Genomic DNA, 57671 nt, shown 5'->3' with positions numbered 1-57671 from the left:
GGAAGGCTTGAAGTCATGATATTCGTTGCGCAGCCCAGAAAGCAGGCGTGCGACAGCACTTTGTTTCGCCAATTCTCAGTCCCCGGCAGCCCATTTAACAATCAGGGCGTTAAGGATAGTGGGAAATCGACTGAAGTAAACGAGCATTGACTAAGTAGGTCGCCAAAAGTTCTGCAACAGCTTTCTGAGCCAGAAGTGTTTGGATGCCATGCCGGCCTTGCGGCGCGCCTGCTGCGGCGTCAGCGTCAGCACCCAATCAGCGGCCTCGGCGGCCAGAGCATCGATGGACGCCGCCTGCCGGTTGGCCGCTACCAGGCGCTTGAGTTCGCGCCAGAGTTGATCCATCGGGCTCAGTTCGGGCGCCTGCCGGGGCAGCCACACGAACCGGATGCGCAGCCGGGCGGCCAGGGCTTGGGTCTGCGGCGCGGTGTGGGCGCTCGCCCGGTCGGTCAGCAGCCAGAGCCAGCCGGCGCCCCGGTAGTGGCGCCGCAACACGCGCAGGAACGCCTGGGCATCGGCCTGACCGGCGCGATGGCGGACCAGCACCAGCCGGCGCGCGCTGTGCAGGTCAATCGCCCCAAACAGCACCCGCTTGGCATTGCGGCCGGTGATCGGCACGATCGCCTGGGTACCCTTGAGCGCCCACATCGCCCGCAGGGGCGGAAACAGTCGCAGCAGGGTCCAGTCGAGGCACAGCAGCCGATCGCCTCTGTGCCAGCCCGCCTTCAGGCGCCGGATCAAGCCCCTTTTTTCTGCGCCAGATGAGCCGCGCGCGCGACATAGACATAGCGCGGCCGCTTCCAGCGATAGCCGGCCTCGTGCAGCCGGCGCCGCAGGGTGCGGGGGCTGACGGCGAGGCCCTTGGCGGCCAGATCGTGCGCCAGCAGCGGCACCGTCCAGCTCGTCGCCTGGTAGCCGCAGCGGCGCGGGTCACGTGCCAGGGCCGCCGCCAGCCGCTGCGGCGTGAGCCTCGGGTGACGACGGGGACGTCCGCTGCGCGGCCGGTCGATCAGTGCCGCGGCCTCATGCTCGGCCCGGTACTGCACCAGCCAGCGATGCACACTGGAGCGGTTGACCCGGCAGCGGCGGGCCGCCTCGGCCATAGAATGGCCCTCGGCCACCAATAGCAGCGCCTCGAGGCGGCGATACACACGGGCCTCACGGGCGCCGGCAAGCGCTGCGGCAAGCCGCTTGCGATCCGCCTCGTCGAGCCACGTCCCGGGAGAGTGATCATGGTGTTGCATGCTCCCCAGGAAACACCCGCAGCTCCCGCGTCGCAAGTCTTATGGCGACCTACTTAGCAAGTTGGAGGTATGGACACTCCTAGGCCATGTGGACGGATTGGGCCGAGCAACGGGTAGGTAGGCTCCCAAATCAGTGTGGCGATGATTCTCGCGGCCAGATCATTCTCCGCACGGGCGCGCAGTCTGGCCGGCGTCCCCACCAACGAACGGAATTTCGAGGATTCGGCTGCCCTGCGGCGCCATCTTGCGCAAACTGTCGCCAACTATCAGGAGATTGGAACGGTTCTGCAGCCCTAACGCGACACGCCTAGAATGGACGAAGGGTTGAGCGTCGGTCTGATTTATTAATCGGCGCTCTGGTTAGATAGGTTGTAGCGCCTAGCCAGCCGAGCTGCAGGTACAGTGGCAGGGTGTAACTGCAGGCGAAAAGTTGCGCCTTGCAGCTATCAGATCATTGCCGCCAAATCTGAGATCAATCCTGCTATTCTCTTTTCAGCACCCGGTTTTCACGATAGATTTCTTATGCCTCCCGAGAGGACCTGAGGGCCCCGCCAACCAGCCTTGACCGGCAACGGTGGTAAGACGATGCGGCCCGCAGGGGCAGCAATAGGTCTTCTCAGCCCTCCGACGATGCGCCGACGGCGATTTCTAGGAGGATTTCTATGACACAGAATGAGCGCGAGGTCCTGGAGCAGGCTCGCGATGCGATGTATTGCGCTTTCGGCTTACTGCCCGATGTAACGGTGCCGAGCGAGTTGGCTGACGACCTGATCGAGACCGAGCGCGCGCTGCGCAAGGCCTTGAACGCCACCCTGGCTCTGCTGTCTGCCCCACCGGCTACCGTCGTCAGTCTCGCCGATGCTCGCACGCGCCGCGATCGCAGAGAGGTCGATAGCCTATAGAGCGCCCTGGGTCCGAAGGTGGCCCAGGGTCATAATCGGAGGCGCTTGATGGATACTATATTCCAAGTAACCGAATGGATCCGGCCACCGGATTGAGTACTTCATGCGCAACGGCCAAACCTGGTTGCGCGAGACCCGCAACGGACGCACTCTCGAAATAACCCTGATGACCTACCTGCTCCAGGATTCCTTCGAGGTGGCGCTCTTCTTTGCCCTCGGGATCGATCGCCTGCGCTGGAAACCAGAGATTGATGAGGAAATTTCAGGCGTTTGATGAATACGGGCGTCACGATCCCGGTAGTCGCAAGGGACTTAAATTCCCTCGGGCAGGGCAGAGAAATAGAGGTTATGGGATGGACAAGGCTGAAATTGCGCGCCGGCAACTCGGCAAGGCCCTGGCGCTATTCATCGACGACCAAGACAGCGTCTCCGTTCACTGCCTCGCCTGCGGCGGTGGCGAAATCGCCGAACACTTAACTCTAAAAGCAAGACAGACGTCGTTCTTCGATCACGCGCGGAAGCACCAGCCGGACCTCGATACGAAGAAAATACGCAGGGTCCGAAACCAGTACTGGAATGCGTTCAAGCACGCGACGTCTCAATCCGGTTTCGACCGGCAGGATGAGGAACTCCTCGCGAGTTTTAGCGACGAGGTAAACGACCATACTCTCTTTGTCGGATGGTACGATTATGCGCGAGCCTCGACATCTCTTCCCCTTGAGGCTCAAGTCTTTCAGGTCTGGTACTTCGCCATGTACCCGGAAAAGCTCGCTTCACAAGAAGCCGTAGAGAAATCCGTTCGATTGTTCGGTTCTGACCACAAGACGATCTCCCGCTCCGAGGCGAAACGCCGGCTCCGCGTTGTGATTGAGAGCTCCCGCGAGGATCGGGAGATTATGGACGATCCGATGACGGAGAACCGACCACTCGACCTTGGTCCTATTGGCTGAAAATGCTCGGCTCCAGCGGCAATATTCGCGAGTATAGGCTCGGCCGCCAGGTGGCCATCCATGGGCCGTTTTGCTGAATAAGCGAAGGAAGGGGCCGAGACTGGCCTCGAATACGCTCCGCGGCCGTTGGTGCCGATCCCGCCCTAGTTGCGCACCAGCCGCACGGTCCCGAAGAGGTCGCGCTCGATTATGAGGCTATAGAAGCGCCGGATCCCCTGCCCCGGGTCTGTCCGATGCAGCACCAGGTAGTGCTTGATCGGGAATCGCAGATCGCCAGGTGGTCGCGGCGGAAATGCTGGTTGCTGCGATACGAGAAGAAAACCAGTAGAGCCAGGGCCGCCGCGCATCGGGGTCTGAAAAACGGCGTCTGAGAGAAAATGGAAAAGCCCAGGCTCCGGGGCGTACGGACAGGGTGCCTTCGCGCCTCCGCCTCGCGCACTACGGGCCTGGGCTGATAGGGTACCAGACGGGCGCTCGCATCGTCAGGCGAGCACAGGAATAAGCCGTATCGGATTACATCCGTCCTAACACGACTACATCGACGCTGGCGGTGACGCCGCCGGTCACGTCCGTCAATGAGTGTAAATTCGGGTGCGGTTTGAGGTGGCCATTGGTCAGTTCGCCTGTGGGGTGATTGCCAGAGCCTGCTGGTTGATCATGGGTGTTGCGAGTTCGGTCATCCCTTCGACCTGCATGTAACGATGCTGGAGCTGCCAGTCGTCATTGGCTTCCAGCAACACCGCGCCGATCAGGCGGGTAATGCTGTCCTCATTCGGGAAGATGCCCACCACGTCAGCCCGGCGTTTGATCTCCTTGTTCAAGCGCTCCAAAGGGTTCGTGCTATGCAGCTTCGTCCGGTGCTGGGCCGGGAAGCTCATATAGGCCAGCACGTCATCCATGCTGTCGTCGACGAAGACCTTGAGCTTGGGCCAGCGGTTGTGGAGTTGGTCGGCAAAATGCGAGAGGCTGGCCCGGGCCGCCACCTGATCGGGCTGCTGGAGGGCCTGGCGCAGCCCAGCCGCCACCATGGTCTGGTGGGCCTTCGGCACATAGGCGAGCGCATTGCGGGTCCAATGCACCCGACACCTCTGCCAGGTGGCGCCCAGCACCCGCCGGATGGCGGCCTTGAGGCCCTCATGCGCATCCGAGATCACCAGCTTCACGCCGGTGAGCCCGCGTTTGACCAGATTGCGCAGGAAGTCAGTCCAGAAGATCTCCGCCTCGCTCGGACCGATATGCAGCCCGACGATCTCGCGCCGGCCCTCGGTCGTGACGGCGACAGCGACTATGACGGCCACGGAGACGACGCGGCCGCCTTCCCGCACTTTGAGGTACGTGGCATCGAGCCATAGATACGGCCACTCTCCCGTGAGCGGGCGCTGCAGGAAGCCCATCACCCGCTCGTCGATGTCCTTGCAGAGCTTGGACACAGAGGACTTCGAGATGCCGCTCAGGCCCATCGCCTGGACCAGATCGTCGACCCGGCGGGTGCTGACGCCGGCAATCCAGGCCTCCTGGATCACCGCCACAAGCGCCTTCTCGACCGTGCGCCGCGGCTCCAGGAAGCCGGGAAAATAGGCTCCGGTGCGCAGCTTGGGGATCTTGAGGTTCAGGGTGCCCAGGCGCGTGTCGAGCGCCCGCTCGCGATAGCCGTTGCGGTAGGTGGCCCGCTCGCCACTGCGCTCGTAGCGGGCGGCACCAATCACGCCCTCGACATCGGCTTCCATCAGGATCTGGAGCACGCTTTCGGCGACACTGCGCAGAAAGTCGCCATCGTCGGCCTTCGCCATCAGCGCGGCCAGTGGTAGTCTGTCGTCGGTCATTGGGGTTCCTTCAGCTGGGGTGCAGTCGAGCAACTCCACCATAGCCGGTCCGCCCAATGACCACCTCATCCCAACCCCCGGCGCGTCAGCAAATTTCCACCACTAGCGCGGACTTTACCACGCCGCGGCCGCTGTCGAAGTCCACAACACTGTCCGCTGGGGTAAGACTGATATAAGGATTGATATAAAATTCGCAAGCTGCGCAGGACGAATATTTGGTCGCACCGCCGGCCTGATTTGAGGGCCAGAATGCTCCAAGCCGGAACCTTGACCGTAAGCCGACGTTCCCTTTTAAGGGCATTAGGAACTCACATGCAGGCGATTAGTCTGAACAACGTTGCGCAAGCGAGTTTGGTCGCATTGGTGCTCGGCGGATCAACTCTGGCGAGTACAGCGGTCGCTGTAGCTGCGGATCTCTCTCCCTATTTCGAGGATCAAGAAGCGGTTCTGGAGCGCCCATCCGTCCCGCCTCGGCTCGCGGTCGAGGAGACGTATATCGCGCCGCCGGTCGAGCACAGGATCATTGAGCGTCGCGTGATCGAACGCCGCTATGTCGACGGCTATGAAGGGCCGGGTCTTGTCCCACAGCGGCCTCTGCCGATTGTGCCTCTGGAGTATAGCGAAGGGTATGAGGGGCCCGCGTTGGTCCCTCCCCGGAATATCCCGATCGTCTCTATGCAGCCGCTCGTGCCTCCAACTGTATACCGGGAGAGAGTTGTCGGCATCCCTGCGCCCGTGGAGGAATGCCGCGTTGTCGTGACGAAGCGGATCGACGCCTTTGGTGATGTCACAGTCCGCCGAACCAAAGTGTGCGACTAATTTCTGCTCCCCGCAGCCATCACTCCTATCGACCTCCTGGCGCCTGCAGCGAGACGCCCGCTGGCACCTTCAGCTCACCATCTTCCTGATCCAAGTCGATGAAATGGTTGTTCTTGGGAATGACCAACCCGTCCCCGATCTTTGGCAGCTTGGATAGGGCGGTGCAGGTGACAGCTGAGCGCTCTACCGACGAAGTCTCGGTGCCAGTAAGCCGCGCATTTGCCTGCCCGGGGCCTGAGAGGCTCCCTTCAATCCGGATGCTCTGATCGGGGAACGACCAGGTAAAGCGCAGGCCCATCTGCTCCCACCTGCCCGGCCATTCGCCCGGTTTCGTCTCGGAGGCATCGAAGATGTAAGGGCTGACCTCATCATTCTCCAACTCGCCTCCCCCGACGCCGCCACCTGGGTAGAAGGTGATGACAAACTGCGACCGATCAGAGGCGCGGGTACATTGCCAGAGGGAGCCTGCGAGGCTCAGACCATCGGCGAGCGCTGTTGGGGACGCCAGGACAACCCCGATCGTGGCGAGCAGGAAGCTTCTCATGGGCTGTCTCCGATCGAGGACGGAGCCGCACCTTAGGCAGAGTTCCTTACCGAAACTTCTCAGGCCATGGGATTGGAGCGATCGGAGTTGCCGCCGCTTTCAAGAAAGCACACCAGGGCAAAGATGCTGATCACCGCGGCCAGCTCCGCACCAGACAGAAGCCAGGAGGGAGCACTCGCCCGCAGCGGCCCGATGGCCATCAACGAGAGGAGGAAAGTAACCACTGTACTCCACATCAACATGCGAAACCGCCTTCTAGAACGGGATCAAGCACTAACCTATTGAATATGGACAGCCAATGACAGGCTCATGTCATAACTAAGGAAAGCCTAGGCTCAGGACTCGTTAATTGAGGTAGAAGGCGACGGCCGCTGCGATGCAGATGGCTGAGAAGAAGGTGTGGGCGCAGCGGTCATAGCGGGTGGCGATCCGGCGCCAGTCCTTGAGTTTGGCGAACATGTTCTCGACCTTGTGCCGCTGCCGATACAGAGCTTTGTCGTAGGCAATCGGCACCTTGCGGCTCTTGGTTGGCGGAATGCAGGATGTGATGCCTTTGTCAGCAAGAGCCTCCCGGAACCAGTTGCTGTCGTAGCCCCGGTCGGCAATCAGCGTTGCGCCGGTCGGCAGCGCCTCCAGGATGAGCCGGGCGCCCTTATGATCACTCATCTGCCCCTCGGACAAGAGCAGGATGATCGGCTTGCCGGCGCCATCGCAGACGGCGTGGAGCTTGGAGTTCAGCCCGCCTTTGGTGCGCCCGATACGACGGGGAACATCCCCTTTTTGAGCAGGCTTGCCGCGGTCCGGTGCGCCTTCAGGTGCGTGGCGTCGATCATGATCCGCTCTGGTTTGGGACCTTCACCGGCCAGAGCGGCAAAGATCCGATCGAAGACACCCAGCCGACTCCAGCGCATGAACCTGTTGTAGATGGTAGATTCACAAACGACAAATTCTGCTACGTCCGGCTTGGCCGTTTGGTTCTGACATGGAGCCGGGTTCCGTTTAGCCCCTGCCGCCGACGTGCGGCCCAACAGGGTTCTGCTCCCGAGGCATCCCGCCCCCAGGGAGCAGATCATGCGCCAGCCACCGTGGAGGATCGTACGGCACTGGGCCCACCACCCGGATGCGCAGCGGCGTTGGGACCGTGCGTTCCAGCTGCTCCTGGAAACGGCACGCCCGGCCGAACCCGACCCGGACGGCGGCGGGGGCGAGGCGACCCTACAGGAGAGCCCCCATGCTAATCCTCGCCGCTTATGGCCGCGCCTCCACCCAGCGCCAGGTTCAAAGTCAGTCGACTGAACAGCAGATCGAACGGTTGCGAGCCTACGCTCTCGCACAAGGGACAGATCTGGCCCCCGAGTACATCTTTCGCGACGATGGCTACAGTGGCTCCAGCCTGCAACGCCCTGGGCTCGATAGGTTGCGCGATGCTGTCGCAAGCGCCCGCCTCGACCGCATCCTGATCACAAGCCCGGACCGCCTGGCTCGCAACTACGTTCATCAGGTTCTGCTGGTGGAGGAGCTTCAGAAGCATGGTGCCACGGTCGAGTTCCTTGACCGGCCCATGAGCCAGGATCCGCATGATCAATTGCTCCTCCAGATCCGCGGCGCGGTGGCCGAGTACGAGCGAACCCTGATTACCGAGCGCATGCGTCGCGGCCGGCTGCGGCGGCTCAAGGCGGGAACGCTGTTGCCGTGGACGCGTCCACCTTACGGCTACCGTCTTGATCCCGACCGCCCGCGAGACCCGGCTGGCGTGCGCATTGACGAAGCCGAAGCCGCCGTCGTGCGCGATCTTTTCGCCTGGTACATCGAAGGCGCGACCATGATCGCGTTGATCCAGCGCCTGGCCCGACTTGGCATTGCCTCGCCCACGGGATGCATGACTTGGAGCCCCTCGGCCTTGCGGTGCTTGCTCACCAATCCGGCCTATGCGGGTCAGATCTTTGCCAACCGCATGCGAACCAGCCCTCCGCAAACGCGATACTCGGCGCTGCGCCCGGTCGGCCACTCAAAAGGAACGCGCCGGCCTACCGATGTGGCGGAGTGGATCGCGGTGGCCTCTGTTCCGGCCATCATCAGCCGGGAGCAGTTTGACGCGGCCGCCGCACGGCTGGTGTATAATCGCCGGATGGCCCCACGTAACAACCGGGTGCATCAGTATCTTCTGCGCGGGCTTGTCAGCTGCGGATGCTGTCGGCGTGCCTGCACCGGCCGCCGGCTGCCGCCAGCTTATGATTACTATCTGTGCCGCACGAAGACCCAACTGCGCCTGCTCGTTCCTGGTGAGCGTTGCCCGGCGCGCTATATTCCGGCCAGGCCTCTGGAGGAGCTGGTCTGGCAGGATCTTTGTGAGGTGCTGCAGCATCCAGAGGTTATCGCGCAAGCCATGGAGCGAGCCCGCAGCGGTCATTGGCTGCCGCAGGAATGGCAGGCCCGGCGGGAGAACCTGCGGCGCGGCCGGATGAGCCTGACCCAGCAGATCGAACGACTGACCGAGGCTTACTTAGGCGGGGTCGTGCCCTTAGCCGAGTTTGAGCGGCGGCGCCGGGAAACCGAGGGCCGCTTGGGGGCTTTGGAGAGGCAAGAACAGGAACTCCTTGCTGACGCACGCGATCGGCATGAGACGGCGCGCTTGGCGGATAATGCTGAAGAGTTCTGCCGACGCGTTCGCGATGGATTGGCCAGTGCCGACTTCGACCGCAAGCGGGCTCTTCTCGAGCTGCTCGTTGATCGCGTTGTTGTCACTGACGGTGAGGTGGAGATCCGCTACGCCTTCCCAACCGGCCCCAACGGTGAACGCGAGCCGTTTTGTCGGTTGCGTACAGACTATCTAGAGCGTCTTGTGCGGCCCGTACTCCTTGGGCGCGTCCTTCCACTGCAGGCCGTTGCGGATCACGTACACGATCCCGCTGACCACCCGCCGGTCATCCACGCGCGGCACGCCGTGGGCCAACGGGAAATGCGGCGAGATGCGCGCCATCTGGCGCTCACTGAGCAGAAACAGATCACCCATTCAGAGCCTCCTCAACCGGAGGCTCTGAATCACAACTCAGCTTAAATTAATAGGTCCTGAGCCTAGACCACCCGGCGCGGGGCCATCCTTACATAACCCAATAAAACTTCACCTTTGCCCAATAGGTAGTGGATCGCTGGCGTCACGCCTCAGCCCGGATTTCGTGATCTGCCATGATCTCATCGAACGGCTCCGGCCTGTGGATCGCATAGCCCTGGGCGAAGGTGATCCCCATGGACGTGACCAACTCGAAGGTTGCCTGATCTTCAACGAACTCAGCGACCATCTGCGCGCCGAGTTCTTTGGCAATCTGGTGAATGGATTTGACGATGTAGCGATCCACCGCATTCGTCGCCATGTTGTGAATGAAGCTGCCATCGATTTTGACCATATCGACCGGAAACTGGCGCAGGTAATTGAACGAACTCAGACCTACGCCGAAATCATCCAGCGCAATCTGGCATCCCATTTCCCGCAGCTTGCCGACTGTCGTAGCTGCCACGGCCATATTGCTGACGACGGCAGTTTCCGTGATTTCGAATGCGAGGATCTCTGGCGCGACACCGGTATCTTCAAGAACCTCGAGGACGTAAGCCGCGAACGACGCATCGCCGATCGAGGCTGCCGACAGGTTGAGGTGGATCTGGGAGTCAAAGTCCCCTGCCCGTCCAAGAAAAGTCAGCGCCTCCCTTACCACCCAACGGTCAATGGCTCCAATGAGATCATATCGTTCCGCCGCCGGGATAAACACGGAGGGCGGGATGACCGTCCCGTCCCTGTCTAGCATCCGCACCAAGATCTCATAGCGTTCCTGGGTCGGATTCGCGCACGCGACAATCCTTTGGGCAAAGAGCCGGAACCGGCCCTCTTCTATGGCGAGTTTGATCCCGGCAGCGACCGCGATCTCGCGGTGGCGATCAACCGCTTCACTCTGCTCAGGACGGTAGATGCTGACCCGGTTCCGCCCGGCCATTTTGGCGGTCAGGCAGGCGACATCCGCCTGAGCGAGGACAGCGCTTGGGGAGCGGGAGCTCGGCGTAATCTCGGTCACGCCGATGCTCGCGCCGACGCTATAGCTGCGATCATCCCAGGGGAACTGGATGGCACTAGCCGCGGTATTGAGTTCCTCGAGGATCACTGTCGCATCATCAAGGGAACATCCGAGCAGGATGATGCCAAACTCATCGCCACCGAGCCGGCCGATCACATCGCCGTCGCGCAGGTAATTAGGCAAGGCCCCTGCCACCCCTCGCAACAGCGCATCGCCCGCGACATGACCGGCGGAATCGTTGATGATCTTCAGCCGGTCGAGATCCACAAAGGCCAAGGCATGTTTGATGCCGGTATCACGGCTTTCCGCCAGCGCCTCTTCAAGCTTCTGCTCGAAGGCTGATCGATTCAGGAGACCGGTCAGTTCGTCATGGGTCGCGTTGTATCTGAGGCGCTCCTCGGCTTCGCGCCGGGCAGTGATATCCTGGAATTGCACGATCATGTAGGCGGGCTTGCCTGCCTCGTCACGCAGGAGGGCACCGTTCTCTTATTCCGGGGATTCTGGTCAAGCCCTTTGAGCGGCCCTTTCCGTCAGTTCGGCTGATATCACCTGTCGGGTCATGGTTCTCTCCGCGGTCGGCAGACACCGCCGCATGATGGGGTCGGAAGCCTCAGCCTCGCCATGTTGCATACGCGGTCAATCTGCTCCCTGAGGTTCAGGTTTCAGGCCGCAACGGTGCCCACGCGATGGCTGCTGCCTCGTCCCGACAAGGGACATCACTCCGCCAGGCGGCGGATCTCTAAGGGTGCCTATCTCATGCGGGCTGCCCTTCCTGACGCGACCACCGGAAGTCCGTGTTGTTGCGCCACATCCGGTGCAGGATCACGACGTGTTGGACAATGGTGCAAAGTTCGGCCTGTCTCAGGTGGACCTGAGAAGCCGGGATCAACCCGGAAGATCACCCGAACAATATCATCGGCCACCTCGATGCGCTTAACGAGGGTACAGATAATGTCGCGCTTCGTCGCCCAATCCGCACCCGCGAGCCGATCGTGCACCATCGTGGCAAACAGGTCGAGTTTGCCGATAACGAGGTGCAGCGAGCGGACCTGCTCATCGGCCTCCTGTTGAGCCTTGGCTTCGGCTTCCAGCCGGGCTGTCCGGCGGCGCAACGCGGTCAGGCGCGGCTCGAATTCGGGTTTTTCGATCAGTCCCTCCGTGTAGCTGTCGATCAGCCGCTCGGTTGCGCGGCGGGCCTTGGCCCGTTGACGGTCAAGGGCATCGAGTTCGAGCCGATGCGGCGTGGCCTGCACCGCGTCCAGGCGCCGCTGATACTCTGCGATCACCTGTGCCGGATCGTCGAGCAGCCGGCAGATTTCGTCCCACACCGCCTCGTCGAGCAACTCCGTGGCGACCAGCCGAGCATCACACTGAAACGCACCGTGGAAGCGGCTCCGGTCCGTGCCGCAACAGCGATAGTAGCGCCACTGCCCCCGATGGTGATGGCCGGTGAACCCATAGCCGCACTTCTGGCAGACCAGTAGGCCGCGCAGCAGATACTGAACGCCCGCAAGCCGCTGGCGACTGCGTCTGCGGTTCTCCTCCAACTGCTCGGTGACACTCGCAAAGAGTTCTTCGCCAACAATCGCCGGCACCGCGATGCTGATGTGCCGCTCAGTCGGGGCGAGCACTTGCCGCCAGGGCCGTCGCGGTAGGCCATCATGGCCGCGCGGCGGATGCAGCGGCGGCCGCCACGGTACGCTTTGGTGGCGACCATAGCGGGCCTGTCCCGCATAGGCAGGGTTGAGCAGCATGCTATGGATCATCGCCCGGCTCCAGTGGAGCCGCCCAGTTGGACTTGGAATCCCGCTGTCGTGCAGGCGCCGGCAGACACCGGCCAGCGTCAAGCGCTCGTGCCCGACCCAGGTGAAGATCTGGCGCACAATCCGCGCCGCCGCCTCGTCAATCTCGTAGCGTGCGTCCCCCCCGCCGACCTCACGCGTGATGTAGCGGTAGCCGAAGGGCGCACGGGACAGGACACTGACGGCACCAGTGCGGGCGCGGTGGCGCTTGCCGCGCCGACTGCGCTCCAGCACCTTGGCTCTCTCGTACTCGGCGAACATGCCCTGTAGCTGCAGCAGCAGGCTGTCCTCGGGCGTGGTCCCGATCGGGCGATTGAGGAAGATCACCTGCGTGCCGGCTTGGGCGAATTCTTCGAGCAGCAGAACCTGATGCGCGTAGCTGCGGGCGAGGCGATCTGGGGACAGGATGTAGACGAGATCGATCGCTGACAGAGCCACCAAGTCCCGCAGACGCTCCAGCGCCGGACGGATCAAGCTGGCGCCGCTGTGGCCGTTGTCGATGAAGCGCAGATCATCCCGAATGCCATGGCCATCCTGTTGCGCCCGTGCGGTCAGCTGCGCCAATTGGCTGTCGATGGTGTGATGCTCAGCCTGCTGGTCGGAGGAGACGCGGACGTAGAGAGCGACCTGCAGAATCTGCGGCTCCGAAACAGCTCTCAGGGATTGAGTTCTCATCGCAGGCTCCCTCAGAAATAGCGGCCTGTGCCCGTGATGGCAGGGACCCGGCGCGCAGGGGCAGGAGGCGCTCATAGGCGCGTCCCAAGATATCCCGACTGCCCCGTCTGACCTCGAACCCGACCTCAAGACGCAGCGGGCGGCGCCGCTTGCAAAGCTTGGTCATGGCGGTCCTCGTCCGTCGCCGGTTCATCAACCGGCTAAGGCTTTAACGTCGGACCCGTCGTGCGATGGCGTAGAGCCTCGCGGGCGATCGTGTGAACAAAGCTGATTGCAAACTTTGCACCATTGTCTAACACGCCACCGCCAACTTACGCGCGACCGCGACGGTCGCCTTCTTGCCGCCCACCTTCTTGGCGAGCCGGGTGCCCCAGGCTTTGAGCGCAGACCAGCGCGAGACCCGGTTCAGCAGGATCCCGGCCGCCTCAAACAGATACGTGCGCAGCAACGGATCGCCGCACTTGGAGATCCGACCGCTTCGGTCGATCTCGCCCGACTGATACCGTCGTGGCGTCAGGCCGAGGTAAGCCCCTACGCTGGACGAGCTCGAGAACCGATCTGGTGCGTCGATGACACTGATATAGGCCAACGCGACCAGAGATCCGACACCGGGAGCCGTCATCAGGCGTCGGGCCGCCTGATCCTGGCGCGCCGGTCCCATGAGGCGACGGGAGAGGATGCCGATTTGCCGGCTGACCTCCTGCAACGCTGTCAGAAGGGCCTCAACAGCATCCTTCAGCGGCCCATCGGCCACCAGTTCGCGCACGCGGTCGCTGAAGGGCTGACGGCCTCCCTTGCCAGCCACCAAGCCGAAGGGCTTGAGCATGCCGCGGATCTGGTTGATCAGGTCCACGCGCACCTCCACCAAGCGAGCGCGTGAGCTGAGAAAGCTTCGGACGACCTGGCTGTCCAGGCTCTTGACGGTGACCTCCCGATACCAGCCCGTGCGCACGATCTGCGCCAGCCCAAGCGCATCATTCGGGTCAGTCTTGTTCACCTGCAGCGACAGCGCTGCCTTGGCATGGCGCGCATCCAGGCAAATCACAGGCAAGCCGCGCTTCTTCAACTCATGCCAGTGCCAGGTCGACAACGGGCCGCTTTCCAGGCCAATCCGCTCCACATGCGGGGCTCTCGCTTTGACGACTGCGGCAATGGCTTCTGGCGTCGAGGCGCATTTGCCACGCCAGAGCGCCTTTCCATGCTCGTCGACAATGCAGACTGCTGTCTGCTCCAGCGATACATCCAATCCGACATACTGCTTCATGAGGATACTCTCCGTTGGCTTCCACTTTGGGCCTGATCGCATCAGACCTCAGTTTGCCGTCGAAGGGCACCAGGCCCGGAATAATCCCATGTTGCATTAACCTTGGCATTGTAGCGAGGAGCGGCTAATCAAGGGGAGCCGCTCTGTTGTCGATCTTCAAACGCCGCCGGTTTCCGGTCGAGATTATCCTGCTGTGCGTGCGCTGGTACTGCAAGTATGGCATCAGCTATCGGGACTTAGCGGAGATGATGCAGGAGCGTGGTATCAAGGTCGACCCATCCACCCTCTTTCGCTGGGTGCAGCGCTACGCCCCAGAGATCGAGAAGCGGATCCGCCAACACCAGGGCTCCCGTTCCGGATCATGGCGCGTGGATGAGACCTACGTGCGCGTCAGCGGAAGATGGAAATATCTGTTTCGCGCGGTCGACAAGCACGGTCAGTTCATCGCTTCTATGCTGTCTGATCGGCGCGATACGGGCGCGGCTTATCGTTTCCTGCGCAAAGCCCTTAAGACAACAAAGGCGTTCCCCCCATCCTCGATCACCACCGACAAACTCGCTTCTTATCCCAAGGCAATTCAGCGGTTGCAGGATGAAGGGCTGCTGTCGAAAAATGTCGCGCATCGGACGTCGAAATATCTGAACAATATCATTGAGGCGGATCACGGCGCACTCAAGCGTGTGATCCGACCGACCCGCGGCTTCCAGCGAATGAAAACGGCGCGGGCGGCCCTCAAAGGCTTTGAGGTCATGCGAATGATCCGCCGTGGGCACTGCGTCCTGGCACGACCCGGCGCGAAAGGCGAAATCCGTCTTGTGAACCAGCTCTTTGGTCTTGCCGCCTGAACGACCCATTCGATTGCGTTCATTGTGCCCTGTCAGAGTTACTGCAACAGTGCCGGCCGCAGGCTGATCCGCCCCCAATTACTTACCAGCCGGATTGTCCCGAATAGGTCGCGCTCGATCATGAGCGAGTAAAAACGCCGGACGCCCTGCTCCGGGTTAATCCGATGCAGGACCAGATGGTGCTTGATCGGGGGCCGGGAAGCGATACCGTCATTGACCATTGCCATTGCCCGGATTGCTGGCCGCCCTCGATCAGGTGCACGTTACCTATGGTTTCATCACCTTCAACCATGTGAAAGCGAGGGAAACGCACCTCGGGATCGAAAGCCATGAAGGCGTTCTCGTGCCATCCGCTATCCGGGTACACATCGGCGGCTTTCATCCAGTAGATCGACATTTTACCGTTCTCGGTTCGCTCTGCCCTTCCCACCAACCGCCTCGGCTCCGCCGAAAACCCCTTTCCGGTTTTCCCAGGCGCTCTGCGTTCGGAGTCTAGTTTCCGACGCTTCCGGGGAATGCCGTTATCTCCCCTTCTCCTAAATCCTTTGCCCGTGGGGGTGGGTTTTCTACCCCCTGTAGGCTTCGAGCTTGAGAGGCCGCCTGCCCGTCCTCCCCGCTTGATCCATTGCTGCCATTCGCGGCTCACGATACGGGCCACGTTGGGCAGGTTCTTCTGGCCTTCCCTGCGTCGTTCCTGAACAGTCACCAAGCCCATAGCGGCAGCGGCCCTGATGGCATTCTTGGCGATTGAGCGGCACACGCCAGCCCGCGCAGCTATCTCAGCCAACGTCCGTTCACAGTGCCCCTTCTCCCTGACCTCATCGGCCACAATCCGAAGGGCTGCCAATTCCCCAACCGTGAACTTGCAGGCCAGGGATGGAGGCAAAGGCCCAGAGGCTGCGAGGTGACGGCGCCAAGCGATAGCCACAGACCGGATAGGGGCCCGCTGGAGGCGTTGAGGCGGGAAGATGGATGAACGCCCGGAGGAATGCCAACTGGCTTCACCTCCCCTCTCATGACCTGCTTGCGGACATGGATCTGATTGACAGCCCACAATCAAGGAGAGTACGTGGCCGAGGATGAGGTTGCTCTCTCCTGACGTCGTTGTCGATCCGCATGAGGGGTTTTCTTTTGGGCATACGCGAGAAGCGGCCCGCGCACCCTTCTGCAACCGCCACGGCTAAGAATGAGTGCATCTGCTGGCGCACAAAAGAACTCCCTCGCCAGCGGGGCCAGCAAGGGAGCAGTCCAGAGGGAGGAACGAGCCATCAGTCTTAAGGACTGCCGCTCCTGCCCTGTTCAACACAACGGAACCGGTCTGGGTCTTGAGTTATTGCCGGACCAGCAGACGATTGCCACCTGTGGCCGCAAAGAGTTCGCCGTTCACCGCGGCCAAGGCGCGGATATCTGGGGCCGTGCCGATCTGCTGCCATCCGACGTCTGTCATGACTGGGTCTCGACGGTACAGGCCGTTTACGTTGGCGCAGTAGAGACTGCCTGGCGCGGCTGCCATAGCAATCGCGCCATTCGCGTTCCCGATACGCGTCCAGTTCAGATTGCGAAGTAGCGGTTGGCGGACCCACAAGCCGTTGTCGTTAGTCGCACAGAAGAGATTCCCGTCCAGCGCGGTCATGTCGCTGATGCCGTTCGCGTGGCCGATCTCAGTCCAGTCGATCTCACGTGGAAGTGCGTCGCGGGACCACAGCCGATTGTCGGCCGTGGCGCAGAAGAGCCGCCCACCAAGCGCTGCCAAGCCGACTACGTTGTTGGCGTGGCCAATCCGGATCCAGTCAACCTCCGTGTGCACGGCGTCGCGCATCCACAGTTGGTTGTCGGCAGTCGCGCAAAATAGGCGACCATCGAGGGCAGTCATGCCGACTACGTTGTTGGCGTGGCCGACATCTGTCCATTCTGCATGCCCAGACGAGAGCTGATCGATTTGGACGTAGATCGAGTAGACGCCTCGCAGATAGGGATCGTCACTGTACAGGAGTTCCACGACCCCATTGCCGAGGCCTTGTAGATCGTGGTTGACGAGGTACTCCGCAGTCTCACAATTCAAGGCGATTGTTCTGGGATTAAAGAGAAAATTATTCGGATCATTTGGATCGCGGCGGATGCCGATCGGCCGTCGCATTGATTGGCCCAGTGGTGACCAGAGCCCGGCAAGTGTTCCCACCGTCTGAATGCCGAGGGACACGGCGTCGAACACCGGTGCCGCGACTGGCCAGATCCCACCAAAGATGTCTTTGGCGCGCTGCCCATACTTTGCATCGACCTCTACCTGCCAAGCGAGCCAGCCGTCCCAAAAGCCAGTGCCAGGATCCCACTCCCAGATCGTCGGCGTCAATAGCACCAAGTCCTCACCCGGCTTTAGATCGCCCTCCCAGATTTTGTAGGGTGGGGCGCGAACTCCCTCATTGAGCATTCCTGATAGGTTCTTCCAGGGTGTCTGAGATGGATATTTGTCGTTAGAGACGATGCCACCGCGATCCGATGCCGAGCCGGCCTGAACTCGGCCTGAGATTGACCAAGTATCCCCCATCACCGCGCCCTCGCTATCGAAGTTTTGGAGGATCGTTCCATTGGTATCGACCACCTTGGTGTTCACAGCTATGAACACCTCGTCGTGCTTACCATCCCAGTTGAGCGCGTCATCCCAGGTTTCGTTGTGACACCAAAATCCGTTGATAGAAGCACGATAGCGCGAGACTGCCATTTTCGGCCCTCCTCTACACTGACCACCTTGGTCATTGGTTTGATTTACTAACAAACAATGTAGAGGCTGCCCTGTGTTATAACTCACAAAATGTGCGTTCCCCGAATCTCATCTAGGCGCTGCCCTCCCTTGACCCTCAGCTCTGCCGAATGCCCTGCAGGAGCCGCTCCAAGGCGGATTCGAGTTGTGGGTCTAGCTGAGAGGCATTTAGTGATAAGCAGCTTTTCGCTAACGGGCCCAGATTCATGGACCTATCCGCTTCGCTCTTGCTTTTGGGCCCCCTAAGCGGTCGAGCCGCTACGGAGGCCGTAGACGCCCGGTGGCTGCTGACCAGTGCTCATCAAGCCCGCACGGTCTGAGATTGCCGCTCACGCCTCGCCGCAGCGCGCCTATTGGCGGCATCGAACAGGGGGAAGTACTCCGTCCCAAACTGAAACCGGATCGGCTTGCGGCGCAGACCGTCTTCGGTCAGCTTGTAGCGTGATCCTGAGGTCACAGCTTGCTGATGTCCTTGGGTTGAGTGGTGTTTGGCATCCTCTTGTATGCCCGCGCATAGCTTTGATGTGCGATGTTCTTCATCTCCGCATCGAAGACCCGGAACAGAGAACCAACATTGTCTTCTGCCAGTGTTACGTCGAGATTGTGCGCGAAGCACTCTTGGAGATTCGAGTGCCACTCCTTCGCCGGCGTCGTCAGCTTAGCGAAGTGAGGTAGTCCGGGTTGTTGTGACCGTCAGATCAGAAACAAGCGGCAGCTCCAGTCACCTCAGTCCAAGCCTGGAACGCCCGAGCGCGGGCAAGGCGATGATCAGCGACGTTGGTGTTTGCGGCACGGCGAAAGAGATTGGCAATCTGGTCGTGAACCGAGAGGAAGCGTTGGGCCTGACCGGCTGACTTGAAGCGCTTCATGATGCGCTCGCGTCGTCGGGTCGGCTGATGGCTGTTCTCAGATGAGGTATTCGGCCTGGCGCCGCCCTTGCCACGTCGCCATGAGGTGCAGCGCTCCAGGCTGATGGTACAACGAGGTCACGGCCTCGAGCCTCAGTAGGAGAAACGCACCATGAAGCACGATGCGGGATTAGACATCGCGGTCAAAGAAACCTCCGTGTGTATCCTGGACGAGACGGGAAAGATCTGCCGTGAGGTCAAGGTCGCCACCCATCCGGAGGATCTTCTGCGGATCCTACAGGATCCAGCCTGGCACCTGGAGCGGGTCGGGCTCGAGGCGTGCCAGCTCTCGCAGTGGCTCTTCGACGGGCTGGCAGACGCGGGCCTGCCGGTTGTGTGCATTGAGACGCGCCACGCCAAGGCCTTCCTGAAAGCGCAGATCAACAAGAGCGACCGCAATGATGCCCGCGGCATCGCCCAGATGATGCGGGTCAATCTCTTTCGTCCGGTGCACGTGAAGACGCTCACCAGCCAAAAGCGGCGGGTGCTGCTGACCGCCCGCAAGCTCCTGCAGGAGAAAGCCATCGCAATTGAGAATGACATCCGTGGCCTGTTGCTGAACTTCGGTCTCAAGATTGGCATAGTGGGAGCGGTCAAGTTCGAGCAGCGCATCCGCGAGCTTGTTGCAGGCCTGCCGGACCTGGCCGAGATTGTCGAACGGCTGCTGGATGCCCGGTGCAGGCTACGCGAGCACTTCGCCGCTCTGCACCGTAAGCTTCTGGACCTCGCCCGCGGGGATGAGGTATGCCGGCGCCTGATGACCATTCCTGGGGTGGGTCCGGTTGTGTCGCTGGCTTTTGTGGCGACGATTGACATTCCGGCCCGGTTCCGGAACTCGAAAGCTGTCGGGCTGAAGGCCTGGGCCATGAAGGTGGCCCAGCGGCGCGGCAGCGGAAAGGCCGTGATTGCCCTGGCGAGGCGTCTGGCGGTGAACATGCATCGCATGTGGTGCGACGGCACTGAGTTCCGTTGGACGAGGGAGGTTCAGATGGCCTGAGGAAGCCCGGCTGATCACGAGCATTCAGATTAAGGAGAACCACGAGCTTCCGCACCCGAGCGGGAGGCTGTCCCCTGCGGGACGACGAATGAAGTGAGTTCGAAATCGAGCATGTTCCTCGCACCTCTGGGTGCAGAAGGACGCTTCTCAGATAGTTCCGCTTCATTCTTCCGACCCCATGATGGAAGGGCCGTTGTGCCGAATCCGAAGAGAAGCAAGAACCCGCAGGACTGTTCACGCTCTGGAACTGGACCATCTGATTGCGCTTGACTCCCATCGGCCGAATAGAGACGCACGATTGTTCAAGCCTTTATGTGTAAGGTCCGATGAGCGGACATGGACCGCCGGAATTGGAGAACCCGTGGCGTTGTCTTGCGTCAGTCAAGCGCGATAATGTGAGAGGGACCAGCTTCCAGCGTAAAACATCAGGGCCTGTGGTCATGAAGAACCGCATTCAAAGGCCGGAGACATGACTGCACCCGCCCCGCGAGGCCCAAACATCATCAACAATCACATTGCCAAACGGGCGCCATCCAGACATGACAACGCCCGCCAGCCTACTCTGGCGCAGCGGCTGAGCGATCCGACCACGCGCTGGCGGCGGATCACTGTCACAAGCTGGTACGGAGGACAGGATCGGCACCTTGCGGTCGTGTCCGGCACGGCGCTGTGGTACCACCCGGGCAAGTGCGTGCCGATCCGCTGGGTGCTGGTGCGAGACCTCGCGGGTGAGTTCGAGCCGTAGGCTCTCCTGTGCACGGATCTGACGGCGGATCCGGTGGAGGTGCTCACTTGGTCTGTGCGGCGCTGGTCGGTCGAGGTGACGTTTGCGGAGGTGCGCCGCCATCTCGGAGTGGAAACGCAACGCCAGTGGTCGGACCAGGCGATCGCCCGCACCACGCCAGCATTGCTCGGCCTGTTCTCGTTAGTGACCGTGTGGGCGGGAGAGGTTCTCAACGACGGCTGGAAACCACGGCAGGCCGCCTGGTATGCGAAATCTCACCTGACCTTCAGCGATGCGCTGGCGATCGTTCGAGCCAAACTGTGGAGCGCCAGTTTTGAAATGTCCCGGCACGACCAGGATGACGTGAAAATCCCGCGGGCTCTGCTCAACCGCCTCACAGAGGCCGTACGCTTCCCCACCTGGAACGGCCAAATTCCAGCTCAGGCCATTTTGCTCAACCAAGCCAGTACGGGGCGCAGAGGCCGATTGGTACTATCCCCTTTTTACCAATTCGGGCCGTCCAGCTTTCCTCGTCTATGGCTGGCGGGCGTGCCGGAAGGGGCGCGAGTCCAGACATGAGGTCGTAGCATCCCTCCGCAGCCTTCACCACCATCCAGCGGGCGGCGAGCGCCGCAGCAGCGGACGTGCCGGTGAGACGAGCCCCCGACCCTGACACGCAACCGATGGATCGCAATCCGGGCAGCATGACCCCTTGGTCAGAGATCGCAGCCAGTGTCGGCTCACCGCGAGGCACGTGCTCGTCGCGCCCTAGCGCCCCGGCGCTCGAATATTTCGTTGGGTGCCCAGTGCTCCCCACGACGCCAGCCACGCGGGTGACAGAGGGTGTGGACGCCAACGCGCTGAGGGTGCCATAGCGCTGGACAACGCCAGGCTGGCCTTTGGGGCGAGTGTCAGGCAGCTCCTCGAGGTGGCTCTGGCGACCGCCCATGTGCATGAGGCGCGGATCGTCGTCACGCTGCAGCCAGAGATCGATCATTTGGCCCTCAGGGAGCGACGGACACCCCATCGGGTCGATCTCGACTTTCCAGAGGCCTGGCGGCAGTCGGCGATCGCTGCCGGTTTCGGCGGTGGGGATCATGGCGAGGATCACCCTCCAACGCTTGAGGCCGTAGTGATCGGCCGAGAGTTGCCCCACGTTCCGTCCACCCATCTTGAGGTCGGCGAAGCAGCGCGGGTAGCCTACAGGCTTAAGAGCCGTGTCGGGCTTGATAACGACTCGGTCTTGATCGAGCTTGATGCCGGGCGGTGGGACCAACCGGACTTCCCAGCCCTCGGCGTTGAACTCCTTGGGAAACCAGATCTCGAGATAACTCGCCGTTCGGTCGTCTGGCAGCAGGCGCCACCCGATCCGCACCGGCCCCTTGCGCATATCTGCGTCTGAGAAGACGGCGTGCATCTTATCGGCGAAGTTGTTGCCCATGGGCACGACGATGAAGCTTTTTTTCTGCGGCTCGCGATCGCGGTTGAACTCTCCGTTGCGACGGCGAATGAGGAGTTCCTCGATCGCGCACTCCATCTCCGAATGCCCGTCATGTGGCCCGGCGCTCCAGCCGTAGGAGAGGTTGACCACGAGGGGCAGTTCGCCCCTGACTTCGAAGGCCTGCGCGATCTCGCTCGCGCGGACAAAGATGTAGTGGAGCGCGGAGAGTATGAACATCTCCTTGCCGAAGCCCGACGTGTCCCAGGCCACGGTGTTGGGCAACTGCACGGCCACGATCTGCACCTCATCAGGGACCTGGGGGGCCGCGATCCACTGCGGATCGTTGCCCCCTGCAAGGCCGAGGATATGGGCGCCGTGGGTTGAGTGCCGCTCGAGGACCTGACCTATCTCGGGAAGGCTGCGGTCGATGGCACCCGCCTCGCGATAGAGGCGCCGCTCGTCAGGGCCGTAGTCGGCTCGGAGCGTGTCGATCTCAATGTTCGTGATCTCCCGGCCAAAGGGCACCCGGTCGCGCTTCGCGGTAGCGCGGGCCGACTGCAGCCAGAGATGGCTGATCCGCGTACAGCCGTCGCGGTCAAGGAACGCGCGATGTGCGAAGGGCAGCGCGTCCTCGATTACGCCGAGGATCGCGGGTGCTTTTTTTACGCTGTCGGGCTTCTTCCAAGTCTCGGAGGCAGCATCGGGCTCATAATTTTCCTTCGTCACCCAAGAGGCCGCGGCTATCGGCATATTGAGTCGGACAGGCGGGGCGATCCCACGATCCAAAAGCGAGCCGAGGCGGCGGGCGAGCATCTGGTCAAGCGTCTCCTCGCGGTTCCCGTCATCAGTGAACGCGAAAGGGGTGAACGCGTAGTGCTTGTCGGGAGGCCAGAGTGGCGGCAGGCGCACTTCATCGTTCTTGGCATCCCGATGGGCCGTGCCCTCGAGGAGCCCTGCCACGTGCCGCCCTTCCTGCCACACCTCCTGTTGTCGGATTGCCCGGAAGGCGAAGGGGAGGCCCAACTCCTTGGAATAGACCCAGCGCTCGTAGGGACGAGCAAAGCGGTCGAAGCCCTCCTCCTCCTGGCGCCCGGGGACCACCTCAACCCCCCTGCCGCTCAGCCGCGGCCTTGGCCTGCCGCTCGGCTGCGGCGCGTTCCCAAAGCCAGGAGAAGACGTCCGTCTTCCCGGCGGAGTGCGCCTTGTCGCGGTGATAGGTGAGGCCCGCGGCCGTAGAGCAATCTTCGTCGCGCAGGTCGTGATCGCAAAAGTCGACGTCTGAGCGGACGTCTTCGGCAACGAACGTGACGGGATGCGCTTTTGCCTCTGAGTTGACGCCCGCTTTAGCGAACGTGGCGGCACGCTTATCCGCATTATAGTTGCAGCGGTCGAGCACGGCGCGGCCGACCGCTTGACCGAGCGCCGCGCCTGCCCAGCTGTCGATCGGGTAATGCACGCCTGCAATCGTGCGATTCACCGCAATCCGCTCGGCGAGGCCACGGAGCATGTAGACCCGCTCCTTGCAGTCGGCCAGCGTGCCCCATTCGGCTATCAGCGCTTCGAGCACGGTGAGCACCGCATAAGCCTCGGTCGCATGAGCGGACGGGTAAGAGTAGTGACCGGGCGTAGGGATCATCGGCTGGATGCGACCATCGACCTGATCGGGGCGGCGGACGGCGAGCAAGAACTTGGGGACCATTACCGTATGGGCGGCCACGACCTGCGTGGCCGTGATGAGCTCGAACGTGTGTGCATGCTCAGCGGTGTTCAACCCTAGGATCATCGCGAAATACGGAGTAGGAAAGCCGAGCTGCGAGAGGATTTCCGCCTGCCGCTCCTCGCGCAGGGCGGCGTAGTCGAGAACCTTGCTGCACTGCTTTTGGAGGAGCTCAGCCGAAGGGCGGTGGAGCGTCACCCAGGCCATATTATCAGCCTCCGTCTTATCAATTAGAGAGGCAGTGTCGCGCCCATCCTTCTCGGCCTTGCCGGGGGACCAGACGAGGCCGGAGAAGAACTCGCTCACGTAGAGCGAGCCGCGCACCCAGACGGCGAGGCGGCGGATGCTGTCCTCGCTGCGGGGGACAAGCTCGCGCGGTTTGGGGGGCAGCTCGTCCGTGCCACTAAGATGGCGGAGCGCCTCGGCCGTAGTACCGAGGCCTGCCGTGGTCAGGACGTCATAGCCTCCGGGATCACCTGCGCCAAGGAACGCGCCAAGGCCTGTGAACGCTCCGAGGCCACCAAGGCCGCCGAGCCCACCCAGACCTCCGAGCCCGCCCAAACCGCCCAGTCCGCCTGCCTGGCTCATCTCAGACTCCCTTTGTCACGAAATGCCTGCGGCGGTCAGCGCCTCGATCACGAGCCGGCCGACCTTATGCTCCGCCGACGGATGGGTCCGGCGGTAGTCGTCGATCCGAAAGTCCGGGAAACGCCGCCGCAGCTCGGCCGCCGTCCCCCGCGCGCCTTCGCCGTCGCCGAGGCTATACTGTGCTGTGATCTTGGACCGGAACGTCGAGATGTGGCGGTCGTTCACGGCCAAGCTCCTCTCGGCATAAACGAGAGCCTCGTGGAAATTGCCAGCGGAGATGTGCGCAGTGCTGGCGAGGCTGTCGTAATAATAGCCAAAGGGATCGATAGGAGAGAGGCGCCGCGCGGTGTCGGTCGCGTGGACGGCCGCTGTGCCCTGATCCTGGAAGGCAAGGAGTGCGCCGCGGAGAAGCCATCCAAGGCTCTCGTTCGGGTTGCGGTCGAGTGCCGCGGCATAGCGGCGGCCGGCCTCGCCCAAGTCGCGCAGGATGTTGCTGTGCGCGAAGCCGTCGATGACGAGGGCAAAACTCGAATCGGGGTCGAGGTCGAGCGCCTGAGCCGTGCAGCCGAGCGCCCGCTGCGTATCGCCCGCCCGGTCGGTCGAATAGCCCTTGAACACGTTGAGCACATGCCACTTGCCGAGCCAAGCATGGACGTCGGACGAATTGGGCGCGCGCGCGGCAGCCTCTGAGAGGTAATGGCGCGCGGTGAGGAAGTCCCTTAGGGCTGGGCGGTGCATGGAGGCGACGCCCGCGATAAGGAGCTCGTGGTCCGCGATCTCGGGCAGCGATATGCCGCGGAGATTCCTGAGTGTGGTTTCCGCGACGGACCGGCCCACAGCCCGGATCACTTCCGCCAAACGGTCGGGGAGCGTCCTTGTGGCCGCGGCGGCATCGCAGACAAGATTGCGGGACCACAGGATCATGCCGCTCGCAACATCCACGAAGTCGAGGTCGCAGACGATCTCGGCTCCTCGTCGACGGACGGTGCCGGTGACGAGGTAGTCAACACCAAGGATGTCACGCACGCCGGCAATGTCGATCATGCGGCCAGCCATCGCCCGACCGGAGAGATGGGAAATCACGGTAATAAGCGTGGAGCGCGAGAGGCCGCGGCAGATCTCCTCGGCCATCCAGTCACCGAGGACACGAAGCTCAGGGTCGCCATCGAGAGCCGTCAATGGCAGTGCGCTGATGCGCGGCCGCAGCCGCACCGTTCCGCTCCGGCTCGCGCGCCCGAAGGCGGCGAGAAAGTCGGGGCGCGAGCTTATCTCGTCGCGCCAGGTGAGGAAGGCGGGCTCGCGCACATCGAGGTCATGCAGGAACGATCCCTCGCCGGGGGCAAAGCGCGTATGGTCGAGAGAGAGTTGCAGGTCGGTCGCGGTGGCGTGCAGGATCGTGTCGAAGGCCGGACCCAACGCCTTTCTGAGATCGGCGAGCGCCCGGCGCAGGTTCTGGTGGCCGCTGTCGTAATCGCCCTCGCCCCAGAGCGTCTTCTGCAGATAGCCGCGCGAGCGACGACCCAGCGGTGCCGTAGCCAGGAGCGCGAAAAGCGCTCGGTGCTTTGCGCCCCGGACCTCGATAGCGGCCCGCCCGTCACACGCTAGCCGGACGGCACATGTCCCGAAGAGCGAGATGTCGAGCCTAGGTTCCACCGCGCTCTCCTAGACATCCTGTCAGTATCTTACCCGCAAACGGGTTGCCGGGGAAGCGATTCACACCGTTTTCACGCCTGCCGCAGGGCTGTGTCCCCTTAGGCTCGGATACGGCACAGGACGGGAGACCGTGATGACCGACGACCGAGCATGCATTCCGACGATCAAGGATCTCTTCGATTTCTATCAGCGCTGGCCCGACCTGCGCCCACGGATGGTCCGTCTCGTGGCCTCACCGCGGCTTGATGCCAAGGAGCGGACCATTCTGAGCGCTATGATCGATCTCGTGGATCGCGTGGGCCCAAGCGACCTATCGCAGGACGACTGATCCATCGATTCCTCCTTGAGGACGACCGCTGAGCCGCTTGTGGCCGGTCCTTTTCGCCTCGGTCGGAGCGGCAGCGCCGGCCTGTGCAGCCCGGGCCGGCATGCGAACAAATGGCCCCCCGGATACCAAACTGCGCGATCTCCATCCGCCAAGCTTCTGATCGACGAAAGCCATCTTTCAGCCACGGCTAAGCTCACGTCAGACCAATTTCACAGCCATTTCACTCACCCGTCGCGACCGTCTGCCTGCAGTCTCGATGGCGTCGGCTTCTACTCCCAAGCGGTCGGACTGCGAGGAGATTGCAACATGAAACTCGCTGATTTGATGGGCTACATCGTGAACCGGCGATACGATGGCTTAACCGGCGAAACCGAGGGCCTGCCTTGGCCCGCAAACGTCCAGCTCAAACTCGCCAACCCGGCATTCCATGCCACGAGAGTTTTTTCGACTTCGCCATGTGCGATCAAAATTCAGGACGAATTAGAAGCGGTCGAGAAGAGCACGTCCGAAGATAGCCACTTCCGGTTCAGGATAGGTCTAAGCGTCGGAGAACTACTCCTCATCTGCAACAAATTTTCTGGCCGCGCCGGCACTGCTTCTGCGCGATCAACGGCACGTCGCTCACGCAACATCGCTAGCCCAGTCCAAGCCTACCGTATGGCTCAAAGACGAGCACTAACAATGGCCTCCGACGCCCCCTTTCAAGGTTCCCTGTTTGAGAGGCAGTAGCTTTTGAAAAATCGCTTATGTAGGACATCAAGAGAGATTGAACATGGCAATCCCGAATACATCATCGGCTCTTGTCAATTCAGAACAACGTTCCAGCGCAATAGGAGCGATAAAAATCGGGCAAGCGGATAAGAACCTATGCTTCATTAAGGCGTTTCAAGACGTGCCTCTCGAAGTAGTGAACTTGCTCGCGCAGCGGTGTCAATGGCGATTCTACAAAGCTTCACGCCCTATTCTGCGATGCGGGGATAACGATCGCGAAGTGTACTTTATCGCTCGCGGCTCGGTAGGGATAAACTTCTTTTCATTCTCCGGTCGCGAAATCTCATTTCGCGACCTATCGACGGGCGATATGTTCGGTGAGCTTTCCGCTATCGATGACCATCCGCGACCAACTCATACCGTAGCCCTCACCGATACGGTTGTTGCAGTCATGTCATCCGCCATATTTTGGGACCTGATGGACGAGCAAAAACCATTTCGTGTCGCGGTACTTCGTAAGCTGTCTTTGCATGTGCGCAGCCTGTCGGAGCGTGTGATCGAGCTCAGCACTCTCTCGGTACCAAGCCGCGTCCGGGCCGAAGTACTTCGTCTAGCGGACACACATGCCCCGGGCCAAGATAGAGCTGTAATCTTTCCAGCTCCCACACATGCTGCGATTGCAAGCCGAATAAGCACCGGTCGGGAGGCCGTCACGCGTGAACTTAACAAACTCGCTCGCGCAGGGATCATCGAGAAGCGTGGCAGCACGCTTATAGTCAGAGATGTCGGAAGGCTATCCGATTTGGTTGGACGGGAAGATCACACTGGCGACGAGTACCACTCTCGCCTTGTCGGGTGAAAAATTTCTGAACAAGGAAATGCGCCATGTGTCCTGTGCTCGGATCAACAGCTTCGGCTTGTGCAGGACCATAGCTAGTACCGTGGAACATTCCCCTGGAGGCACCTCAATGTCCATTAATGGCGAAACTGTCGTCTCCACTCTGGATGTGTTGGCGGACGCCAACGATCAATTATATTGGGGCATGAAGGTCGAGGAGGTAGAGAGAGCCGCCCATAATCTTCGCGCACTCAACATCAATCTCATCCTTGCACAACAGCTTGACGCGAAGATTTTACGGATGAAGGCCATCAAGGAGTTGCTACGGTCTGCATACTCAGCGCAAATTCGGTGCGAGACCACAGCGCCTCCGCCTGAGACAACTCCGCGGCCCCTCTTGGATCGCTTGGCTCAGGGACCATTACTTTAGCATGAGTTGCGATTTACGGTATTGAGGACCGAACACGACCTTGGCTGACGCCGGTGCTGCGGTGGGTGAGCAAGCGGCGCGAGGTGTCGAGCATCGTGGCGATCACGCCAGATGGCCGGCTGTATGCCTGCCACTTCCGCACCAGCATCTCAAGCCGCTGCATTATCCTGGCCCTGCGCTCCTTCCGTCAAAAGATTGGCACGTCGCTGCTGGTGGTCTGGGATCGGCGGAATACCCATCGGACCCGAGCAACCGCCGCGTTCATCGCGGCCCGTCCGCAGGACTATGCGGTGGCCTATGCAGCAGAGCTCAACCCCGAGGAGCAATGCAATGCCGTCGTCAAGCGCGCCATGGCAAACGCGCTGCCGAGATCAGTCGCGGATCTTCACCGTCTGGCCCGCCGCGAATTCTGCCGCTTGCAAGGCCATCCCCAGACCCCTGGCGGGCGGATTACAGGCGGGCCTCGATGATCAAGTTGAACGGGGTTCGGGCGGCTTGGCGAATGGTTCCGAAGCCGGCCGACTTCAGCACGGCTTCGAGCTTGCCCGGTCCTGCCTGAGCACCGAGGACATGCGTTCCCTTCTCTGAGATCGCGTGAGCGCAACACAGGGTCGTCGAGGCCGCATAGTAGAGCCGGCCGACCGGGTTGATGTTGTCTTCGACCCGGTCACCCGCATACGGCTCGATCAGCATGATCGTGCCGTCCTCGGCCATCGTAGCCCTCGCATGGCGCATCGCATCGACCGGCCGGCCCATGTCGTGCAGACAGTCGAAGAAGCAGATGAGGTCGTAGTCGTGCTTGGCATATTCATCAGCATTGGCGACCTCGAAGCTGACGCGCTCCGCCACCCCCGCCTCTCGGGCGACCCTTCGGGCAATCTCAATCGACCCCTCATGACCGTCGAAGCCCCAGAAGCGGCTCTGCGGATAGGCCTTGGCCATCAGCACCGTCGAGTGACCATGGCCGCAGCCGATATCGGCGACCTTGGCTCCCTTTTCGAGCTTGGCCGTGACGCCTGACAGGCTCGGCAGCCACTCCTGGACCAGGCTCGCGCTGTAGCAGTTGCGGTAGAACGCAGCGACCCCGCAAAAGAGGCGATCGCTATGCTCGCCCCAGCTCACCCCCTCTCCCGTCCGAAAGGCGTTCAGCGTCTTCTCCTCGTCCGCCCACATGGAGGCGACCACCTGCCAGGCGTGCGGCAGGAAGACCGGGCTCGTGTCGTCCGCCAGGACGGCAGCCTGCTCCGGCGTGAGTTCATAGGTGGCGGATGCCCGATGATAGTCGATGTAGCCCCCGGCGACCTGGGAGTTGAGCCATTCCCGAACATAGCGTTCGCTGCAGCCACTGCGCCGGGCGATCTCATGTGAACTCAGCGGACCTTGACTGGCCATCGCACGGTAGAGACCCAGCTTGTCGCCAAGGCTGACCATAACGCCGCCATAGCCCGCCGAAAGCTCCCCAAGAAGGCCCCCGACCAGCGTATCGAGCTGCTGCTGATTGATCATCATCGTTCACTCCGTCCTTACGCCTCCGCGCTCATTGCGCCGAAAGCCAGGTCAGGATGCCGATTGGCTCTCTCGTCCGGGAGTGCGAGACTGGCCAGGAACGGTCCATTTGTGCCAGGAGGCCCTTCGATGCCGGGAGCGACGCGTCCGCTGCACGTCAGCCTTGTCGCCATTCCTGATGCGGTCATCTCGACCCTGACCGGGATCTACGACGTGCTGGGCTCGTTCCGCATGCTCGGCCGCCTGGAGCCATCGATTCCGGAATCGCCGCCGTTCACGGTCGAGATCGTCGCTATCGAGCGGGGCACCGTGGCGCTGGCGAGCGGCGTCCCTGTGGAGGCGCACCGCTCCGTCTCTGAGATCGCGACGACGGATATCATCATTGTTCCGTCGGTCCTGCTCGGGCATGAAGGGGCCAGCGCAAGAACTGTTCCCATTGACACGCCGGCATTATCAACCAAACACAGCTTTTCCTTTGCAGCGAAGCTTTTGCGTGGGATTCTGATCCCGTAATCAACGGGAGGTCGGGATGGATCTGTCTGTACGCGAGGTGCTGTCGAGGATCACCACCGTTCCCGACATGGTCAGAGCCTTCCAAAACAAGAGCCATTGCCGGCGATTGCTTGAGGCGATGGTGTGGCCGAACGGGCGAGTTTGCCCAGCCTGCGGCTATCGCCACTCCATTGCATTGATGGGCCGAGAGAACGGGAAGCGAGCCCGAGCTGGGCTCTACCAATGCTCGAGCGTCACCTGCCGGTATCAGTTCACCGTCACAACACGAACACCCCTGCATGCGACGAAGCTTCCACTTCGGGTCTGGCTCTCCGGCCTCTGGCTGATGCTACAGTCCGACAAGGGTATTTCCTCCATCCGATTGGCGGAAGCGCTTGGTGTCAGCCAGCCGACGGCTTGGCGAATGGGGCATGCCCTGCGCCTGATGGTCGGGCGCGAGCAGGCTCTGGATGGTGTTGTAGAGATCGACGGCCTCTATATCGGTGGCAGGCCGCGGCGGGAGAAGAACTATTCTCCACCAGGACGAGGACGCAAAGGTGAGCCGAAAACCTTGAAAACGCCAGCACTTGTGGCCGTGCAACGGCCGCCGGATGTGAGTGTCGGGACGCCGTCTGGGGAGGTTCGGGCGGCCGTGATTGGGGATCTCTCCGAGTCCGAAGCGGACCGGGTTCTCACCGAGACTGTCGATCCGAAGGCTCATCTGATGAGTGATGAATGGAAGGCCTTCGTCTCAATTGGCACTGCGTTTGCGGCTCATGACACCGTCCACCATAAGGCTCGTGAATATGCTCGCGGTCCGGTTCACATCAATTCAGCGGAGGGCTTCAATGACCGGGTGCGCCGTACCGTCTCGGGCGTGTTCCACCGCATCAGCCCGCACCACGCAGATCTCTACTTTAACGAGATCGGCTTTCGCTGGTCGCAGCGGGTGGTCACGGGCCAGGCGCCGCGACGCACACGCAAAGGACGGCCGGTGACCAAGACCTTGTGGGCGCGAATACCGCCTGCTCTGCAGCTCCCAGCCGTGTTCCGCTTCGCCGTTGGACGCGAGATGCGCCGAACGAAGGCCGGCGGGATCGACCTCGTCTCGAAGGTAGCTGTCTTTGGTTGATAATGCCGGCGTATAATTAGGAACAAAACTTGCGCTGGCCCCAAGATCGGGCGAATAAGCCGGTAGAAACAGGAACCAGGCTCCGCGTCGCCTCAGACTCTGAGCGGCTTTTTCGCTCTTGTGAACCGCGAGGTTGTCGAGGATCACTACGTCGCCTGTGTGCAGGGTCGGCGCGAGCTGTGTCTCGATGTAAGCCTCGAACGCCAAGCGGGTGATCGGACCATCGATCACCCATAGCGCGCTCAGCTCGTTGCACCGTAGCCCAGCCACAAAGGTATGGGTTGTCCAGTGTCCAAAGGGAGCGCTCATGCGCAGGCGCTGGCCTTTGCGCGAGCGCCCCCGCAGGCGGGTCATCTTGGTGTTGACGTACGTCTCATCGAGAAAGATCAAGCGGTGCGGCTGCTCGCGCATGCGGGCCTGACGGTGGTCTCGCCAGACGCGGCGCTCATCCCGCACGTCGGCGCGTGCGCATTCCGCCGCCATCAGGGCTTTAATGGCATGGACCGGCCGTGCTCCCGGGCGGAGCATGGGAGCACGGGATTGTCCCGCAGCCACGGAGCCATGTCATGACACAGCAGAGCGCAAGTGAGATCATTGCGACCATCGGCATCGACCTGGGCAAGAACACCTTCCACCTGATCGGCATGGATGCCCGCGGCAAGATTGTGCTGCGCCGCAAGATTGCGCGTGGACAGCTGCAATCCTGCCTGGCCAACGTGCCGGTCTGTCTCATCGGGATGGAGGCCTGCACCGGCGCCCACCACGTCGGCCGTCAGCTCGCTGCTCTCGGCCATGACGTTCGCCTGTTGCCAGCTCAATACGTCAAACCGTTTCTCAAAGGCCACAAGAGATACCATGATGGTCACGGCGGCGTCGGTGCTGACTTAGGAGGCGGCCATGGATCAAACTCAGGACTTGGGAGTAGCGGCAGTTCTAGTGGCAATCGAGCTGAGCAAGGCAACGTGGCTCCTGGCGATCCACGAGCCTGTCTCCGGTAAGGTGTCACGGCGGCGTGTCGGCGGGGGTGAAGCAGATACGCTCATCGCTACGATCGAGCAGATCCGGCACAACGCCGAAGCCCGATTGAGGGCTGCCGTCGAGATCGAATGCGTCTTCGAGGCAGGCTACGACGGGTTCTGGTTGCAGCGCCGGCTCGCTCAGAGCGGAATCGCCTGCCGGGTGATGGATCCGGCCAGCCTCAAGGTCGACCGCCGGGCGCGCCGCGTCAAAACCGACCGGGTCGACGCGGAATGCCTCCTGCGGGCGCTCCAGGCCTGGCGTCGTGGTGACCGGCATGCGTGCTCCTTCGTCCGGATCCCGAGCATCGAGGAGGAGGATGCGCGCAGGCCTCATCGTGAGTTGGCGCGACTGGTCAAGGAACGGGTGGCCCACGCCAACCGGATCAAAGGCCTGCTGGCGTTGCATGGCGTCCGAACCTACCAGCCGCTCCGGCGTGACCGACGCGAAGCCCTGGCTGTCGTGCAAACAAGCTGCGGAGGGCCTCTGCCGGCGCGGTGCCGGGCTGAGATCGAACGGGAGTTGTCGCGGCTCGAGCTCGTGCTGCAGCACATTGAGGAGGTTGAGCAGGCCATGGCAGAACCGGCGTTCCTGCCCTCATTGGAGAGCAAGGATGAGCCAGCTCGATCCGAGCCCGCAGCCTCGGATGCTGTAACCATGCTGGAGAAGCTCACCTGCGTTGGCCGCGAGACCGCCGTGGTTCTTGCTCGTGAGGTGCTGTGTCGTGACTTTCGGGATCGCCGCAGCCTCGCAGCCTTCGCAGGACTGACACCGTGTCCGTACAGCAGTGGCCGCCTCCGGCACGAGCAAGGCATCAGCAAGGCGGGGAACGCGATCGTTCGCGCGCGCCTGATCCAGCTGGCATGGCGCTGGGTTCGGTTCCAGTCGACAAGCGATGTCACTGCTTGGTTTTTGGCCCACACGGCCGGCAACAGCAAGCGGAGTCGACGCATCACCATCGTTGCGGTTGCCAGAAAGTTGCTGATCGCGTTGTGGCGTTACGCCACTACCGGCCTCGTGCCAACGGGAGCCCGGATCCGATCCGCATAGGCCTAACCGAGATTGAGAAGATCGTCCCGGAGCGACGGCTCCGTGACGTCCGGGGTGGACGTGTGATCGTGTAATCGTTGGGGCTCAAGACCCGAACCAAAGAGTTGGATCCCGCCCGCCTGCAGCTTGCACGCCGTGCATGAGGCACCTGGGTCGGCTTTGCTGACCGGATACGAGTGGATGGCGCCAAGCGCCTGACCTGATGCAAGCGCGCCCTGGACGTCAAAGACAGCTGAGGATCCGAACATGACTTGACGAAACCATCATACGAATGATTACCGCGATGCCGAGGCCATTGCTGAGGCGGCGCAACGTCCAACCATGCGCCCTGTGCCGCTGAAGTCCTCTGAGCAGCTTGATCTCCAGGCGCTTCACCGGGTGCGAAGCCGGCAGATCGGGCAGCGCACGGCCGTCATCAACCAGATCCGCGGTTTCCTGCTCGAGGGTGGGATCGCCGTGCGCCAAGGGCCGGCTGGTCTACGCGAGGCCCTGCCAACGCTACTCGCCCAGCGCACGGACGTGCTCTCGCCGCGTATGATCCACCTGCTCGAGGATCTCGCGGCAGACTGGCGGCAACTCGATGAGCGCATTGCCGCCATCACGCGGGATATCGCCGCCTTGGCCCAGCAGGATGCAGGGTGCCAGCGGCTGATGGGGATCCCAGGGGTTGGCGTGATCACCGCCAGCGCCATGGTGGCGGCGATCGGAACCGGAGCCGCCTTCACCAAAGGCCGCGACTTTGCCGCTTGGCTCGGGCTGGTGCCGAAGCAGATCTCGACCGGGGATCGGACGATCCTAGGCGGTCTCTCCAAGCGCGGAAACCGATACTTGCGCACCCTGCTCGTCAACGGTGCCCAAGCGCTCCTGCGGTCTCCAGATCACTGGAGCGGACACGGCTTTGGACGCTGGCTGCAGGCAGCCGGAGGACGATTGCATCGCAATGTGCTAGCAGTCGCGCTGGCCAACAAGCTCGCTCGCATCGCGTGGGGAGTGCTGCACCACGCCTCCGGTTACGATCCGGAGTTTACTCGCCGCACGGTCTGAGCCTGCTCTGACCGCTAGTGTTTTTGGTGATCGAGTTCCCGCCGAGGTTCGCGAGAAGGATGTGACAGGATGGATGAACGGTTGCCCGGCGCACCGCAAGCCTGGCTATAAAAATGGCTCGCTGAAGCCTTGGCTTTAAGCAGGCCCGGTGCGCGCGGATTCCCATGATGGCCCGGAGCAAGAGCTCCACATCGAGGCCGGATAGATTGATGCGAACCGTTTCTCACCCAACCAGAAACAGCCCTCTTGCAACGCACGGCCGGTCCATAGATTTTATAGCTGAAGCCGCGCCGGCACAGGAAGCGCGAGAGCATCGCGGGGGCTGCCACGATCCCGTGTTCCTCCCGCAAGCGAGCGGCGAGTTCAGGCATGGTGATGGCGGGCTTGGCCTCGACGGTCTGGATCAGGAAGGCCTCGTAGGGCTCTAGCCTGCCGCCTCCCGGCGGGCGACCCTGACGGGCTGGCGCCAGTAAGCCAGAGTGCCGCTTCCGCTGCATCAGCTTGATGGCGCAGCTATCACTGACCTTGAAGTGGCGGGCCGCCGCCCGGCAGGAATGGCCCGCCTCGACAAAGGTGGCGACCCGCACCCGAAGATCGAGAGAATAGCAGTGACCCATGATCCACCTCCCGGTCCAGCAAGTGAATCACAGATCGCGCCAGCCCAAAACCCTGGGAGTCGGATTTCCAGTCCGGTGCTCTAGCAGCAATACCATAGCTTAAGCTATGGCGGTATACCTCCTTAGGTTTGGCGAGAGTTCCTAGGCAGTATTTCTCGCTGCTCTATCGACAAGAAAACATTACAATTGTCTATTCACGACGTTCGGAAACAGCGTGGCAGTTTGATCCCACCTAGCTTTCATTTCAATTCTTTCACGTAGGTCAGAAGGGATATCCTTGATACGTTGACGCAGGAGCAAACGGGCGAGGCGGATTGTAGGTCCGGTTCGACTGCAGGGGCGCCGCCGTCTTCGCTCCTCTGACGAGCTGGATGAATTTGCTCCGGTAGCCATAGAGATCATCTCCCTTGGCACCCGACGCCATCCGGTCAGCATGCCTCTAAGCGCATCAATCTTTCCAACCGCCTGCTCCGGCGCCTGCCGCTGACGTCTGCAGGTCTCGTGGCCACGCCTGGCCTGATCATGCTCGTGCTTGGCATTGTCGACCTCGCTTCGCGCGAGACCACATTATCGCAAGCTTCAGCCCTCGGACGGCGCCTATGGGCTAACACGGATGTTCGCGAAGGCGACGGTGCCGGTGTGCACCTGAATTCCGATGAACCCGGAATTCGGATCTTCGCCGCCCCCCTTCCCCGGAACTGCCCGTTGGGGTCGGCCGGATCGGCGGTGAACGCGGTCGACGGCTGACCATCGAGCAAGACAGTATAGGTGCGGCCCGCCACGGCGATTTCGTACGTGTGCCAGACGCCCGCGGCGAGCCGCTGCTGGTTCTGGTAGTTCTGCTGTCCGGCCGCGGGGCCAAGCGGCACTTTGTAGATGGCGTCGGTGCGGTTGAACGAGCTGCCATCCGCCTCCCCAATCCGCGTGTCTCCGCGGGCTTCCTCATCGATCTGGATCTCATAGCCAGTATCGACGGCCACGCTCGCTTGGTTGGGGAGCGCGCAAGGTTTGTGCAATAAACCTCAGCGCTAATGGGGACGGATCCGCGACCCTCTCATTGCAGAATGAGATGCTATGCTTTGTATTCCGGCAGAAGTACGCACACGATCTTCTAACACATTGATGCTTCTGCGCTAATGCGATGTGCCTGGATCAGCACCGTAAACCTCCCTGACGATACATTCAGCGACGACACTCTGGGGTGGGAACAAGGACTGCTCCCACCCCGAGATGAGGAAGGTGCTTATGCGGCTGTCGTGAGTGCTGAAACAGAGCTTGGCGATATAGGGCGTTCTCTGTGACGGTTCCAGATGGGTCGAGCCTGTGTGAAAACGCTGACGAGACATTCCTTCCAGCAGCTTCATGTCGCGTAGGCCTCGATAAACCGGGAATTTCTCGGTGCGGAGGTATGAACTTGTACGAATAGTTCACTGCGACGAGCGCCGTTTGAGTTTTCACACAGGCTCGGTCAGCCTCCGTCCTTCGGGGTACCCGGCTTTCCGATAGGACTTTCAGGTCCCTTGTTGGGTTCTGCCTTCGGGAGGCTTCTCATTACCTCCTCCAGCATCTTCCGATCGTCCATGGGCACTCGGGCGGGCCTTGAGGTTCCTCGTGTCGAGCGTCTGCCTCTCCCGGCTGTTCTCCAATCGGTCGGGGACGTAGCTAACTGCAAGCGCAATGCGGTCCAGCAGGGAGATGACGGCATCGGTTGCAAAGCCGGCCACAAGCGAGAGGAGAAGGGGCGAGGCCGCTAGGCCAGCGGCAGGTGTCCCGCTGATGTTCACGTAACCTATGATCAGGCCGAATATGGCCCCGAGGAAGACCCGCAGGACGTACCCGGTCACGATCGGGAGGTCGCCCATATTCTTGGGCGTGGAGATCATGTCTCGAAGTGCAAACGTGAGTGCGCCGAGCATGCCGAACAGGATCGGGAGCATGTACGAGCTGGCAAGAACGCCGTAGTGATCAAGTACGACCCTCACCGATTGAATCTGTTCGGCCGGATCCTCATTGCTGGAGACCTTACCCGGCTCAAGGTCGAAGGAACGTTTCGGGCATTCCACTAGCTTGTTCCTGTTTGAGGACATGAAGACCCCTGTCAGGTTCTCGACATTGGCGAGGCGCTTGCCGGCATCACAGACCGCCGCGAAATAGCGGTTCGACTCCTCGGCATAATCGCGTATCGCATTGTCGAGCGCGCTGTTCGCTTCGGCGAGATTGACTGCACTTGGAATGAGTGGCGCAACACTTCCCGGGCTGGTTACAGCGATTGGAGTAGGCGTATTCACCGTCGCGGCTATTTCAGGGGGCGCACTCGCCTCCAGCCTTAACTTACGAAGGTGCGCTTCCCGCCTGAGCCCCTCCAGCCTTACGACAGATGTCTCAAGCGTTGTGATCTGGACCGTCAGGCGCTGGAAGATGCTCTGTCCCGACCCGATATCGATCGTCTGCCACAAAAGGAAGGCAAAGAGGCCGAAGAGGAGTAGGGCTAGGCTGCGGGCGAGGAGGTCCAGTCCCCTGGACCATTTCCCTTTGGTGCCCTCGGTCAACATCACCAAGGTACCCCAAAGCGCAAGTCGGCCAGCCGACCCAGCTTCAGGCTTCCGATGCTTCCTCGGCTTCCATCTGGTCCTCCGGTGCCCGCCGAGCCCGTCGGCCCTGGTGCCCCGTTGTGTGCCGTCTGTTTGCACCATGGGAGTGCCTCCTGCCCGGCACGCCCGCCGGGCCCCCCTTGGCCTGGAATGCCAGGAGGACCGCCGCGGCCAGGATCGCCGGCGTCGGACCTCAAGTTGATTGCTTCAATGACCCGCGTTGCGTCGGAGGCAACCACAAACAGAGATCCCCCATTTCCACCTCGTCCACCGCTGCCGCCGTCGCCGGCCCTGCCTCCTGCCCCGCCATCGCCTCCGTGACCGGGGCCACGGCGGCAGTCGAATGCTGACTGGCTGGCCGCAGTGCCTTGTCCGCCGATACCGCCTCGCCCCCCGTTCCCGCCCCGTCCGCCGTCGCCCCCCGGCTGCCCGTTAATCTCTATGGAGATTCTGCCCCTGATCGCCTCAGTGACGAGGATGACGTCGGGGGCGTTCCTCCCGTCTCTTCCCGGTCCTCCCTTCTGACCGGGACCGCCTTCGCCTCCAATCTGGCCCTTGGTAAAGGCGCTGTCCTCGCCCGGTTGGCCTGCCTGAGGCGGAGGCAACTCCTCGCGCGGAGGCCAGCGTACCTGTATCTGCACCCGTCCAGCGGATTCCGGAGGAACCTCGATTTCCTTCGCGACGATGAGCACCGACTGCCCAAGGGTAAGTGTATTACCTTCGATGACGATGCTGCCGTTGGGCCGGAACACGAGACGCTGGACGAAAACCCTCGGGCTTGGGAGCGCCAGCTCCCTTTCGATCACCAGCTCGGGGAGCATGATCCTGGGAAGCTCGTTTTGAATCTGGATGGCCAGCGATTGACGTTCCTCAAGGGTGAGTTCGCTCAGCAGAGGCTGGGACCATGCTTGTTGTGCTTGAAGCATGTTTGCGGAGATGACCGCGGAGAGGATGAAACGCGGGAGCCGTGGTCTCAATGGTCTTCCCCTGCTCTTCCAAGCCGCCTTGCGTCCGAGCGCGTCGGGCCGTCGCTGACATGGAATGAGGTGCCGGATCGTCGACGGACGCGAAATGGGAGAATACCGATGATCCGGCGCACAGCCAAGAATGGGTGCCCGGCAATTTAGGGGGCAAGGGCGCTGGATCGGCATCGCGCTCGACCGACGGATTCAGAAGCGGTGCGTCCACAGGGTGCGGGCTGCTAAACGGGAATCTGGACATGTCCCCGAGGGGATCATTGTGCCGAGCGGGTCCCTCCACCATGGAGGCATGGACAAGGCCCGCTCCGACCCCTTCGAGCTCTCTCCCGGCGCCCATGCTCTGCTGGCGCGATGCCTCGACGGCAGCCCTAAGGTGCAGGGCAGCGTTCGGCGGTCGGGAGCTGGACACTTCCATACCGGTCTCGTCGAGCTAATGTCCGATCTCGGCTGGGTCGCCTCACCGCGCTTCATAGCGGTAAACAGACCACGGTGATGGGCATTCTCTATTGCCAGTGCGCCTTGATGGCAGCCGCAAGTTCCCAAGCTTCGTCTGTCCATGAACGGATGTCTGGATGCGAGACCTCCTTGGCGTGAGCGACGACCTGATGGGCTTAGGGCAATACGTCTGGATCGGGCGGCTTCGCGTGCCGGTTGGCCAACTTCGGATCGGCGGCTACGCGGCTCCGCACAACCTCATCCGGTGATCGCCCCTTCAGCACGCGTTGCCGTCTTCTGTTGTAAGCCTGGTTGAAGCCCTTGAGCAGCGTCTCAAGTTCCCGATGGCTATAGATCGTGATCCCCCAGCACTCGCCCGTTGAAGCGCTCCACGAGATCGTTGGTTTTCGGGGTGTAGGGCTTGGTCTTGCGATGCTGCACCTTCAGATGGCGGCAGGCGTCTTCGAAACTATCGGCGGTGAAGCACGAGCCGGGGTCGGTCAGGACGTGCGTGATCTTGAAGGGAAGGCGCGGACCGCCTCTTTCAAGAAGGCAACCGCGCTCGTGGTCAGTTCGTCGTCGTTGACGGCCGAGTGCGCAGCGGTCGATGGCCACATACAGGTAGCGCTTGCGGCTCTCGCCAATGGTGGTCTGCAGCTTGGGCAGGTGCTTGATGTCGATGTGGATGAAACCGAGGTCGTAGTCTCTGAACGTGCCGCTCCGGCGCTGGCGCCGCTGCGCCGGCGGCCCAGCCCCTCAGCCTTGAGGATGCGGTAGACCACGTCACGGTTGAGACGCGGCAGGAAATGCGTGACCACGAAGGTCAGATCATCGAGCGGAAAGCCGGTGGCCTGCCTCAGGGCGCAGACGATGGCGCGTTCCTCCTCGGTGGCTTTCCAGGGCAGCTTGTGCGGCCGGCTGCTGTGGTCCTGACAGTCTTTGGGGCCGCGCTTGCGCCATTTGCGGATCGTTTCGGTGCTCACGCTGAAGCGCTGAGCCAGCACGCCGGCGGGATCAGTCGAGCGGGCGATCTCGTGGCCGACAGCCGGGGTGGTGCGGGCTTGCGGATGGATGGACAGCATCACGTCCTCCTGCAGTGAGGAGCTCGGCGTCGCAGATCGCCAAAGCGCCAAGTATACTCCTCAATCGCGCAACGCACCTGATCCCAACAACGTTCCGCCACCAAACAGCTAAGCAGCAATGTCGAAGCAGAACCAATTGAAGGTTCGCTCCAGACGATAGCCCCGCCCTCGAATCCATTCCCCCTTCCAGAGAACAATATACTCAAAATTTCTAATATTCTACTTCTGATAGACTTATACGAAAATGTACGAACGATAATTCATAATATCCATTCGCTCCACAACCCGTCTCTGCCGCCACTTGATAGTTGAAATTAATACATTTCTACTGTAAATAAGAATTATGCCTCATGTATGATAGGCAAGTCGCTACACAACCATACCAAGATTATTATCAGGATGGCATCGATTTTGCGCGGCTCAGGAGCGGATAATTCCTTGTTGGCGAATTGTCCTGCATGAGAAGGGGCGTGTTAAAGACAGTACGTTTGTTAAGCCCACCGTCTGTAGGTTCTCCTTAGGGTTTGAGCGCACTTTGATGGGGATAATATGAACAAGGGCAGCCGCAAGAACTCCAGAATAGACAAAAATGAAACTCCCGCCAGCATCTCGAACATATCGGGGAACCGGGAAGAGGAAAATACAGATAATCTCGCGCGAAGGCCGATCTCCGCGCCAACCCATTCCGAAGTCGAATTGGACGATATTGGTTCGTCACCGCCACTTCCAGGTGAATTCGTCGTTTCGAGCTCGTTTTCCGACCGGTCCCGCATGGCGAGAAAGATCGTCGATTTTGAAGCGCGACGCGATGCCCAAGGTCGGATCGCCGTATACAGGCTGAGACCAGAGGACGGTGGCGGCAGATACGAGGTCGCCGGCATTAACGAGCGCTATCACAAGGAAGAGGCCGACTTTCTTGTTGCTCTCATCGAATCGGGCCGCCATGACGAGGCGGAGAGCTACGCCGCTGAGTTTATCGCCAACTATACGGATGTCGCCGACCGCTGGTGCCGAACGACGGCCGTCGAATTCTATCTTCGCGACTGCGTATTCAATCGCGGCCCAGGCGGGGCGGCATGGATCGTTCAGCATGCCGTCGGCGTCGAGACGGACCGTATCGTCGGCACCCTTACCCGAGACGCGATCGCAAGGGCCGAGCAGGATCTAGGTCGATTACTGGAGAGATTGCGAGCCTCGCGTGAGACTTACGAACGGCAGAGACGAGATGAATCAAGCCCATTTTGGGAAGGCCTCGTCAACCGCTGGGATAACGCAAGAGCCTTTGCTCTGACGTTCTTGGGAACTCCGGCCAATACGGAGACCGCAGGCGCGATGGCGGCCGCCGCGAACGAGACTGGCGGCGATGCGGCGAACCGCATCCTCAACTGCGAGCCGTCACAAGAGGTCGAACGCGATTGGCGAACTGACGCCGCCTTAGACGCGGGCATTCTCCGCGCAGCATACGTCCCGGACGAGGTAGATCTTCGCGAACAATGGTGGCAGATTGGCGACCAAGGCAGGACTGGTTCGTGCGTCGGTTGGGCCACGGCAGATTCCGTGTTGCGTTGGCATTTTGTTCGTAACGGTCGCATCGCGCAGAACGTCCTACTGTCGACTCGCTTCGTCTGGGTGGCGGCCAAAGAAACCGATGAGTTCAGCACTCGCCCCACAACCTTCATCGAAGAAGCCGGGACCAGCTTGAAGTCCGCTCTCGAAGTTGCGCGCAAGCTCGGAGCGGTGACAGCAGATGTTCTGCCATTCGACCGTGAACAACTTTTCCAAGGCCAAGAGGCGAGCTTCTATACGCGCGCTGCCCAGCTCAAGATCGCCAGCTACATAAATCTCGGAACCGATCTGTCGAATTGGCGTCTGTGGCTGTACCAGAACGGCCCCATTCTCACGCGGCTCGTCGTGGACCAAAATTTCATGCGTGCGGCGGATTTGAATGGCCTATTGTCCGAGTATGACGAGGCGTCCGCGGCAGGCGGTCATGCCGTGGCGCTTGTTGGTTACACCAAAGACGGTTTCATCGTTAGGAACAGCTGGTCACCCAGCTGGGGGCGACAGGGGTTCGCCCTCGCCACGAACTCCTACGCACAACGCGCTTTTACCGAAGCTTACGGGGTCAACGTCTAGCTGGATGGAGTGATCTGCTATGGAGCGGGAAGACATTTTTGCTCGCGTACGTGATGCCGAGGCGATCCTGAGCGATCTTCGTCGGCAGCTCCTCCCGGCCTCGGCGGCCGGCAGTTCGCTCGCTGGAGCGGGTCGCGGCTCGATCGACCTTTCAAGTGATGGGAAAATCGCGATCGGGCGCAATGGGCTGGACATCGAATATCGCGGAAGAGATTCATGCCCGTACGGCAATAGCGCCACCATGAGTCGGCGAGACTTCGAAGCCGTAATCGTCCATCACACGGCGCCGGACCACAACACTGACTGGTATGTGCAATATCAGATTGACGGCGACCCGGCACGCGGCGGCCATTTTGGCTATCATTTCTACATCGCACCCGATGGCAAGATCATACAAGGTGCGCCGCTTACCAAACGGACCAACCATGTAAAACCATCAAACATGCCGCAACGCCGCCCTTTTGGCAGACACGCGAACAACACCAATGCCATCGGCATAACCTGTGTCGGTGCCGGACGGCCCTCGTTCCAGCCGACGACACAGCAGGTCGATTCTGTCGAGCGTCTGACTTCCGCCCTTTGTCAGACGTACAATATCAACTTTGAGAAGATCTACGGACACGGCGAAATCCAGACTGATCGACACGCGACCGAGGGGCGTTCTGCGGCAGAAATCATGCGTCGTTGGACGCCGATCAGCGGCCCTGCAGGCGCGATGCATGAGGCGACCCTGCCCGGCGAGAATGATGATCTCGATGACAGCCCAATCTTCGAGCTGGAGATGTCAGCTGGCTTGGCAGACTCTGCCGCCGCGGATTGGTCCGGCGGAGCGCCGGCTCTTGAGGACGAGGACGACATCGACCGCGACGCGGTAGTATGGCGGCCAGTCGCTGCGCCCGCCGAGGCGCCGTCGGCGGCACCGCGGACAAAACTCAACTACACCAACCAAAATGCCACGCGCAACAAGAAGTGCACCAGCAATCTCGAGCAACGCATTGTTCAGGCTGTCGACGCGGTTTATGGCCCCGGTTGCTCGATCAACATCTACAGCGGCGGCCAAGACCGACTGGGGCATGGTTCGCGACGGACCGGCAGCATTCGTCACGACGATTATGGACAGGGCGGACGTGCTGCGGATTTACATGTGTTCGACGTCAATGGCCGCCAGATCACAGCTCTTTCGTTGGCCCAGCTTGGCCAGTACTGGCTGGCCAGCAAATTCGGTGGAGTTGGCCACGAAATGAGAGGCGGCGGCATTCACCTGGATGAATGGACCACTCCCCCTCCCGGAGGCGGCATGTTCTGGACCTATGCATATAGCCAGAACCTACCCTGGGGCAGCCAGGCCAGACAAATGCTCCAGAGGGGTGCCCAAGGAATTTTCGCGTGACTCTTTATGCTCGATATTGTGACAAGCCTTTGCGGCCTGTCCTTGGCCGGAACGAAGCGGTCGCCAAAGTATAAGGCCAAGGTTATTCAAGATGTGTGCTGCCCTTTGATTGCCACCGTGCGATAGGGGGTTTGTATCATGTCGCACCTGTAAGCAGACAGTCCGCTATCCGCCAATGCTGTTGAAGAACGCGGTTGTGTTGACATTACGGGCGTGATTCCGTTCTCCGGCTTTGTCGCAAATCCGGAGTAGGTGCGGGAAAGTAGCAAGTATCATGCGCCGCGCTTATGCGGCGAGCAAACTAAACTGCTCAGCAAGTGGTGGTCGCCGATTGCAGGCGTAGCGGAGAATGAACTAACCCAGTGTCCGCGCAATCGGGGGAAGATCAAAGTGATCCTCGCCGGCATGGAGCGCCGCCGGCGCTGGTCGACCGATCAGAAGGCGCGGATCTCGAAGGAGGATGTCGGTGCAGGGCGGATCTTCGAGAGGGCGTCCACAAGCGTCAGGACTCGGATCCTAAGTCAACCTGCTGATTGTGTCTAGCAGATCCGGTGGAATGTCATTTTCTGTGCCATCAGCACCAGAATCCTCGGGGCTCTTGAAGCTAAGCCGAACCATCAAAAATCGAGAATCTATACTGCCGGGGAGCGAAGATCGCGCTGGACGTGCTGGCGCTTGCGCTAGAAGGTTGGTGTCTCCGGAAGATGCTACCAAGTCCGGCGGTGTCCAGACACGCTTTACCGACGAATTTGGCCGCGTCAGAACCATAATGGTTGTGCCCGATCCCTCTTCGACCGCTACAGCCACTGACTCCTTTTCGCTTGGAAAGGCGTTGGCGCACCGCGCCGCATCAAAACGCCCACCGACAACAAGCACCGGCGCAATCTCATGTGATATCGACTTCTCAAATACGAACTTCAGTACACCAGTAGCAACAAGCCTACGCCTACTGTCAGGATCGTTTCGCACAAACCAGAATGGAACAATATCTACCGGCGGCCATGTCTCCGTCGGACCTCTGAGGCGAGCAAAACGGTACCGCTCCGGTCTACGGTCGAACAAAGGACCTTCGATGTCTTCAAACTTTGGAGAGCCACCGACAACACTGAAGGCCTTACTGACGCTCGGTTCCCATCCACATTCTAGCAGCTTAACTGTCTGCGTATTCCATACGGCTAGGAAGTCTTGGGCTCCGCCGTTTGCCTGAACAGGCTCTGCCGCATACAACATCCCATATTGATTGTGCAGCATCTTCACGAGGCTATCTACTGCATGCCGTGTGCAATCCGCCAAAATGTAAACATCAAGTGCGAGTTCGGATATGAGCTCAGCCAATTGAGAAATACGCGAGGAGCTCTCCGCTGCAACCCGGTTTGCTTCTAGGAAGCCGATGTCGATATCTTGAACGGTCGTGTAGAGTTCAAAAATCTGTTTCAGAGGAATTGCACGTTGGTCGTAATCGCGACCGAGCCCGCCGAAGTAACCTCCCAACAAAGTGTCAGTGTGTTCGAACGCTGAAAGAGCTGCTATCGCATCACGTCGGTCAGACTCAATTTGAGTCCGACGTTCAAGATCAGCAGCTATTGCAGAAAGCTTGATAGCCAGATTCAGATAGTCAGCAGGGTGATCCCTCATGTCACGGGTACCCGCTGGCGCTGGTTCGGCTCCGAAGTGGAGGCCCACAACTTCCCAACGATTATTGAACACGGGGGCTCCTGAACTGCCACCTTCTGTGTCTGAAAGGTATTTGAGGAGGAGCCCCTGATCATCATCAAGCCGATTGTCTTGGATTGTCACACTTTTTGGATCACCATCGGGGTGATGAATCAAATTAGCTGGCTCGCCGCAGCTAATCTTGGAAGATCCTCGGGTTGCACGAACATGGCCAAACCTATGCTCCTCAGAGGACACGATCCGAACTATAGTATAATCTAGTCCGCCGTTTTCACAGGGTGGGCTCGCTATGAACAACTCGTCTGGCTTCAGCTTAAGAGTAACTTGTGCACGAGGTACATTGTCTGCGTCGAGTTCATAATTGAAAGTACAATTAGCCTTGGTCGCTGCCGTAGAGGTGGGAATAACATGATTGTTAGTTAGAAGTATATTCTGGGAAATTAGAAAACCGGTTCCGGGTCGATTGTCGCCTAAGTCAATTTTGCAAACGGCATGTCCCGCAGCCGTGCCACGCTCGAGCATTCCGAAAGGCAAAATGTCGTTCCGTCCGTTCTTACGTTCGAGCTTTAGGAGTTTTTTATCCTCCAGACCGCCCGCGACGGCATTCTTCGGCAACAGACGATTACGCCTGCTACGTTCACGGAATCTCGCCAGCTTTTTGATGGGTAAGTTTGAACTTTCGCTCGAGATCTTTGGCGTAGCCTCATAGAGTTTCTGGAAGTGTCCAGCATCAGGGCCTCGTGTGGTAGCCGCTGGTGTAAGCTTGCGTTTGGTCCTAGGTGGCTGTGGCATGATCCCACAAACCTACTTATTTATGTGCGGTGTGGGACTTGAGCCACCTGCCATAAATGCAGCTGTTGCTATGCTACGGGAAACAGCTTCGAGAGACGCGAGTGCATCAACTCTCCGGAAGGCAAGGTTGGTGTGAGTTACGTTGTCGTTCTCATCATCACCATCCACTACACGCGTCGAACTTGACCGCAGCCACTGGACAACATCGTCCACGGCAGGGAGTCGGTTGTGTGCTCTAAAGAAGAGTTCTTGGACAAGCAGCACAACTCCAGTGACAACCGGTGTTGCCTGACTCGTGCCATGTTGGATCGACTCACCGCGGTCGTTGCTAATGCCTGATGATCTAATCGGGGCTCCAGGGGCAAAGACGTCAGTTGCTGCCTCCCCCCCAACCGTCTCGTGCAGCCGCTGTGAAAACGGTGTAATACGATCTGCCGCAGTGGAGAACGCTTTTGCACCGCTGCCATAGGAGAACGAGCCTTCATCAAAGTCGTACACTGCACCCACGCTAACTGTTTCTCGGAAAATCGCGGGGTAACCCATTCCTTGTACACTGCCGTGGGTAAAATAGTCATTCCCGGCTGCAACGCAGCAAACGACGCCCTTTGCCTTCAGCGCCCTGATCCGCGCCTGTAAAGCGTCTAATGGAAAGCCTGTGTCGCTTACGTAATTTCCTGAATCCCCGAGAGACATGCAGACGGCGGATATGTTGTGGGTCTCTCCGTGGTCGAGAACCCACTGAAGTGCATCTTTGATAGCATCAAAGCTGCCACCTCCCGAATTGTGCAGGACCTTTAGCGGGATCACCTGAGAGTCAGGAGCTATCCCTATATGATCTTTGTTTGCGCAAATGATCCCGGCTACGTTCGTGCCATGACCGTTTTCATCAGCAGCGTTGTTCTGGTCGCCGCCATAATCGGAGGTAAAGTTTCGCTGTGCCGCAACGCGGCCTTTAAAGTCGATGTGGGTCGTTCGGAGTCCGGTGTCAAGCACCGCGACCGACAAGCCTTTACCGCTGACTTTGAAATGGTCCCGCCCCAACTTGGCGCGGATAAGACGATCTGCTTCCGGGATCTCAGTCAAAATTGGTTTGTCGCGCTGAACTGGCTTTTCGACCGGAGGTATATCCCGCGCAAATAGCGGTTCCAGGTCTGACATTTCTTGCTCCCAAGTATTTGATCATTTCTGTTCTAATCAAAACATCCAAGAGATCGGCAAAGTCTAGATGGTTGTGGTTAGATTGCATACCCAGATGTCAGGTTGGTCAATCTTCTCCAAATAGACGGCGCGATAGCTCACTATAGGCATTGACTACTACCTCAGCATTAAGAAGTTGGTTCTCTACATGAACTGGATCTGGCGGCCGACTGTCCCCTTTTTCGCTTCTTGTGGCTTGGTTTGGATCTGGTCCTAAGTCTTATACGAACGACTACGTACGAAGCTTAGATGTGCTCTGTCTGAAGTGCAATGCATGAGGTAGATTAACAACCCCTCATGTGGGTTTTGGCTGCAAGACAACGCGCTGCCTTGCAGAAAATTATCACTCTTTATGTGGAGGGTTGCTATGTCGTTCGGCTATTACGTGCAGGAACTAGAAAGTGTTGCAAGCGACTTCCATTACGAATTTAGCCATAGTTCGTTAGCGAGAATCCTTGATAGATTAGATCTATCAAAGTTAAGTAAGTTCTCGACAGAAGAAAGAGTCCTGTTTCTGAAGACTTTAGTGGAGCAAATCCCTGTAGGCGATGAGATGGCAGGCGGCCAAAAACCTTCAAAATATAGAATTCTGCATGAGTATGACGCCGATCAGGCGGTAGGTGGATTCGAAGAGCTATCAAAGGCTAAAACTCGTCAGAAGAACGTGATTAGAGCCATAGACATCTTTTGTGAGATTTTCCCAGGTGGTTGCCCTTGGCGTAAATAGATGAGGAGGATCCAACGTGGCACAGATATATAATCTGAAGATTATCTCAGAGTACAATAAATTTGTAGCTGGAATTGCGTCTGCTATTTTCGTGTACATACAGACGTTAACGACTGGCAGTTACTTAGGGATCAGAATTTCCGCAATGGTAGTTGCTGCTATCTGCATCGGAAGTTCGGTGCTGATAAATTGGCCATTATCTCGAATGAAAGAGGATATATATGAAGTTACGAGCTTAGGAAGTGCATCAATCCAGATGAAAGCCCTCTCAATATTCCTTTGGATCCAAACAATAAGTTTTGTGATTTCTGTACTCGTGTCTGCATATCTTGGAATAAGCACAATCAAGTAAGATTCGGATCTTAAGGGCTGCTGTTCTGAATAACGATTGAAGGTCCCCCATGTGCATGAACCTCGTAAGATGGACCTGCCCCATATTTGATCCACGGGCTATGCAACTTTCCGGGCCTGGTGAGTTTGTTGGGCGAAGGCGTTCGGCGTCAAGCCACCGAGCGCCGTATGTGGCCTAGTCTCATTGTAATCTCTCCTCCAGTCTGCGACCCGCTCCCGGGTGTCGGCCATTGATAAGAACTACGAGGCATTTGGACTTGCTTCGCTTAAGTGGAGAGCGGTTTGGTAGCTATCCGGCCAGCCTTTCGAACTGAACCGGACTGACATAGTCCAGTGTCGAATGACGCCGGACGGGATTGTAGAAGCCGTCGATGTAACGCCCAATCGCCGCCTTGGCCTCGGCTCTGGTCTGGAAAACGGTGCGCCAGACCAGTTCAGATTTCAAGGTCTTGAAGAAGGTCTCGACTACGGCATTGTCGAAGCAATTGCCTTTACCTGACATTGAGATCCGGATGCCGTGTTTCCTCAACTCGGCCTGATAGGCTGTCGAGCAATATTGACTGCCGCGGTCCGCGTGATGAGTTAGACCCTCACCGGGTCTGCGGAGCGCCAGCGCCTTGCGCAGCGCTTCCAGCGCCAGCTCCTTGTGCAGCCGGTCACTGACCGCCCAGCCAACCACCCGACGAGCGAAGAGATCGAGGACCACGGCCAGGTAGAGCCAGCCCTCACTGGTCCAGACGTACGAGATATCAGCGTTCCATTTCTGGTTCGGACGGTCGGCCGAGAAGTCCTACTCGAGCAAGTTGGGCGCGACCGCAAAAGCGTGATGGCTGTCGGTGGTGCGTTTGAACCGCCGTTTCTGCCGGGCCTTGAGCCCATTCTCGCGCATCAACCGAGCCGTCCGACGGCGCCCGATCGGCAGGCCCTGATCCTGCAGCTCGCGCGTCATCCGCGGGCTGCCATAGGTGCCATTCGACTCTCGAAAGGCGGACCGGACATGGGCAAGCAGCACCAGATCGTCGCGCTGACGCTGGCAGGCCGGACGACTTCGCCAGGCAAAGTACCCGCTCTGGCTCACCTCAAGAACTTGGCACAGGCGCTGGATGGGGAATTCCGCTTTCGCCGCATCGATGAACCTAAACCTCATCGACTTCCCTCCTTGGCGAAAAAAGCGGTGGCTTTCTTGAGGATGTCGCGCTCTTGGCGGAGCACCTCGTTCTCGCGACGGAGGCGCTTGAGTTCGTCCATGACGTCCTCATTGGGCGGCGTGGCTGACGCGGTCCGTGTGTCCTGGTGCTCTGCCATCCAGCGCCCGAGCGTTGAACGGTTCACCCCAAGATCGTCAGCGATTGCACGTTGGGAGCGCCCACTCGTCAAGGCGAGGCGGACGGCCTCATCCTGAAACTCTCTCGTAAAGCGGCTCTTCGGCATGGAGATCCTCCTGCTGCATACAGAATTCTCCACTTTTTCGATGCAAGTCCACTTGTGAAGTGCAGCCCGTCGATTGTGTTCGGATGGTCCATGTGCGAAGAAAATTCTACGAGCTGCACGTCTCGGACGCCTCCGTTGTAGCCAGGCAGACGCTGGAGCAGATGGCTTCGCTCTGGGCTCTGGAGGAGAGGGTTCGCGGTAAGCCCGCGATGACGCGCATGACGGCCCGCCAGGCGGAGTCGGCTGCTGTCGTGAGTGGGCTCTTCGCGCTGTGGGAAAAGGAACTGCCAAAGCTGTCGCGTAAGTCGAAGCTGGCCGAGGCGATACGCTATGCTCTCAGGCGCCGTGCCTCTCTTGAACGATTTTTGTCGGACGGACGCGTCGAGTTGGATTCCAACACGGTTGAGCGCGCCATCCGGCCTCAGACGATCACACGCAAGAACTCATTGTTCGCCGGCTCCGATGGCGGCGGCCGCACATGGGCGGCAATCGCCAGCCTGCTGACGACGGCCAAAATGAGTAACGTCGATCCGCACGCCTGGCTGACTCAGACGCTTGAGCGCATCGCCAACAGGTGGCCCAACCGCGAGATCGAGGCCCTCATGCCGTGGAACTATTGCCCCTGAACGGCATCAGCTACGCGCTTACTCTTGCGCCGGAGGCGGCGAGCGTAGTTTGGCCCGAACTTCAGCGCCCACCGGCGAACCGTCTCATAGGAGACGACGATGCCGCGCTCGAGCAGCATCCCCTCGACCAGACGCAAGCTCAGGGAAATCGGAAGTACAGCCAGACTGCACAAGCGATGATCTCAGGCACGAACCGATGGCGTTTGTAACTGATAGGCGTGGTCATACCCGCCCATCTACACGGATCACCCTCATCCCCGAGTCAACATGACAGCACCGTGCTGCTCAGAGGCTTCAACCAGTCCTACAACATGAGACGGCAGCGCGTGTTGAAGGGGCGATCACCGGATGAGGTCGTGCGAGGCCGACTGGCGGCCAAGACGAAGCGGGCCAATCTGCGCGCGAAGCCGCCCGATCCACACGTTTTGCCCGATGCCCTCGACGTCGTCGCTCACGCCAAGGAGGTCTCGCATCCAGACAGCCCCTTAAGGTCCAGGAACCTCTGGTAGGGCATAGAAGGGCAACCCAGCTTTGTCGAATGCGCCTCTAGCTAGAACTTCTTGTTGCTTGAGAACTTGAAGTTTGAGGATCAATTGCTGACGTTCATTCTCGCCAGGAGGGTGTGCTTGACTAAAGGCCTTCTTGGCGGCAACTGCCTCGCTATGCGCTGTCTCATACTTCTCACGAGTAGATGCCGCGGCGGAGATTAATGTTAGCTGCGCCTGGGCTGCTGCCGACTCATCGAACGCCTGAGCCACTCTCCCTTTGATGTAGGTTTCAACGGTCGCTTTCTGGTTACTGAGTGTCGAACCCAGCACTTTGGCAAAAGCGGACGGCTCTGCTACCTCAGTAATCTTGGCCTCAATGTTGACCGGGCCATATATGATATCCGTGTTCGGATCTCCCGGAGCTTGCGCTGACTTGGAAGGTCGAGTGGACCAGGGCAATCGCTCTCCTTCGTTTGGCTTAGCGGTTCGAATTTCGGATTCAGTCGCTTCTACTTGCATTGCCAGTGCAAGTAGACTCGTCCCATCAGCAGCACTTACTTTGATTTCAATGGTTACTTTGCGACGAGGTGTCCGAAACCATGTCGAGCTTGGGTCAAGAAACTTCTCATACTTCCATTGCGCTACTTTACCCGTGATTGCTGTCCCATCTATCGACTCAAGGAACTCAATCTGCGCAACTACTGGAGATTCCTTATATTCTTCATAATTCTCCATCTCTAATCCAGGTATAGGGTTCATTTTATCGTCTAGGATCCTAAGCGGCTTCGGGCCCACGTTCAGAGTTATGCACTTCAGCAAAAACTCGGGAGTAGTAGCTCTCGATCTGAGTGCAAATGCAGGTTCATAGGCGAGAATGGTGGAAGTTGAGTACTGATCCGGCGCGATCAATCGATCGCTGGCAGTCTTGATCACTGCACCTACTCCAGACGCAACGAGATCGGTAATGATTCCTGCCACGATTGTTGCGGATGGCGCTGCACTCGGCGTCAGCCGTGGTGTTACCTGAACCCATAGACGATGGTTGGCGTTTGGGTTGGTTATCATCCGGAGGTCTCCTAAAGCCCAAATTTTTCACAGCTAAAGGTGCGCTGGACCCGAATTGAGCATGACTTGGTTGTTGAGAGCGAGTAGTTGGCCCTGGGCATTGTCGTATGGATCGGATTATCCACACATTGAAAGCATCCATGGCCTGAATTCAAGCTATGCGGCGGATTCCACCCTTGTGAGGCCAAGCCAGAATGTGGTTCTCCAGCACCGCCTTGTTGCCGCCATCTCAGACGTCGTTGTAGTCGCGGGTCCTCGACAGGACGACACCTCCTCTCGTGAAGTCTTCAGCCCTTGGAAGCTCGAACATGTCCATTCCTAGGACGTCAGGCGGCGCGTCGCCGGGCGCGCTGAGGTCCCAATCGACATCAAAGATCCCAGCAAAGTAGGCTGCGATTCCGGCATGTTCGACCAGCAAGCTCGCCTCGCGGTTGGACAGAAGACCAGTGGTCGACCAGTTCTGTGATCCAAGCAGGACCCGTTCCTCGTCGACGACAATGAGCTTGTTGTGGCAGTGAACGAAGTGGCTGCGCGACAGGAAGCGGAAGTTGTCATCGAATGCGAGATCGAACCTCTCCATGGCTTCGAAGAACCTTGTCCGGTTGGCTCCGGTGAGGTATTTCGGCGAGACGATGATCCGGATTACAAGCTCGGGATTGGCCTCGCGCGCGCGGCTGATGTCATGAAGGAGCGCTTCGACCGCCTCTTGTCCGCCGCGGATGTATTGCTGCTCGATGCGAAGGCTGCGGGCCGCGGAGCGCAGCAGGCTTCTGAGGGTCGGGTGGAAGTTCTCGGGTGTCACCACTGGCGTGATCCGCACGGGGGCGGAAGGGGTGACGGTGAGACTCGAGAAGAGTTGCTCCGGCGCCTCGGGCGGCGCGGCCTCGAAGAAGGTTTCGCTAGCCGGGGAAGCCACAAGGGCGAGCATCGGCGGAGCCTCGTCTGGGCGCTCCCCGAGGGCGAGACGCATATCCCGCGCGACGAGGCTAGAGAAGAACGTGGCGAGGTCCCGCGAGTGGACGGCAAGGCCCATGTCGCGGTTCCCCGCCTGGAAGGCGCCGACGACGACGCCATCTCCTTCGTTGAACGGGACGCTGTTCTCGGACCAGTTGCCGCTTTGGATCATGACGATCTCGTCGTCCACGACAATGATCTTCTCGTGAGCATTGCCGAAATAGGCCACGGGATTGCCAGCGGAGGAGGACGGAGCCTTGACGCAGGTGGCTCCGAGGCTGCTCAGTTCCGAGAAAACGCCCGGGTCGTCGCTATGATTGGTGTCCAGCATTAGGGAAACTGAAACGCCGCGACGCATCGCGCGCTTGAGCAACTCCTTCATATAGTCTGCATTGAAGTCGTAGATGCCGATGACTATGGAGCGGCGGGCGCTGTCCAGAAGCTTCTTCGTGACCGCATAGGTCGAGTCCGGCGAGGCGTATGCCATGATCTTTCCCGAGACCATGCGCGGCAGGAATGTCTCATCGGGAAGCTTCGGGTAGGGAAGCAGCGCCGGCGGGGCCGCCTCTTCATCGATCTCGAGACCAGACCTTAAGGCTTCCGGCAACCGGGCGAGCTGTTCCTGCTCGGTCATGTCCCCGGCGACGCCGCTCGCGGCAAGTGTTGCGGCACCGCGGCTGCCAAGAGGCAGGCCAATCGGAACGGCGGCTGCAGGTGCGGCCGCTGCGACGGCCGGCGGCTGGGCAGCGTGTTTGCAGCCCTCGAACGGCTGCGCGGTGCTCGCTCCAATCCTCGTCGCCAATCCTTCGAGCTTGATCGTGACGAAGTCGGCGATCTGTCCGCCGAACTCAATTGGCCTGCCGGCGATCTTAATGTCGCCAACCACGTAACCCCGCTCGGGAGGCACCTCGTAGACGGCGCGGACAGGATACTCGCCGACGCCGCGGACGAACCTCCAGAAGCTGCGCGCATCCACGCCGTCCGGCGTCATCCATCCGATTGGGTTGAACTCGTGGAAATAGAGGCCGACTGGATTGTTGAGGGTGATGTCCGCTTTCTGTCTTGCGAGGGCATTGACCTGCTCGCCGATGAAGGGGTCGCTGTTACGGCCCGGTGCGCCGTAGGCTGAGCAGAGGATCAGCTCCTGGGCTCCGGTGATTTCGTCCCCGTTGCGGACTCGGCGGATGGTGGCGGCAGCCCCAAGCTCGATTTCGGCGCCCAGCGTGTTGGCGGCTTGGATGAGGTGCATGGCGCCGTCCGCCGTCGTACTATTGTAGCGGTTCTGACGGTTGTACCGGCCGTTGACGAAGAGATCTTCCGATCTCACGGCCGGCGAGACGAATTCGCGGTAGAGCGCGACCACTTTATCTGGATTCAGGCTTGCGAGGATCTCCCAGTATTCCGGTCCTTCGCAGGTGAAGGTCACACGGGTGATCTTCCGAGTTGCCGGATCGCGCGTCACGCTCCACTCGCAGTATTCATCCTGGAGGTTGCGGTCGGCGTCCGCCCGGCGCCAGCGTTGCGTGTCGCTCAACGACGAGTTCCTGACTTGGCGGGGGAAGGCGTTCCAGGCAATCACGGCAACCTGGGCGCCGGGGCCGGGCGGATGGGTCAGTGGGTTGAAGAACTGCGTTCGTGGGCCGTCGTTCTCCTCGGGGCTGCCTTCGCGGGCGCGGTTGAGCCAATTGGAGACGATCCGACTCCACTCGTCCTTCTCGGCCTCGCTGAAGTCGTCGAGGAAGCCCGGCGGATCGAAGCGTATCACGGCATGTCTCCTTGCTCGAGGGAACAGATCAATCGACTGGGACGGCGCATCCCTCTTCGTTCATGCGAAGGGGCGGGGCATCGCCGGCGATGTTTGTCAGCGGGGTGGTGAGGGCGAACTCTGCCAGGGGACGGCGGCGGAAGCGGCGGCGGCGGAACTCTGCGAGGCGAAACCAGCCGTCGACAACGTCCGGATCCGCCATGCCGGTTCGAAGCGCCGAGAAGTAGGCGGTGATCCGCGCGATGAAGGCGTTTTCGAAGTCGGGCGTTTCCCAGTTCACAAGGAACTCCTGCTCGGGGCAGTCAGGACGATCGGTGCCATTTGCGCCGCCGGCGATGGCCTTCCGCAGGGCCTCGACGAACTCGGCCTCCATGGTCGCGGGTGGGTCGGCGCCACGGGCCTCCTCGGGGACGTAATGCAGAAGGGCCGCGCGCCGGCTGGAGAAGACTGGGTTGGAAAAGTCCGTCATCGAAAGGGCCGCAAGGAACCGCTTGGAGAGTAGTCCCTTCTGGATCATTGCCTCGGCCAGTTGCGTGTCCTCGAAGGCCGGCTCCGGCGTGAGGAAGGCAAACTGCACGTCACCTTCGACGCGCATAGATCCGTCTGACCGGTGGACGTCGTAGCGGCGCAGGCAGTCCCGGTAGAGCCGACCGGGAATGACAATCTCAGCGATCACCGGATCGTCCGGAACGAGGCTGAGGGTGTCGAAGAGCGTGTCGCGGTTAATGAAGAACGAGAGCGGCGGGCGGAGAGGGACATCATCCATCACGAGGTGGCTCACCGTCTCTGAACTTGCCAAGTTAACAGTCGTGTCCATGACGACTTGGCGCAGGAAATGGCGAATGTCGCGCCACACGCCGTCCTCGCCGACTGCCTTGCGGACACGGCTGTCGTTCCACCGCCGGATGGCGGGGCGCACGACCTCGGTTTCCAGCCTCTCCGCCGTCACGCGCTGCTGAAAGAGAGGCTCGTAGCGCAGCGGGTCATGGGGCGCGAGCGCCTCGGCGTTGATTCCCGCTTGCGGGGCATGCCAATGGATCCACGGCGCGCGGAGCTCCTTCATGACCATGGAGCCGTTCACGTGGCTGTCGAATGGACCCTTTCCCCGTGTTCCCGACGCGAGGGCGTGCGGCGACATGCCGGCCCAGAAGAATGTCCCCTTCAGCCGTTCATAGTAGTGGAACACCTCGTGGGCTGCGTCCCAGCCTATGATCTGCAGGAATGCGCCGTCTGCCTCCGAGGCTATGGCGGTACTCGCCGAGACGAGTAGGGTGAACTCGCCGCGCCCGCGCGCAACGACGAAGCGGAACGACCGCTGGAGAGTATCCGTCTCGGGCGTCCAGGGAATGTGACCGCCGTCCGCCACCAGGAAAACGAGCTGGTCAGGAAGGGCCTCTGGCGTACCATCGAGTCCATTCAGCGCTTGCAGGAGTTGATTCAAGCTCAGAGGGAAAGGCTGCCCGGAGCGCAAGAGGCGACCAAGCGGATCTGCGAGCATCACGAGCTCGTCCGGCTGCATGGAGCGGGCTTCCTGGTCGAGGCCGATCACCCTGCGGTAGAGCGTGTTGGGCTGTGGCGGAGCAGCCGGAGCCGCGGTCGGACCTGCTGCTGCACCCCGGTGATATGGGTAGTTCCGCGTCGGGAACCGTTGCTCCTCCCTTAGGACTCTCAATTTTATCACCCCCGTTAGGCGGGCCAGATCGGATGCTGCGGTTGCAGCCTCGGGATAGTGCCGAAGGTTAGGGGACGGTGCCTCGGTAAAGTGCTGACGGCGACCGGTCGCTCCCTTCGATGTCGGTTCGGTCAGCAGGTCGGTTGCCGTTGCCGGCAGCGACGCAAACGATGCAACCGTCCGCGATAGCTGCCCGGATGGCCCGGTGAATGGAAGGTACTTGTTCGTAGTTCCCTCCGGATACGGTCTGCACCTCGAGGATGACGACTTTGCGTCGGCCTCCGGAGTCGCTACGACGGACAAAATCGAGCGCTTCGGCCCATGGCTCCTCGAAGACTCTCTGGCCGGGGCCGCTGTCGCCCTGAATCGCCCAGAGCTCAGCCTCCGGCGCGATGCCGGCCATGCCGGCGCTGTCGCCGCGCGCGCCGGCGAGGCCCAGAACCGCCGTCCCATGCGCGGCGTTCGCGCCCTGCGTTACGTCGCTGCCACCGTCGACGGCATTGTAGGTTCGCCGCACTGCGGAGCGCAGGTCCTGGTGGGAAGTGCGGAAACCCCAGTCGATGTCGGCGAGCACGACGTCGGTTCCGCGGGCGAAGCGCCAGGCCTGCGGCACGCGGGTCCGGTGCAAGTACCATTGCCACTCGAGCCCCGTATTCGGGTCGGGAGACACCGGCTCGGGAAAGGGACCGATCAACGGATCGGACGGCAGCGGAGCGGCTGCGGCGAGCGTGGGTGGCGCTGCCTTCGGCACCGGCACGGCCCGAGTCACCTCGGGCAGGCGCCCGAGGGCGGCGGTGACTTTGCTCGGTGGCGTGCCCGGTGGGAACCGCAGGCGAACAAAGCTGGCCAAGGGCGGCAATCTTTCGAGCGTGCCCGCCTGCTCCGGCGACGCCACGCCGCTCGCGGCGGCCGCCCTGAGCGCTGCGGTTCGGGCTTCGTCGGCCTGGATCTGTCCGCTTGAGAAAACCTGCCTCGCGTCGCGGACACCGAACTCGCTGAGAACGGCTCCAAGCCCTGAATTGGGGGCGGCGCCTCCCAAGTTGGCCATGAACCCAGCAACATTGCCCGAGAGTGCTGACGCGAGACCGGCAGCACCCGGTGCGAACTCGACCTCCACAACTAGATCTTCACTCGGCGGCACGTCGGCGGGACTGCTCGCGCCCGAAACGTGGGAGCCGCTGCTCTGGGCAGGAATGAAGGGCGCACCAGCCCCAGTGGTGTCTAGGCTGGGGCCTCCACCTGTGGGGCTCCGCGTATTATCTCCGCCACCTACCATGGACGCCTCCCTTCAGGCTGAACTGTGTTAGGGAAGTCCAAACTACTTTACTGTGACGCTATGCTCCGCGGCCAGCGCGCTTCGCTGCCCAGCTCAAAGCCTGTGAGGCTTTGCATTGATCTTTTCCGCAGAGGATACGACCGCCTTTTTCAACTA

At 60.6% G+C, this 57671-nt stretch carries 45 protein-coding genes, 13 pseudogenes and 1 riboswitch (1 of these 59 running past the window's edge); of the genes and pseudogenes, 24 read left to right on the top strand and 34 right to left on the bottom strand.

Translation table 11 applies throughout. The features are described 5' to 3' along the window. The 3 genes from JO965_RS44730 to JO965_RS44720 form a co-directional block, all read right to left on the bottom strand. Positions 1–72, bottom strand: partial view of a hypothetical protein gene (locus JO965_RS44730; protein ID WP_203447560.1) — the start only. The gene continues 1398 nt to the left of window position 1, outside the view; 72 of the gene's 1470 nt are visible here — the first part of the coding sequence; the start codon lies at positions 70–72; its stop codon lies off the left edge, out of view. Positions 73–150: 78 nt separating this feature from the next. Next, positions 151–741: a transposase gene (locus JO965_RS44725; protein WP_246777290.1), complete on the bottom strand. Its 591-nt coding sequence runs from the start codon at positions 739–741 to the stop codon at positions 151–153. Beyond that, a complete protein-coding gene (locus JO965_RS44720) occupies positions 738–1244 on the bottom strand; it encodes a helix-turn-helix domain-containing protein (RefSeq protein ID WP_246777289.1) in 507 nt (168 codons plus the stop codon). Before JO965_RS44720 ends, JO965_RS44725 begins: the two co-directional genes overlap by 4 nt. A 519-nt stretch (positions 1245–1763) precedes the next feature. After that, a riboswitch (SAM-I-IV-variant riboswitch) is annotated at positions 1764–1862 on the top strand. A gap of 44 nt (positions 1863–1906) precedes the next feature. Here JO965_RS44720 and JO965_RS44715 point away from each other — a divergent pair. The 3 genes from JO965_RS44715 to JO965_RS44705 all read left to right on the top strand — a co-directional run bounded on the left by JO965_RS44715 (position 1907) and on the right by JO965_RS44705 (position 3096). Beyond that, on the top strand, positions 1907–2146 hold the full coding sequence (locus tag JO965_RS44715; RefSeq protein WP_203447559.1) for a hypothetical protein: 240 nt from the start codon (positions 1907–1909) through the stop codon (positions 2144–2146). A gap of 103 nt (positions 2147–2249) precedes the next feature. Continuing rightward, positions 2250–2420, top strand: a complete 171-nt coding sequence (locus JO965_RS44710; protein WP_203447558.1) for a hypothetical protein — start codon at positions 2250–2252, stop codon at positions 2418–2420. Next, positions 2398–3096: a hypothetical protein gene (locus JO965_RS44705; protein WP_203447557.1), complete on the top strand. Its 699-nt coding sequence runs from the start codon at positions 2398–2400 to the stop codon at positions 3094–3096. Before JO965_RS44710 ends, JO965_RS44705 begins: the two co-directional genes overlap by 23 nt. Before the next feature lie 614 nt (positions 3097–3710). Here JO965_RS44705 and JO965_RS44700 read toward each other — a convergent pair. Beyond that, complete coding sequence (locus JO965_RS44700) at positions 3711–4919, bottom strand: IS256 family transposase (RefSeq protein ID WP_203447556.1); 1209 nt, start codon at positions 4917–4919, stop codon at positions 3711–3713. 312 nt (positions 4920–5231) lie between these two features. Between JO965_RS44700 and JO965_RS44695 the strand changes: the two genes are divergently transcribed. Further along, positions 5232–5738 (top strand): hypothetical protein, encoded by a 507-nt coding sequence (locus tag JO965_RS44695; RefSeq protein ID WP_203447555.1) that lies wholly within the window; start codon positions 5232–5234, stop codon positions 5736–5738. A 25-nt stretch (positions 5739–5763) separates the two neighbouring features. On the opposite strand, the gene JO965_RS44690 is transcribed toward JO965_RS44695, so the two are convergent. From JO965_RS44690 to JO965_RS44680, 3 genes and pseudogenes are all read right to left on the bottom strand, one after another. Continuing rightward, entirely contained in the window at positions 5764–6282 is a 519-nt protein-coding gene (locus JO965_RS44690; RefSeq protein WP_203447554.1) for a hypothetical protein, read from the bottom strand. A 59-nt stretch (positions 6283–6341) separates the two neighbouring features. Further along, a complete protein-coding gene (locus tag JO965_RS44685; protein ID WP_203447553.1) occupies positions 6342–6524 on the bottom strand; it encodes a hypothetical protein in 183 nt (60 codons plus the stop codon). 103 nt (positions 6525–6627) lie between these two features. Continuing rightward, positions 6628–7211 (bottom strand): annotated as a pseudogene (locus JO965_RS44680) (IS5 family transposase); the annotation flags it as partial. 191 nt (positions 7212–7402) lie between these two features. Between JO965_RS44680 and JO965_RS44670 the strand changes: the two are divergent. Next, a pseudogene (locus tag JO965_RS44670) lies at positions 7403–8617 on the top strand (recombinase family protein); the annotation flags it as partial. Between the two features lie 498 nt (positions 8618–9115). Here JO965_RS44670 and JO965_RS44665 read toward each other — a convergent pair. The 4 genes and pseudogenes from JO965_RS44665 to JO965_RS44650 form a co-directional block, all read right to left on the bottom strand. After that, positions 9116–9295, bottom strand: a pseudogene (locus JO965_RS44665) (transposase); the annotation flags it as partial. 142 nt (positions 9296–9437) lie between these two features. Next, on the bottom strand, positions 9438–10787 hold the full coding sequence (locus tag JO965_RS44660) for an EAL domain-containing protein (RefSeq protein ID WP_203447551.1): 1350 nt from the start codon (positions 10785–10787) through the stop codon (positions 9438–9440). Positions 10788–11095: 308 nt separating this feature from the next. Continuing rightward, positions 11096–12823: a recombinase family protein gene (locus JO965_RS44655; protein ID WP_246777288.1), complete on the bottom strand. Its 1728-nt coding sequence runs from the start codon at positions 12821–12823 to the stop codon at positions 11096–11098. 292 nt (positions 12824–13115) lie between these two features. Further along, a complete protein-coding gene (locus JO965_RS44650) occupies positions 13116–14087 on the bottom strand; it encodes an IS110 family transposase (protein WP_203447550.1) in 972 nt (323 codons plus the stop codon). A 146-nt stretch (positions 14088–14233) separates the two neighbouring features. Between JO965_RS44650 and JO965_RS44645 the strand changes: the two genes are divergently transcribed. After that, on the top strand, positions 14234–14932 hold the full coding sequence (locus JO965_RS44645; RefSeq protein ID WP_203447549.1) for an IS6 family transposase: 699 nt from the start codon (positions 14234–14236) through the stop codon (positions 14930–14932). 38 nt (positions 14933–14970) lie between these two features. Here the strand turns inward: JO965_RS44645 and JO965_RS44640 are convergent, their stop codons facing one another. The 5 genes and pseudogenes from JO965_RS44640 to JO965_RS44625 form a co-directional block, all read right to left on the bottom strand. After that, on the bottom strand, positions 14971–15093 hold the full coding sequence (locus JO965_RS44640; RefSeq protein ID WP_246777335.1) for a WGR domain-containing protein: 123 nt from the start codon (positions 15091–15093) through the stop codon (positions 14971–14973). Then, positions 15051–15329 carry a hypothetical protein gene (locus JO965_RS48815; protein ID WP_246777337.1) on the bottom strand — a complete coding sequence of 93 codons (279 nt, stop codon included), beginning with the start codon at positions 15327–15329 and terminating at the stop codon, positions 15051–15053. Before JO965_RS48815 ends, JO965_RS44640 begins: the two co-directional genes overlap by 43 nt. Positions 15330–16262: 933 nt before the next feature. Then, positions 16263–17651, bottom strand: coding sequence for a hypothetical protein (locus JO965_RS44635; RefSeq protein WP_203447548.1), 1389 nt, complete (start codon positions 17649–17651; stop codon positions 16263–16265). Positions 17652–17991: 340 nt separating this feature from the next. Beyond that, the gene (locus JO965_RS44630) at positions 17992–18147 is read right to left on the bottom strand and encodes a hypothetical protein (RefSeq protein ID WP_203447547.1); all 156 of its coding nucleotides are present in this window, start codon (positions 18145–18147) and stop codon (positions 17992–17994) included. A 241-nt stretch (positions 18148–18388) separates the two neighbouring features. Continuing rightward, positions 18389–18610: pseudogene (locus JO965_RS44625) on the bottom strand (IS6 family transposase); the annotation flags it as partial. A 100-nt stretch (positions 18611–18710) separates the two neighbouring features. Here JO965_RS44625 and JO965_RS44620 point away from each other — a divergent pair. Both JO965_RS44620 and JO965_RS44615 read left to right on the top strand, forming a co-directional pair. Then, complete coding sequence (locus JO965_RS44620) at positions 18711–19595, top strand: IS110 family transposase (RefSeq protein ID WP_203447546.1); 885 nt, start codon at positions 18711–18713, stop codon at positions 19593–19595. 469 nt (positions 19596–20064) lie between these two features. Then, a complete protein-coding gene (locus JO965_RS44615) occupies positions 20065–20340 on the top strand; it encodes a hypothetical protein (protein WP_203447545.1) in 276 nt (91 codons plus the stop codon). Between the two features lie 433 nt (positions 20341–20773). Here JO965_RS44615 and JO965_RS44610 read toward each other — a convergent pair whose 3' ends face one another. Genes JO965_RS44610 through JO965_RS44600 form a run of 3 tightly spaced genes read right to left on the bottom strand, consistent with a single transcriptional unit; the run spans position 20774 to position 25718 of the window. Then, the gene (locus tag JO965_RS44610) at positions 20774–22861 is read right to left on the bottom strand and encodes a hypothetical protein (RefSeq protein WP_203447544.1); all 2088 of its coding nucleotides are present in this window, start codon (positions 22859–22861) and stop codon (positions 20774–20776) included. Position 22862: 1 nt separating this feature from the next. Next, the gene (locus tag JO965_RS44605; protein ID WP_203447543.1) at positions 22863–24065 is read right to left on the bottom strand and encodes a phosphatase PAP2 family protein; all 1203 of its coding nucleotides are present in this window, start codon (positions 24063–24065) and stop codon (positions 22863–22865) included. A 15-nt stretch (positions 24066–24080) separates the two neighbouring features. After that, entirely contained in the window at positions 24081–25718 is a 1638-nt protein-coding gene (locus JO965_RS44600; protein WP_203447542.1) for a hypothetical protein, read from the bottom strand. Positions 25719–25851: 133 nt separating this feature from the next. On the opposite strand from JO965_RS44600, the gene JO965_RS44595 reads away from it, so the two are divergent. The 4 genes from JO965_RS44595 (at position 25852) to JO965_RS44580 (ending at position 28495) form a co-directional block, all read left to right on the top strand. Further along, positions 25852–26046, top strand: a complete 195-nt coding sequence (locus JO965_RS44595; RefSeq protein WP_203447541.1) for a hypothetical protein — start codon at positions 25852–25854, stop codon at positions 26044–26046. 306 nt (positions 26047–26352) lie between these two features. Beyond that, positions 26353–26775, top strand: coding sequence for a hypothetical protein (locus JO965_RS44590; RefSeq protein ID WP_203447540.1), 423 nt, complete (start codon positions 26353–26355; stop codon positions 26773–26775). A gap of 43 nt (positions 26776–26818) precedes the next feature. Then, on the top strand, positions 26819–27616 hold the full coding sequence (locus JO965_RS44585) for a Crp/Fnr family transcriptional regulator (RefSeq protein WP_203447539.1): 798 nt from the start codon (positions 26819–26821) through the stop codon (positions 27614–27616). A 474-nt stretch (positions 27617–28090) separates the two neighbouring features. Next, positions 28091–28495 (top strand): transposase, encoded by a 405-nt coding sequence (locus tag JO965_RS44580; protein WP_203447538.1) that lies wholly within the window; start codon positions 28091–28093, stop codon positions 28493–28495. On the opposite strand, the gene JO965_RS44575 is transcribed toward JO965_RS44580, so the two are convergent. Further along, positions 28476–29534: a class I SAM-dependent methyltransferase gene (locus JO965_RS44575; RefSeq protein WP_203447537.1), complete on the bottom strand. Its 1059-nt coding sequence runs from the start codon at positions 29532–29534 to the stop codon at positions 28476–28478. The two genes, JO965_RS44580 and JO965_RS44575, sit on opposite strands and share 20 nt — an antisense overlap. Before the next feature lie 126 nt (positions 29535–29660). Here JO965_RS44575 and JO965_RS44570 point away from each other — a divergent pair, with 126 nt between their 5' ends. Together JO965_RS44570 and JO965_RS44565 are read left to right on the top strand one after the other, a co-directional pair. Beyond that, a complete protein-coding gene (locus JO965_RS44570; RefSeq protein WP_203447536.1) occupies positions 29661–30044 on the top strand; it encodes a hypothetical protein in 384 nt (127 codons plus the stop codon). Positions 30045–30060: 16 nt separating this feature from the next. Further along, on the top strand, positions 30061–31155 hold the full coding sequence (locus JO965_RS44565; RefSeq protein ID WP_203447535.1) for an IS1595 family transposase: 1095 nt from the start codon (positions 30061–30063) through the stop codon (positions 31153–31155). 42 nt (positions 31156–31197) lie between these two features. Here the strand turns inward: JO965_RS44565 and JO965_RS44560 are convergent. Beyond that, a pseudogene (locus JO965_RS44560) lies at positions 31198–31647 on the bottom strand (transposase); the annotation flags it as partial. 74 nt (positions 31648–31721) lie between these two features. Here JO965_RS44560 and JO965_RS48810 point away from each other — a divergent pair. The 3 genes and pseudogenes from JO965_RS48810 to JO965_RS44545 all read left to right on the top strand — a co-directional run. Continuing rightward, positions 31722–32003, top strand: a pseudogene (locus tag JO965_RS48810) (IS110 family transposase); the annotation flags it as partial. Positions 32004–32052: 49 nt separating this feature from the next. Further along, on the top strand, positions 32053–33222 hold the full coding sequence (locus JO965_RS44550; protein WP_203447360.1) for an IS110 family transposase: 1170 nt from the start codon (positions 32053–32055) through the stop codon (positions 33220–33222). Positions 33223–33492: 270 nt separating this feature from the next. Continuing rightward, a pseudogene (locus JO965_RS44545) lies at positions 33493–34266 on the top strand (IS110 family transposase); the annotation flags it as partial. A gap of 14 nt (positions 34267–34280) precedes the next feature. Here JO965_RS44545 and JO965_RS48805 read toward each other — a convergent pair. Next, positions 34281–34883 carry an IS630 transposase-related protein gene (locus tag JO965_RS48805; RefSeq protein WP_246777287.1) on the bottom strand — a complete coding sequence of 201 codons (603 nt, stop codon included), beginning with the start codon at positions 34881–34883 and terminating at the stop codon, positions 34281–34283. Between the two features lie 501 nt (positions 34884–35384). Between JO965_RS48805 and JO965_RS48800 the strand changes: the two genes are divergently transcribed. Continuing rightward, entirely contained in the window at positions 35385–35630 is a 246-nt protein-coding gene (locus JO965_RS48800; RefSeq protein ID WP_246777336.1) for a hypothetical protein, read from the top strand. A gap of 17 nt (positions 35631–35647) precedes the next feature. Here the strand turns inward: JO965_RS48800 and JO965_RS48795 are convergent. Both JO965_RS48795 and JO965_RS44530 read right to left on the bottom strand, forming a co-directional pair. Continuing rightward, positions 35648–35863, bottom strand: a pseudogene (locus tag JO965_RS48795) (hypothetical protein); the annotation flags it as partial. Between the two features lie 531 nt (positions 35864–36394). Further along, positions 36395–37432 (bottom strand): hypothetical protein, encoded by a 1038-nt coding sequence (locus JO965_RS44530; RefSeq protein WP_203447532.1) that lies wholly within the window; start codon positions 37430–37432, stop codon positions 36395–36397. A gap of 1311 nt (positions 37433–38743) precedes the next feature. On the opposite strand from JO965_RS44530, the gene JO965_RS44525 reads away from it, so the two are divergent. Next, positions 38744–38947, top strand: a complete 204-nt coding sequence (locus tag JO965_RS44525) for a hypothetical protein (protein WP_203447531.1) — start codon at positions 38744–38746, stop codon at positions 38945–38947. 118 nt (positions 38948–39065) lie between these two features. On the opposite strand, the pseudogene JO965_RS44520 reads toward JO965_RS44525, so the two are convergent. Then, positions 39066–39971, bottom strand: a pseudogene (locus JO965_RS44520) (DDE-type integrase/transposase/recombinase). A gap of 549 nt (positions 39972–40520) precedes the next feature. Here JO965_RS44520 and JO965_RS48785 point away from each other — a divergent pair. Both JO965_RS48785 and JO965_RS44510 read left to right on the top strand, forming a co-directional pair. Then, a complete protein-coding gene (locus JO965_RS48785; RefSeq protein ID WP_246777286.1) occupies positions 40521–42107 on the top strand; it encodes a C1 family peptidase in 1587 nt (528 codons plus the stop codon). Between the two features lie 19 nt (positions 42108–42126). Continuing rightward, positions 42127–43497, top strand: a complete 1371-nt coding sequence (locus JO965_RS44510; RefSeq protein WP_203447530.1) for a peptidoglycan recognition family protein — start codon at positions 42127–42129, stop codon at positions 43495–43497. A gap of 516 nt (positions 43498–44013) precedes the next feature. Here JO965_RS44510 and JO965_RS44505 read toward each other — a convergent pair. Then, positions 44014–45786, bottom strand: coding sequence for a serine protease (locus tag JO965_RS44505; protein ID WP_203447529.1), 1773 nt, complete (start codon positions 45784–45786; stop codon positions 44014–44016). A gap of 189 nt (positions 45787–45975) precedes the next feature. After that, on the bottom strand, positions 45976–47121 hold the full coding sequence (locus JO965_RS44500; protein WP_203447528.1) for a S8 family serine peptidase: 1146 nt from the start codon (positions 47119–47121) through the stop codon (positions 45976–45978). Between the two features lie 406 nt (positions 47122–47527). Here JO965_RS44500 and JO965_RS44495 point away from each other — a divergent pair, with 406 nt between their 5' ends. After that, positions 47528–47887 carry a hypothetical protein gene (locus JO965_RS44495; protein WP_203447527.1) on the top strand — a complete coding sequence of 120 codons (360 nt, stop codon included), beginning with the start codon at positions 47528–47530 and terminating at the stop codon, positions 47885–47887. A 450-nt stretch (positions 47888–48337) separates the two neighbouring features. Here the strand turns inward: JO965_RS44495 and JO965_RS44490 are convergent. After that, positions 48338–48478 (bottom strand): annotated as a pseudogene (locus tag JO965_RS44490) (integrase core domain-containing protein); the annotation flags it as partial. A gap of 49 nt (positions 48479–48527) precedes the next feature. Next, positions 48528–49669 (bottom strand): annotated as a pseudogene (locus JO965_RS44485) (IS3 family transposase). Positions 49670–49758: 89 nt separating this feature from the next. Between JO965_RS44485 and JO965_RS44480 the strand changes: the two are divergent. Beyond that, a pseudogene (locus JO965_RS44480) lies at positions 49759–50295 on the top strand (transposase); the annotation flags it as partial. A 20-nt stretch (positions 50296–50315) separates the two neighbouring features. Here JO965_RS44480 and JO965_RS44475 read toward each other — a convergent pair. Continuing rightward, positions 50316–50521 (bottom strand): annotated as a pseudogene (locus tag JO965_RS44475) (IS6 family transposase); the annotation flags it as partial. Positions 50522–50573: 52 nt separating this feature from the next. Here JO965_RS44475 and JO965_RS44470 point away from each other — a divergent pair. After that, positions 50574–50804, top strand: a complete 231-nt coding sequence (locus tag JO965_RS44470) for a hypothetical protein (RefSeq protein ID WP_203447526.1) — start codon at positions 50574–50576, stop codon at positions 50802–50804. On the opposite strand, the gene JO965_RS44465 is transcribed toward JO965_RS44470, so the two are convergent. The 4 genes from JO965_RS44465 to JO965_RS44450 form a co-directional block, all read right to left on the bottom strand. Further along, positions 50781–51848, bottom strand: a complete 1068-nt coding sequence (locus JO965_RS44465; RefSeq protein WP_203447525.1) for a hypothetical protein — start codon at positions 51846–51848, stop codon at positions 50781–50783. The two genes, JO965_RS44470 and JO965_RS44465, sit on opposite strands and share 24 nt — an antisense overlap. A gap of 229 nt (positions 51849–52077) precedes the next feature. Further along, the gene (locus JO965_RS44460) at positions 52078–54567 is read right to left on the bottom strand and encodes a phosphatidylserine/phosphatidylglycerophosphate/cardiolipin synthase family protein (protein WP_203447524.1); all 2490 of its coding nucleotides are present in this window, start codon (positions 54565–54567) and stop codon (positions 52078–52080) included. Between the two features lie 28 nt (positions 54568–54595). Then, positions 54596–56239 carry a hypothetical protein gene (locus tag JO965_RS44455; RefSeq protein ID WP_203447523.1) on the bottom strand — a complete coding sequence of 548 codons (1644 nt, stop codon included), beginning with the start codon at positions 56237–56239 and terminating at the stop codon, positions 54596–54598. A gap of 67 nt (positions 56240–56306) precedes the next feature. Further along, positions 56307–57515 carry a S8 family serine peptidase gene (locus JO965_RS44450; RefSeq protein WP_203447522.1) on the bottom strand — a complete coding sequence of 403 codons (1209 nt, stop codon included), beginning with the start codon at positions 57513–57515 and terminating at the stop codon, positions 56307–56309. Positions 57516–57671 lie beyond the last annotated feature (156 nt).

The sequence above is a fragment of the Microvirga sp. VF16 genome (genome assembly GCF_016864375.1).
Taxonomy (GTDB): Bacteria; Pseudomonadota; Alphaproteobacteria; order Rhizobiales; family Beijerinckiaceae; genus Microvirga.
The sequence above is the reverse complement of the archived record's forward strand: the minus strand, read 5'-3'. Positions and strand labels throughout refer to the sequence as shown.

Excerpts from the sequence above, each read along its gene's own strand:
- JO965_RS44720 (WP_246777289.1), bottom strand. The coding sequence starts at position 1,244 with ATGCAACACCATGATCACTCTCCCGGGACGTGGCTCGACGAGGCGGAT.
- JO965_RS44715 (WP_203447559.1), top strand. The coding sequence starts at position 1,907 with ATGACACAGAATGAGCGCGAGGTCCTGGAGCAGGCTCGCGATGCGATG.
- JO965_RS44710 (WP_203447558.1), top strand. The coding sequence starts at position 2,250 with ATGCGCAACGGCCAAACCTGGTTGCGCGAGACCCGCAACGGACGCACT.
- JO965_RS44705 (WP_203447557.1), top strand. The coding sequence starts at position 2,398 with ATGAGGAAATTTCAGGCGTTTGATGAATACGGGCGTCACGATCCCGGT.
- JO965_RS44700 (WP_203447556.1), bottom strand. The coding sequence starts at position 4,919 with ATGACCGACGACAGACTACCACTGGCCGCGCTGATGGCGAAGGCCGAC.
- JO965_RS44695 (WP_203447555.1), top strand. The coding sequence starts at position 5,232 with ATGCAGGCGATTAGTCTGAACAACGTTGCGCAAGCGAGTTTGGTCGCA.
- JO965_RS44690 (WP_203447554.1), bottom strand. The coding sequence starts at position 6,282 with ATGAGAAGCTTCCTGCTCGCCACGATCGGGGTTGTCCTGGCGTCCCCA.
- JO965_RS44685 (WP_203447553.1), bottom strand. The coding sequence starts at position 6,524 with ATGTTGATGTGGAGTACAGTGGTTACTTTCCTCCTCTCGTTGATGGCC.
- JO965_RS44660 (WP_203447551.1), bottom strand. The coding sequence starts at position 10,787 with ATGATCGTGCAATTCCAGGATATCACTGCCCGGCGCGAAGCCGAGGAG.
- JO965_RS44655 (WP_246777288.1), bottom strand. The coding sequence starts at position 12,823 with ATGAGAACTCAATCCCTGAGAGCTGTTTCGGAGCCGCAGATTCTGCAG.
- JO965_RS44650 (WP_203447550.1), bottom strand. The coding sequence starts at position 14,087 with ATGAAGCAGTATGTCGGATTGGATGTATCGCTGGAGCAGACAGCAGTC.
- JO965_RS48815 (WP_246777337.1), bottom strand. The coding sequence starts at position 15,329 with ATGTCGATCTACTGGATGAAAGCCGCCGATGTGTACCCGGATAGCGGA.
- JO965_RS44635 (WP_203447548.1), bottom strand. The coding sequence starts at position 17,651 with ATGGCAGTCTCGCGCTATCGTGCTTCTATCAACGGATTTTGGTGTCAC.
- JO965_RS44620 (WP_203447546.1), top strand. The coding sequence starts at position 18,711 with ATGAAGCACGATGCGGGATTAGACATCGCGGTCAAAGAAACCTCCGTG.
- JO965_RS44615 (WP_203447545.1), top strand. The coding sequence starts at position 20,065 with ATGACTGCACCCGCCCCGCGAGGCCCAAACATCATCAACAATCACATT.
- JO965_RS44605 (WP_203447543.1), bottom strand. The coding sequence starts at position 24,065 with ATGAGCCAGGCAGGCGGACTGGGCGGTTTGGGCGGGCTCGGAGGTCTG.
- JO965_RS44595 (WP_203447541.1), top strand. The coding sequence starts at position 25,852 with ATGACCGACGACCGAGCATGCATTCCGACGATCAAGGATCTCTTCGAT.
- JO965_RS44590 (WP_203447540.1), top strand. The coding sequence starts at position 26,353 with ATGAAACTCGCTGATTTGATGGGCTACATCGTGAACCGGCGATACGAT.
- JO965_RS44585 (WP_203447539.1), top strand. The coding sequence starts at position 26,819 with ATGGCAATCCCGAATACATCATCGGCTCTTGTCAATTCAGAACAACGT.
- JO965_RS44575 (WP_203447537.1), bottom strand. The coding sequence starts at position 29,534 with ATGATGATCAATCAGCAGCAGCTCGATACGCTGGTCGGGGGCCTTCTT.
- JO965_RS44570 (WP_203447536.1), top strand. The coding sequence starts at position 29,661 with ATGCCGGGAGCGACGCGTCCGCTGCACGTCAGCCTTGTCGCCATTCCT.
- JO965_RS44565 (WP_203447535.1), top strand. The coding sequence starts at position 30,061 with ATGGATCTGTCTGTACGCGAGGTGCTGTCGAGGATCACCACCGTTCCC.
- JO965_RS44550 (WP_203447360.1), top strand. The coding sequence starts at position 32,053 with ATGGATCAAACTCAGGACTTGGGAGTAGCGGCAGTTCTAGTGGCAATC.
- JO965_RS48805 (WP_246777287.1), bottom strand. The coding sequence starts at position 34,883 with ATGGGTCACTGCTATTCTCTCGATCTTCGGGTGCGGGTCGCCACCTTT.
- JO965_RS44525 (WP_203447531.1), top strand. The coding sequence starts at position 38,744 with ATGGACAAGGCCCGCTCCGACCCCTTCGAGCTCTCTCCCGGCGCCCAT.
- JO965_RS48785 (WP_246777286.1), top strand. The coding sequence starts at position 40,521 with ATGAACAAGGGCAGCCGCAAGAACTCCAGAATAGACAAAAATGAAACT.
- JO965_RS44510 (WP_203447530.1), top strand. The coding sequence starts at position 42,127 with ATGGAGCGGGAAGACATTTTTGCTCGCGTACGTGATGCCGAGGCGATC.
- JO965_RS44500 (WP_203447528.1), bottom strand. The coding sequence starts at position 47,121 with ATGTCAGACCTGGAACCGCTATTTGCGCGGGATATACCTCCGGTCGAA.
- JO965_RS44495 (WP_203447527.1), top strand. The coding sequence starts at position 47,528 with ATGTCGTTCGGCTATTACGTGCAGGAACTAGAAAGTGTTGCAAGCGAC.
- JO965_RS44465 (WP_203447525.1), bottom strand. The coding sequence starts at position 51,848 with ATGATAACCAACCCAAACGCCAACCATCGTCTATGGGTTCAGGTAACA.
- JO965_RS44450 (WP_203447522.1), bottom strand. The coding sequence starts at position 57,515 with ATGGTAGGTGGCGGAGATAATACGCGGAGCCCCACAGGTGGAGGCCCC.